57 protein-coding genes, 1 tRNA gene and 1 pseudogene (2 of these 59 only partly in view) are annotated in these 56131 nt (G+C 71.5%); 27 read left to right on the forward strand and 32 right to left on the reverse strand.

Annotated elements, in window-relative coordinates; genetic code table 11:
- Positions 1-422, reverse strand: the start of a protein-coding gene (locus AB0B20_RS22335) for an ABC transporter permease subunit (RefSeq protein WP_357381444.1). The gene continues 1222 nt to the left of window position 1, outside the view; only the first 422 of its 1644 coding nucleotides appear in the window; its start codon is at positions 420-422; its stop codon lies off the left edge, out of view.
- Positions 422-1675 carry a maltose ABC transporter substrate-binding protein gene (locus tag AB0B20_RS22340; RefSeq protein WP_013283972.1) on the reverse strand — a complete coding sequence of 418 codons (1254 nt, stop codon included), beginning with the start codon at positions 1673-1675 and terminating at the stop codon, positions 422-424. The genes AB0B20_RS22335 and AB0B20_RS22340 overlap by 1 nt, the downstream gene beginning before the upstream one ends.
- 199 nt (positions 1676-1874) lie before the next feature.
- Here AB0B20_RS22340 and AB0B20_RS22345 point away from each other — a divergent pair, with 199 nt between their 5' ends.
- From AB0B20_RS22345 to AB0B20_RS22355, 3 genes are all read left to right on the forward strand, one after another.
- Complete coding sequence (locus AB0B20_RS22345; protein WP_357381441.1) at positions 1875-2951, forward strand: LacI family DNA-binding transcriptional regulator; 1077 nt, start codon at positions 1875-1877, stop codon at positions 2949-2951.
- Between the two features lie 313 nt (positions 2952-3264).
- Positions 3265-4908 carry a glycoside hydrolase family 13 protein gene (locus AB0B20_RS22350; protein WP_357381439.1) on the forward strand — a complete coding sequence of 548 codons (1644 nt, stop codon included), beginning with the start codon at positions 3265-3267 and terminating at the stop codon, positions 4906-4908.
- A 154-nt stretch (positions 4909-5062) separates the two neighbouring features.
- Entirely contained in the window at positions 5063-5425 is a 363-nt protein-coding gene (locus AB0B20_RS22355; protein WP_357473059.1) for a VOC family protein, read from the forward strand.
- Positions 5426-5431: 6 nt separating this feature from the next.
- Here the strand turns inward: AB0B20_RS22355 and AB0B20_RS22360 are convergent, their stop codons facing one another.
- The 6 genes from AB0B20_RS22360 to AB0B20_RS22385 all read right to left on the reverse strand — a co-directional run bounded on the left by AB0B20_RS22360 (position 5432) and on the right by AB0B20_RS22385 (position 10003).
- Positions 5432-5875, reverse strand: a complete 444-nt coding sequence (locus tag AB0B20_RS22360; protein ID WP_043326791.1) for a hypothetical protein — start codon at positions 5873-5875, stop codon at positions 5432-5434.
- Between the two features lie 73 nt (positions 5876-5948).
- Entirely contained in the window at positions 5949-6323 is a 375-nt protein-coding gene (locus AB0B20_RS22365; protein WP_174534838.1) for a GntR family transcriptional regulator, read from the reverse strand.
- Positions 6320-7261 carry a YhjD/YihY/BrkB family envelope integrity protein gene (locus AB0B20_RS22370; protein WP_357381431.1) on the reverse strand — a complete coding sequence of 314 codons (942 nt, stop codon included), beginning with the start codon at positions 7259-7261 and terminating at the stop codon, positions 6320-6322. The genes AB0B20_RS22365 and AB0B20_RS22370 overlap by 4 nt, the downstream gene beginning before the upstream one ends.
- A gap of 56 nt (positions 7262-7317) precedes the next feature.
- Positions 7318-7881: a 2'-5' RNA ligase family protein gene (locus AB0B20_RS22375; RefSeq protein ID WP_357473167.1), complete on the reverse strand. Its 564-nt coding sequence runs from the start codon at positions 7879-7881 to the stop codon at positions 7318-7320.
- Between the two features lie 46 nt (positions 7882-7927).
- A complete protein-coding gene (trpS, locus tag AB0B20_RS22380) occupies positions 7928-8953 on the reverse strand; it encodes a tryptophan--tRNA ligase (protein WP_357381429.1) in 1026 nt (341 codons plus the stop codon).
- Between the two features lie 33 nt (positions 8954-8986).
- The gene (locus tag AB0B20_RS22385; RefSeq protein WP_357381427.1) at positions 8987-10003 is read right to left on the reverse strand and encodes a hemolysin family protein; all 1017 of its coding nucleotides are present in this window, start codon (positions 10001-10003) and stop codon (positions 8987-8989) included.
- Positions 10004-10180: 177 nt separating this feature from the next.
- On the opposite strand from AB0B20_RS22385, the gene galE reads away from it, so the two are divergent.
- Together galE and galK are read left to right on the forward strand one after the other, a co-directional pair.
- Positions 10181-11167: a UDP-glucose 4-epimerase GalE gene (gene galE, locus AB0B20_RS22390; RefSeq protein ID WP_357381425.1), complete on the forward strand. Its 987-nt coding sequence runs from the start codon at positions 10181-10183 to the stop codon at positions 11165-11167.
- Entirely contained in the window at positions 11164-12318 is a 1155-nt protein-coding gene (galK, locus tag AB0B20_RS22395; RefSeq protein ID WP_357381423.1) for a galactokinase, read from the forward strand. Before galE ends, galK begins: the two co-directional genes overlap by 4 nt.
- Positions 12319-12415: 97 nt before the next feature.
- Here galK and AB0B20_RS22400 read toward each other — a convergent pair whose 3' ends face one another.
- The 9 genes and pseudogenes from AB0B20_RS22400 to AB0B20_RS22440 form a co-directional block, all read right to left on the reverse strand.
- Positions 12416-13717 carry a GTP-binding protein gene (locus AB0B20_RS22400; protein ID WP_013283961.1) on the reverse strand — a complete coding sequence of 434 codons (1302 nt, stop codon included), beginning with the start codon at positions 13715-13717 and terminating at the stop codon, positions 12416-12418.
- Positions 13717-14628, reverse strand: coding sequence for a sulfate adenylyltransferase subunit CysD (gene cysD, locus AB0B20_RS22405; RefSeq protein WP_357381420.1), 912 nt, complete (start codon positions 14626-14628; stop codon positions 13717-13719). Before cysD ends, AB0B20_RS22400 begins: the two co-directional genes overlap by 1 nt.
- 79 nt (positions 14629-14707) lie before the next feature.
- Positions 14708-15541: an inositol monophosphatase family protein gene (locus AB0B20_RS22410; protein WP_357381418.1), complete on the reverse strand. Its 834-nt coding sequence runs from the start codon at positions 15539-15541 to the stop codon at positions 14708-14710.
- A gap of 59 nt (positions 15542-15600) precedes the next feature.
- The gene (gene pth, locus AB0B20_RS22415) at positions 15601-16191 is read right to left on the reverse strand and encodes an aminoacyl-tRNA hydrolase (protein ID WP_357381416.1); all 591 of its coding nucleotides are present in this window, start codon (positions 16189-16191) and stop codon (positions 15601-15603) included.
- Between the two features lie 97 nt (positions 16192-16288).
- A complete protein-coding gene (locus AB0B20_RS22420) occupies positions 16289-16984 on the reverse strand; it encodes a 50S ribosomal protein L25/general stress protein Ctc (protein ID WP_357381414.1) in 696 nt (231 codons plus the stop codon).
- A gap of 283 nt (positions 16985-17267) precedes the next feature.
- Positions 17268-18248, reverse strand: a complete 981-nt coding sequence (locus AB0B20_RS22425; RefSeq protein ID WP_030501163.1) for a ribose-phosphate diphosphokinase — start codon at positions 18246-18248, stop codon at positions 17268-17270.
- 56 nt (positions 18249-18304) lie between these two features.
- A pseudogene (glmU, locus tag AB0B20_RS22430) lies at positions 18305-19867 on the reverse strand (bifunctional UDP-N-acetylglucosamine diphosphorylase/glucosamine-1-phosphate N-acetyltransferase GlmU); the annotation flags it as partial.
- Positions 19868-19900: 33 nt separating this feature from the next.
- Positions 19901-19971, reverse strand: a tRNA-Gln gene (locus AB0B20_RS22435).
- A gap of 68 nt (positions 19972-20039) precedes the next feature.
- A complete protein-coding gene (locus AB0B20_RS22440; protein WP_357473065.1) occupies positions 20040-20756 on the reverse strand; it encodes a hypothetical protein in 717 nt (238 codons plus the stop codon).
- Positions 20757-20828: 72 nt separating this feature from the next.
- Between AB0B20_RS22440 and AB0B20_RS22445 the strand changes: the two genes are divergently transcribed.
- Positions 20829-21494: a TetR/AcrR family transcriptional regulator gene (locus AB0B20_RS22445; RefSeq protein WP_357381409.1), complete on the forward strand. Its 666-nt coding sequence runs from the start codon at positions 20829-20831 to the stop codon at positions 21492-21494.
- Between the two features lies 1 nt (position 21495).
- Here the strand turns inward: AB0B20_RS22445 and AB0B20_RS22450 are convergent, their stop codons facing one another.
- Positions 21496-21966, reverse strand: coding sequence for a nuclear transport factor 2 family protein (locus tag AB0B20_RS22450; protein WP_357473067.1), 471 nt, complete (start codon positions 21964-21966; stop codon positions 21496-21498).
- Between the two features lie 146 nt (positions 21967-22112).
- Here AB0B20_RS22450 and AB0B20_RS22455 point away from each other — a divergent pair, with 146 nt between their 5' ends.
- Entirely contained in the window at positions 22113-22667 is a 555-nt protein-coding gene (locus tag AB0B20_RS22455; protein ID WP_357381405.1) for a TetR/AcrR family transcriptional regulator, read from the forward strand.
- On the opposite strand, the gene AB0B20_RS22460 is transcribed toward AB0B20_RS22455, so the two are convergent.
- The 6 genes from AB0B20_RS22460 to AB0B20_RS22485 all read right to left on the reverse strand — a co-directional run bounded on the left by AB0B20_RS22460 (position 22668) and on the right by AB0B20_RS22485 (position 28571).
- The gene (locus AB0B20_RS22460; protein WP_357473070.1) at positions 22668-23141 is read right to left on the reverse strand and encodes a DUF4383 domain-containing protein; all 474 of its coding nucleotides are present in this window, start codon (positions 23139-23141) and stop codon (positions 22668-22670) included. It abuts the gene before it with no gap.
- 120 nt (positions 23142-23261) lie between these two features.
- The gene (locus tag AB0B20_RS22465; RefSeq protein WP_357473074.1) at positions 23262-23717 is read right to left on the reverse strand and encodes a DUF4383 domain-containing protein; all 456 of its coding nucleotides are present in this window, start codon (positions 23715-23717) and stop codon (positions 23262-23264) included.
- A gap of 97 nt (positions 23718-23814) precedes the next feature.
- On the reverse strand, positions 23815-25614 hold the full coding sequence (locus AB0B20_RS22470; RefSeq protein ID WP_357473076.1) for an ABC-F family ATP-binding cassette domain-containing protein: 1800 nt from the start codon (positions 25612-25614) through the stop codon (positions 23815-23817).
- A gap of 65 nt (positions 25615-25679) precedes the next feature.
- Positions 25680-26633 (reverse strand): 4-(cytidine 5'-diphospho)-2-C-methyl-D-erythritol kinase, encoded by a 954-nt coding sequence (locus AB0B20_RS22475; RefSeq protein ID WP_357473079.1) that lies wholly within the window; start codon positions 26631-26633, stop codon positions 25680-25682.
- An 86-nt stretch (positions 26634-26719) separates the two neighbouring features.
- Entirely contained in the window at positions 26720-27589 is an 870-nt protein-coding gene (gene rsmA / locus AB0B20_RS22480; RefSeq protein WP_357473082.1) for a 16S rRNA (adenine(1518)-N(6)/adenine(1519)-N(6))-dimethyltransferase RsmA, read from the reverse strand.
- A 79-nt stretch (positions 27590-27668) separates the two neighbouring features.
- Complete coding sequence (locus tag AB0B20_RS22485; protein ID WP_357473085.1) at positions 27669-28571, reverse strand: TatD family hydrolase; 903 nt, start codon at positions 28569-28571, stop codon at positions 27669-27671.
- 81 nt (positions 28572-28652) lie between these two features.
- On the opposite strand from AB0B20_RS22485, the gene AB0B20_RS22490 reads away from it, so the two are divergent.
- Positions 28653-29897, forward strand: a complete 1245-nt coding sequence (locus AB0B20_RS22490; RefSeq protein ID WP_357473088.1) for a hypothetical protein — start codon at positions 28653-28655, stop codon at positions 29895-29897.
- 60 nt (positions 29898-29957) lie between these two features.
- Positions 29958-30809, forward strand: coding sequence for an alpha/beta hydrolase (locus AB0B20_RS22495; protein WP_357473091.1), 852 nt, complete (start codon positions 29958-29960; stop codon positions 30807-30809).
- 53 nt (positions 30810-30862) lie between these two features.
- Here AB0B20_RS22495 and metG read toward each other — a convergent pair whose 3' ends face one another.
- Positions 30863-32665: a methionine--tRNA ligase gene (metG, locus tag AB0B20_RS22500; RefSeq protein WP_357381389.1), complete on the reverse strand. Its 1803-nt coding sequence runs from the start codon at positions 32663-32665 to the stop codon at positions 30863-30865.
- Positions 32666-32792: 127 nt separating this feature from the next.
- On the opposite strand from metG, the gene AB0B20_RS22505 reads away from it, so the two are divergent.
- Complete coding sequence (locus AB0B20_RS22505; protein WP_357473094.1) at positions 32793-33623, forward strand: hypothetical protein; 831 nt, start codon at positions 32793-32795, stop codon at positions 33621-33623.
- Positions 33624-33683: 60 nt separating this feature from the next.
- Here AB0B20_RS22505 and rsmI read toward each other — a convergent pair whose 3' ends face one another.
- A complete protein-coding gene (rsmI, locus tag AB0B20_RS22510; RefSeq protein WP_357473097.1) occupies positions 33684-34532 on the reverse strand; it encodes a 16S rRNA (cytidine(1402)-2'-O)-methyltransferase in 849 nt (282 codons plus the stop codon).
- A gap of 83 nt (positions 34533-34615) precedes the next feature.
- Between rsmI and AB0B20_RS22515 the strand changes: the two genes are divergently transcribed.
- The 3 genes from AB0B20_RS22515 (at position 34616) to AB0B20_RS22525 (ending at position 38644) form a co-directional block, all read left to right on the forward strand.
- Positions 34616-36286, forward strand: a complete 1671-nt coding sequence (locus AB0B20_RS22515; RefSeq protein WP_357473099.1) for a phospholipid carrier-dependent glycosyltransferase — start codon at positions 34616-34618, stop codon at positions 36284-36286.
- A gap of 289 nt (positions 36287-36575) precedes the next feature.
- Positions 36576-37865, forward strand: coding sequence for a VWA domain-containing protein (locus AB0B20_RS22520; protein ID WP_357381381.1), 1290 nt, complete (start codon positions 36576-36578; stop codon positions 37863-37865).
- A gap of 2 nt (positions 37866-37867) precedes the next feature.
- Positions 37868-38644, forward strand: coding sequence for a peptidase (locus AB0B20_RS22525; RefSeq protein ID WP_357381790.1), 777 nt, complete (start codon positions 37868-37870; stop codon positions 38642-38644).
- A gap of 83 nt (positions 38645-38727) precedes the next feature.
- Here the strand turns inward: AB0B20_RS22525 and AB0B20_RS22530 are convergent, their stop codons facing one another.
- The gene (locus AB0B20_RS22530; protein ID WP_357381379.1) at positions 38728-39003 is read right to left on the reverse strand and encodes a hypothetical protein; all 276 of its coding nucleotides are present in this window, start codon (positions 39001-39003) and stop codon (positions 38728-38730) included.
- Positions 39004-39129: 126 nt separating this feature from the next.
- Here AB0B20_RS22530 and AB0B20_RS22535 point away from each other — a divergent pair, with 126 nt between their 5' ends.
- Positions 39130-39786: a 4'-phosphopantetheinyl transferase superfamily protein gene (locus tag AB0B20_RS22535; protein ID WP_357473102.1), complete on the forward strand. Its 657-nt coding sequence runs from the start codon at positions 39130-39132 to the stop codon at positions 39784-39786.
- A 210-nt stretch (positions 39787-39996) separates the two neighbouring features.
- Here the strand turns inward: AB0B20_RS22535 and AB0B20_RS22540 are convergent, their stop codons facing one another.
- Positions 39997-40386 carry a hypothetical protein gene (locus tag AB0B20_RS22540; RefSeq protein WP_357473105.1) on the reverse strand — a complete coding sequence of 130 codons (390 nt, stop codon included), beginning with the start codon at positions 40384-40386 and terminating at the stop codon, positions 39997-39999.
- 4 nt (positions 40387-40390) lie between these two features.
- Between AB0B20_RS22540 and AB0B20_RS22545 the strand changes: the two genes are divergently transcribed.
- The 3 genes from AB0B20_RS22545 to AB0B20_RS22555 all read left to right on the forward strand — a co-directional run bounded on the left by AB0B20_RS22545 (position 40391) and on the right by AB0B20_RS22555 (position 42355).
- Positions 40391-40981, forward strand: coding sequence for a hypothetical protein (locus tag AB0B20_RS22545; RefSeq protein ID WP_357473108.1), 591 nt, complete (start codon positions 40391-40393; stop codon positions 40979-40981).
- A 128-nt stretch (positions 40982-41109) separates the two neighbouring features.
- Complete coding sequence (locus AB0B20_RS22550; protein WP_357473111.1) at positions 41110-41826, forward strand: VOC family protein; 717 nt, start codon at positions 41110-41112, stop codon at positions 41824-41826.
- Positions 41827-41890: 64 nt separating this feature from the next.
- Positions 41891-42355, forward strand: coding sequence for a hypothetical protein (locus AB0B20_RS22555; RefSeq protein WP_357473113.1), 465 nt, complete (start codon positions 41891-41893; stop codon positions 42353-42355).
- A gap of 6 nt (positions 42356-42361) precedes the next feature.
- Here the strand turns inward: AB0B20_RS22555 and AB0B20_RS22560 are convergent, their stop codons facing one another.
- The 3 genes from AB0B20_RS22560 to AB0B20_RS22570 form a co-directional block, all read right to left on the reverse strand.
- The gene (locus AB0B20_RS22560) at positions 42362-43225 is read right to left on the reverse strand and encodes an alpha/beta hydrolase (protein ID WP_357473116.1); all 864 of its coding nucleotides are present in this window, start codon (positions 43223-43225) and stop codon (positions 42362-42364) included.
- 110 nt (positions 43226-43335) lie between these two features.
- Positions 43336-45456, reverse strand: a complete 2121-nt coding sequence (locus tag AB0B20_RS22565) for a cellulase family glycosylhydrolase (protein ID WP_357473119.1) — start codon at positions 45454-45456, stop codon at positions 43336-43338.
- 130 nt (positions 45457-45586) lie between these two features.
- Positions 45587-46597, reverse strand: a complete 1011-nt coding sequence (locus AB0B20_RS22570; RefSeq protein WP_357473122.1) for a saccharopine dehydrogenase NADP-binding domain-containing protein — start codon at positions 46595-46597, stop codon at positions 45587-45589.
- Between the two features lie 94 nt (positions 46598-46691).
- On the opposite strand from AB0B20_RS22570, the gene AB0B20_RS22575 reads away from it, so the two are divergent.
- Positions 46692-47630, forward strand: coding sequence for a helix-turn-helix domain-containing protein (locus tag AB0B20_RS22575; RefSeq protein WP_357473125.1), 939 nt, complete (start codon positions 46692-46694; stop codon positions 47628-47630).
- A 112-nt stretch (positions 47631-47742) separates the two neighbouring features.
- Complete coding sequence (gene rox / locus AB0B20_RS22580) at positions 47743-49170, forward strand: rifampin monooxygenase (RefSeq protein ID WP_357473128.1); 1428 nt, start codon at positions 47743-47745, stop codon at positions 49168-49170.
- Positions 49171-49195: 25 nt separating this feature from the next.
- Here the strand turns inward: rox and AB0B20_RS22585 are convergent, their stop codons facing one another.
- Complete coding sequence (locus tag AB0B20_RS22585) at positions 49196-49747, reverse strand: hypothetical protein (protein WP_357473131.1); 552 nt, start codon at positions 49745-49747, stop codon at positions 49196-49198.
- A gap of 146 nt (positions 49748-49893) precedes the next feature.
- On the opposite strand from AB0B20_RS22585, the gene AB0B20_RS22590 reads away from it, so the two are divergent.
- The 8 genes from AB0B20_RS22590 to AB0B20_RS22625 form a co-directional block, all read left to right on the forward strand.
- Positions 49894-50517: a DUF1963 domain-containing protein gene (locus AB0B20_RS22590; protein ID WP_357473134.1), complete on the forward strand. Its 624-nt coding sequence runs from the start codon at positions 49894-49896 to the stop codon at positions 50515-50517.
- A 40-nt stretch (positions 50518-50557) separates the two neighbouring features.
- Positions 50558-50905, forward strand: coding sequence for a metalloregulator ArsR/SmtB family transcription factor (locus AB0B20_RS22595; protein WP_357473137.1), 348 nt, complete (start codon positions 50558-50560; stop codon positions 50903-50905).
- A complete protein-coding gene (locus AB0B20_RS22600; protein ID WP_357473140.1) occupies positions 50902-51381 on the forward strand; it encodes an SRPBCC family protein in 480 nt (159 codons plus the stop codon). The genes AB0B20_RS22595 and AB0B20_RS22600 overlap by 4 nt, the downstream gene beginning before the upstream one ends.
- Positions 51382-51732: 351 nt before the next feature.
- Positions 51733-52428 carry a proteasome protein gene (locus AB0B20_RS22605; protein ID WP_357473143.1) on the forward strand — a complete coding sequence of 232 codons (696 nt, stop codon included), beginning with the start codon at positions 51733-51735 and terminating at the stop codon, positions 52426-52428.
- 683 nt (positions 52429-53111) lie between these two features.
- Positions 53112-53594: a hypothetical protein gene (locus AB0B20_RS22610; RefSeq protein WP_357473146.1), complete on the forward strand. Its 483-nt coding sequence runs from the start codon at positions 53112-53114 to the stop codon at positions 53592-53594.
- Positions 53595-53657: 63 nt separating this feature from the next.
- Positions 53658-54596, forward strand: coding sequence for a hypothetical protein (locus tag AB0B20_RS22615; RefSeq protein ID WP_357473149.1), 939 nt, complete (start codon positions 53658-53660; stop codon positions 54594-54596).
- A 740-nt stretch (positions 54597-55336) separates the two neighbouring features.
- Complete coding sequence (locus AB0B20_RS22620) at positions 55337-55840, forward strand: hypothetical protein (protein WP_357473152.1); 504 nt, start codon at positions 55337-55339, stop codon at positions 55838-55840.
- Positions 55840-56131 carry the beginning of an ABC transporter ATP-binding protein gene (locus AB0B20_RS22625; RefSeq protein WP_357473170.1) on the forward strand. It continues 389 nt past the right edge of the window, so only the first 292 of its 681 coding nucleotides appear in the window; the start codon lies at positions 55840-55842; its stop codon lies beyond the right edge, outside the window. The genes AB0B20_RS22620 and AB0B20_RS22625 overlap by 1 nt, the downstream gene beginning before the upstream one ends.

A 56131-nucleotide genomic window follows, 5' to 3' on the forward strand; every position in this document is an offset into this window, starting at 1 on the left:
GAGGTCTGCACGGCGACGATCGCGTCGTCCTTGCTGCCCCGGTGGCCGTCGCCGAAGTTCGTGAACGCGGTGCTCGCGGTGTAGAGCACCGGGAAGACCTGGAAGGCGATCAGGAAGAGGGTGCCGGGGACCAGGTACTTGGCCGGGATGTGCCGGCGGCTCAGGTAGAGGTAGAACAGGCCGGCGGTGGTGACCGCCAGGACGCCCAGCGCGATCCAGTGCTCGGCCTCGATGAGCGGGAAGGCCGCCCAGATCGCGATCCCGGCCACCAGGCCGAGCAGGATCACCTTGACGACGAGGCCGGTCGCGGTGATCGGCGCGTGTTGCCGCGCGGTACGGGACGTGCGCGGGAGCCCACGGCGTACGGGCTCCCGGCCCGGGGCCTGCGGTGCAGACCCCGGGCCGGACAGCGGCGCGCTCATTACTTGATCTGACCCTGGATGGTCTTGCCGGCGGCCGTGATCGTCTTGGCCGGGTCGGCGCCGCCGATGATGGCGGCCTCCGCCTTGCCGAACGGGTCCCAGATCGCGGCCATGGCCGGGATCGCCGGGAGCACCTGGCCGTTCTTGCCGGCCTCGGAGAACTTGGCCAGGTCCGGGTCCTCGCCCTTGACCTGGTCGAAGGCGGCGGTCAGCGCCGGCGGGCGCGGCTCGGCCTTGTACAGCGCGACGGCCAGCTCGGGCTTGGTCACGTAGTTGGTGACGAACTCCTGGGCCAGGGCCTTGTTCTTGCCCTTGGCGGCCACGTAGAACGCCTGGACGCCCACGAACGGCTGGGCCTCCTTGCCACCGGCGAAGCCGGGGACCGGGGAGATGTCGTAGGAGATGTTGGCCTTCTTGGCGTCGGCCACGGCCCACGGGCCGGAGACCAGGAACGCGCACTTCTTGCCGGTGAAGGTGGCGATGGAGTTCTCGCCGGTGATGGAGCGCTTCAGCGCACCCTCGCCCTTCTCACCCAGCTTGGCGATCTTCTGGAAGGCAGCGATCGACTCCGGCTTGCCCACGCCCAGGTCCTTCGGGTCGTAGTCGCCGTTCGCCGCGGTGCCGAACAGGTAGCCGCCGCCCGAGGTGTAGAGCGGGTAGATGTGGTACGCGTCGCCGTTCTGGCCGGACTGCAGGCACAGGATCTCGCTGGCCTTCTTCTCGGCCTTGAGCTTCTTGCCGGCGGCGACCAGGTCCTCGATCGTCTTCGGCGCCTCGGGGGCCAGCTCGGTGTTACGGATCAGCGCGACGTTCTCGGTGGCGTAGGGCACGCCGTAGAGCTGGCCGTTGAACGTGACCGCCTTGATCGCGGTCTCGTTGAAGCCGGACTTCTGCTCGGCCGGGAGCTGCACCGGGTCGATGGCGCCGTTCTGGACCAGGTTGCCGATCCAGTCGTGCGCGCCGACCACGACGTCCGGGCCGCTGCCCTGCTGCGAGGCGGTGACGAAGTTGGTCTGCAGGTCCTTGGAGACGGCCTGGACCTCGACGGTCACGCCGTTCTCCTTGCCGAACTCCTCGGCGAACGGCTTGAGCGCGGCCGTGCGCTTGTCGTCGGCCCAGATCACCAGCTTGCCGCCGGTCGCCTTGGCGGACTCGCCGGCGGCCGGCTTGTCGTCGCTGCCGCTGTCACCACAGCCGGAGGCGGCGAGCGCCAGGCCGAGGACGGCGACCACACCCGCGGTACGGATGCGCATCGGTACTCCTGTCGTCATGGCGGCCCGCCGGGGGAAGGGCGGCCCGCCAGTGGAAACCTCTGAAATTTCTTGCTGACCGGCGCCGAGATGCTGCGCCGCTGCTCTCGCATGTTGCGGGGACGTTAGCAAGAGGTTGCAGAGAATGGAAGGGCTTGCAGAAGTGTACGCAAGACTTTGCCGTTGGGCTAAAGTGCCGCACATGCGCGCTCGACTATCCGACATCGCCCAACAGGCTGAAGTCAGCGAGGCCACGGTGTCGCGGGTGCTCAACGACCGCCCCGGTGTGGCCCCCGAGACCCGGCAGGCCGTCCTGACCGCCCTCGATGTGCTCGGCTACGAGCGACCGGCCCGGCTGCGCAAGCGCAGCGCCGGACTTGTCGGCCTGGTCGTGCCGGAGCTGGACAACCCGATCTTCCCGGCGTTCGCCCAGATCATCGAGTCCGCGCTCGCCCCCACCGGCTACACACCGGTGCTCTGCACGCAGACGCCGGGCGGCGTCCGCGAGGACGAGTACGTGGAGATGCTGCTGGACCGGCAGGTCTCCGGCATCGTCTTCGTCTCCGGCCTGCACGCCGACACCGCGGCGGACCACGACCGCTACCGCACGCTGCTGGCCCGGCCGCTGCCGATCGTCATGATCAACGGGTACGCGCCGGGGATCCCCGCGCCGTTCGTCTCCTGCGACGACAGGGAGTCCGCCGAACTGGCGGTCGCCCACCTGGTCGCGCTCGGGCACCGCCGGATCGGCCTGATCACCGGCCCGGACCGGTTCGTGCCGGTGCAGCGCAAGGTCGCCGGCTACAAGGCCGCGATGGGGCGCCTGACCGACATCACCTCCGACGAGCTGTCCGAGCTGACCGAGCTGTCGCTGTTCGGCGTCGAGGGTGGCGAGGCCGCCGCCGGCCGGCTCATCGAGCGTGGCGTGACCGGACTCGTCTGCGGCTCGGACCTGATGGCGCTCGGCGCGATCCGGGCCGCCCGCCAGCGCGGGCTGTCGGTGCCCGGCGACATCTCCGTGGTCGGGTACGACGACTCCCCGCTCATGGCCTTCACCGACCCGCCGCTGACCACGGTGCGCCAGCCGGTCGCCGCCATGGCGGTCGCCGCGGTCCGCGCCCTGGTCGACGAGATCAACGGTCACCCCTCCCCCAACTCCGAATACCTGTTCCGCCCCGAGCTGGTGGTGCGCGGCTCGACAGCGGTGGCCAAGCCCGCGAGCCCGCCGGCCCGCCAGCGCCCCGCCACCCCTTCCCCCTCCCTCCCCATCCCCGCCTGACACCCCTCTCCTCTCCCCTCCCCGCCGCCGCACCCCCTCCTGCGGTTGATCAAGGAGTTCGCGGCCGAGTCGATCTCCATCCCGGACACAAACCCCTTGATCACCCCCTCGGAGCGGGAGAGCCGAGAGCGGGGCGCGAGAGGTGGGGCGTCTCGGGATGCGGGAGACGGGGCGGCGGGCGGTGGCGCCAGCCCGTGGGTGATGGCCGTCATTTCTTGCGCAAGGAATGCTTGACTCTTGCAGGGCCGTGGCGGCATTCTGCTCTGACACCCTGCGCCGCACCAGAAGCCGCCACAGAACGGGATCGACAGCGATGACCTCCGCCCCCAGCACCACCCCACGCACCGCCGACGACGACTGGTGGCGGTCCGCTGTCGTCTACCAGGTGTACGTCCGCAGCTTCGCTGACGCGAACTCCGACGGTGTGGGTGATCTCCAGGGCATCCGGCAGCGCCTGCCGTACCTGCGCGACCTCGGCGTGGACGCGCTCTGGCTGACGCCGTTCTACACCTCGCCGCAGGTCGACGCCGGCTACGACGTGGCCGACTACCGCGACGTCGACCCGCTGTTCGGCAACCTGACCGACTTCGACGAGATGATCGCCGACGCCCACGCGCTCGGTCTGCGGATCATCGTCGACATGGTGCCGAACCACACCTCGAGCGCGCATCCGTGGTTCACCGCCGCGCTCGCCGCCGGACCGGGTTCGCCGGAGCGCGAGCGCTACCTGTTCGCCGACGGCAAGGGCGAGCAGGGCGAGCTGCCGCCGAACGACTGGGAGAGCATCTTCGGCGGCCCGGCCTGGACGCGCGTGGTCGACGGCCAGTGGTACCTGCACCTGTTCGACCCGGCGCAGCCGGACCTGAACTGGCGCCACCCGGAGGTGCGGGCCGAGTTCGAGGACGTGCTCCGCTTCTGGCTGGACCGGGGCGTGGACGGCTTCCGGATCGACGTGGCCCACGGGATGATCAAGGCCGAGGGCCTGCCGGACGTCGGCTTCAACTCGATGACCACCGGCCAGCGCCAGTCCGAGCTGCTGGGCAAGGGCCGGCTGCCGTACTTCGACCAGGACGAGGTGCACGACATCTACCGCGACTGGCGCCCGATCCTGGACAGCTACCCGGGCGGCCGGATGGCAGTCGCCGAGGCGTGGGCCGAGACCCCGCAGCGGCTGGCCCGCTACATCGGCCCGGACGAGCTGCACCAGGCGTTCAGCTTCGACTTCCTCGACGCCACCTGGTCGGCCGACTCGTTCCGCAAGGTGATCGACACCGCGCTGGCCGAGGCGACGATCGTCGGCGCGCCCACCACCTGGGTGCTCTCCAACCACGACCGGCAGCGGCACGTCACCCGGTACGGCGACGGCGAGGTCGGCCTGCGCCGTGCCCGCGCCGCCGCGCTGCTGATGTTCGCGCTGCCCGGCTGCGCGTACGTCTACCAGGGCGAGGAGCTGGGCCTGCCGGAGGTGCTGGACCTCCCCGACGAGCTGCGGCAGGACCCGGCGTTCCGGCGTACCGGGGAGAGCCGGGACGGCTGCCGGGTACCCATCCCGTGGGGCGGCGACCTGCCCCCGTACGGCTTCGGGCCCGACGGCAGCGAGCTGAGCTGGCTGCCGGCGCCGGCGACCTGGCGGTCGCTGTCGGTGGCCGCCCAGACCGGGGTGCCCGGCTCGACGCTGGAGCTGTACCGGACCGCGCTGCGCACCCGGCACGAGCACCCGGCGCTGGCCGGCCTGGACGGGATCACCTGGCTGGAGACCGAGCCCGGCGTACTGGCGTTCCGCCGCGCCGCCGGGGACGCCGAGGTGACCTGTGTGGTCAACATCAGCGGCGCCGACGTGACGGTGAGCGGCCACGGCCGCCCGCTGGTCGCGAGCGCCGAGCTCACCGAGCGGGGCGACGGGCACGTCCTGCCGGTGGACGCGGCCGCGTGGTTCGAACGGCGTCCAGCCGGGTAACCCGCCATCGACCTGGCCGTCCGTTGTGCCCCGCGCCGACGGGCGGCTGGGCTGCCGACCCCTTGTGGTGGGGGGGTGAGGTGGCCCCGGCCCCTCGGGAGTCCGCTCCCGGGGGGCCGGTGTCCGTCCCGAGGGCCCGGGGTACCACCGGGGGATGACCGCACACGTCGCGCAGTACACCCTCGACGTCAGCGACCTGGACCTGATGGCCCGGTTCTGGTCGGCCGCCCTCGGCTACACCGTCTCCCAGGGCGACGACGGCAACGCGAAGCTCTACCCGCCGCCCGGCCGGCCCGGCCCGACCGTCTGGTTGCAGGGCAGCGGCACCCCGAAACGCGGCAAGAACCGGCTCCACCTGGACCTGGTCGCCGACGAGGGGCAGACGGCGGAGGTCAAGCGACTGATCGGGCTCGGCGCCCGGCTCGCCGACGTCGGGCAGACCGGCGCGGAGGGGTTCGTGGTGCTCGTCGACCCGGAGGACAACGAGTTCTGCGTGCTCGACGGGCCGCCGCGCTGAGCGTCCTCAGCCGCCCTTGGCGGTGAGCAGCGCGGCGATCCGGGCGAACCCGGCCCGGATCTCCTCCCGGTCGGGTGCCTTCGCCGGCTCGGGCTCCGGCTCGCGCTCGGCGGCCCGTTCCAGTTCCTCGTCGATGACGTCCTCGAAGTCGCCGTACAGGTCGGCCTGGTCGATCTCGGCCGCCTCGTCCTCGGCGGCGATCTGCGCGGCGGCGATCTCGCCCCGGATCTCCTCCGGCGTGAGCGCGGGCAGCAGCGGCTCCACCACCGCCATCAGCTGCTCCTCGGCCACCACCGCCTCGGCCAGCGCCAGCGCGTGCGCCCGCTCGTACGGGCCGCAGACCACCGGCTCCCACTCGTCGTCGGCGCCGAGCGGACCGAACGTGATGATCCACGGCAGGCCGAGCATCGGCGAGTCGTCCGGCAGGTCGAGTGTCACGAGTGCGCCCACCGGCCCATCATCGTCGGCCGGGATCCGCCCCGGGGAACGCATCGGCGGAGACTCCCCGCTCAGGGGACCACGCTCAGCCACGTGTACCGGCGTCCAGCGCCGCACGGACCAGGGCGACCGCCCGCTCCGGCGGGACGCCCAGGCGGCGCGCCTCGGCGGCGTACCCGGCGGCGGCCTGCTGCAACCGGTCGACGGCGTCGTCCCGCCCCGGCGCGACCACCGTGCCGTGCCGGCCGCGCGTCTGGACCAGCCCGGCGGCCTCCAGCTCCCGGTAGGCCCGGGCCACCGTGTTCACCGCCAGCCCCAGGTCCGCCGCGAGCTGCCGCACCGCCGGCAGCCGGGTGCCCACCGGCAGCCGCCCGTCGCCGATCCGCGCCGCGAACTGCGCCCGCACCTGCTCGTACGGCGGCACCGCCGACTCGGCGTCGATCCGGATCCGTGCGCTCATCCCGCCCCTCCCGGCGTGCCCGGTTCGGTCTCCTCGTCGAGCACGTCCGCCTCCACGTCCACCTCCCGGGCACCGCCCTCGGCCAGGTCCACCACCCGGCCGTACGGGCTGGTGGCGGCGAGCGCCGCGCCGAAGAGCACCAGCTGGTTGAGCAGGTAGAGGTAGAGCAGCAGGCCCACTGCGGTGGCGACCACGGTGTACGCGGGGTTCCGTTCGGTGCGTACCACGTAGTAGCGCCCCACTGTGTTCAGCAGGGTGATCCCGACGGCGATGGTCAGGATCGCCGGGCGCAGCCGGCGGCGGCTCATCCGCAGCCGGGGCACGGCGAGCAGCAGCGCGGCGGCGAGCACGGCGTTGACGAGCACGCTCAGCACCGCGCTGATCGTGGTCAGGCCCACCGAGCCGGTGCTGCGCAGCAGGAAGCGCAGCAGCGACTCCAGCGCGTCCACCGCGGCGACCGAGACGAACAGCAGCACGAAGACCGCGACCAGCACGCCCAGGTCGACGAGGCGGCGCACCACCAGGTTGCCGGGCTGCTGGTTGAAGCCGTACATCAGCCGCTGCGAGGAGCGGATCGCCTCCACCCAGCCGATGCCGGTGAAGACCAGGATGACCAGGCCGACCACGCCCACCGTGCCGCTGCTCTCGGCGATCTGGGCCGGGTCGAGAAACGGCAGGTTCTCCTCCAGGAAGTGCGCCGCGCCGCGGCTGACCTCCTCGTTGTCCCGCAGCACCGCGCCGAAGACCCAGTAAGCGACGAGCGCGAGCGCGAACACGGCGAAGAAGCCGTAGTACGCGATGGCGGCGGCGAGCCGCCCGGCGAGCAGGTCGGCGTAGAGCGTCCCGGCCCGCCAGACGTGGTCGAAGGCCGACGACCGGCCCCGGGCCGCGTCGATGCGGCGCCCCACCGCCGCCTCGATCCGGCCGAAGACGTTCACCCCGTCATCCTCGCCGATCTCCGCCCGTGGTGGAGGGGCCCCGGCCGGTCGGATGTTCAGCTCCGGCCGCCGAGCCGGAAGTCGCGGCGGGGCTGCCACCGGGTCGCGCCGCTGTGCGAGAACAGCGTGAACGCCTCCACCTGGAACAACGCGGAGAAGTCGGCCAGGTCCTCGTACGCCTTGTCGAGCACCTCGGCCGGCACGTCCTGCGCCACCGTGACGTGCGGGTGGTACGGGAAGCGCAGCTCGCGCCGCAGTTCGGGGGCCGAGTTGATGGCGGCGGCGAGCAGTTCGCACTCGCTGATCCCGGCCGCCACCGCCACGAAGACCACCTGGGTGACCGGGCGGAACGTGCCGGTGCCGCGCAGGTGCAGCGTGAACGGCAGGTGCGTGGCGGCGACCCCGGCCAGGTGCTCCTCGACGGCGGGCAGCGCGCGTACCGGGATCTCGGTGGGCCCGAGGAGGGTGACGTGCGCGGGTACGGCGAGTGGATCGCCGGCCTCGACCCGGCGGCGGGTGAGCATCCCGCCCCAGGGCTCGGGGACGTCGACAGCGATCCCGATCTGGATCGTGTCCGCGCCGCCCGGCGCCGTGTCACTGCCCGCCACGTCGCGTGCCATCCCTCCGGCCACCGGCTGCGTCACCCGTCTCCGCCCCTCCGGGCCGTTACTCGAACCGCACCGGCGGGAAGAAACCGACCCGCTCGTACGCGTCCCGCAGCGTCCCGGCGGCCACCGACCGGGCCTTCTCCGCGCCCCGCGCCAGCAGCTTGTCGAGCTGGGCCGGGTCGTTCAGGTAGGCGTTCGTGCGTTCCTGGATCGGCGTGACGAACTCCCGCACCACCTCGGCGAGGTCCTTCTTCAGGTCGCCGTAGCCCTTGCCGTCGTACGCGGCGACCAGGTCGTCGATGGAGCGGCCGGACAGCGCGGAGTAGATGGTGAGCAGGTTGGTGATCCCCGGCTTGCCCTCGGCGTCGAAGACGATCTCACGGCCGGTGTCGGTGACCGCCGAGCGGATCTTCTTGGCCGAGCGGGCCGGATCCTCCAGCAGGTCGATGATGCCGGCCGGGGAGGACGACGACTTCGACATCTTGGCCGTCGGGTCCTGCAGGTCGGTGATCTTTGCGGTGTCCTTCACGATGTGCGGGGCGGGCACCGTGAAGGTGCTGCCGAACAGCGAGTTGAACCGCTGCGCCAGGTCGCGGGAGAGTTCCAGGTGCTGCCGCTGGTCCTCGCCGACCGGCACCGCGTTCGCCTGGTAGAGCAGGATGTCGGCGGCCTGGAGGATCGGGTACGTGAACAGGCCGACGCTGGCCCGCTCGCTGCCCTGCTTCTGCGACTTGTCCTTGAACTGGGTCATCCGGCCGGCCTCGCCGAACCCGGTGATGCAGCCCAGCACCCAGGCCAGTTGCGAGTGCTCGGGCACCTGCGACTGCACGAACAGCGTGCTGCGTTCCGGGTCGAGGCCGAGCGCGAACAACTGCGCGGCGGCCACCCGGCTGCGGCGCTTGAGCACCAACGGGTCGTGCCCGGCGGTGATCGCGTGCAGGTCGACCACGCAGTAGTAGGCGTCGTGGCTGTCCTGCAACGCGACCCAGTGCCGCAGCGCGCCCAGGTAGTTGCCGAGGTGGAACGAGTCGGCCGTCGGCTGGATGCCGGAGAAGACGCGCGGGCGGGCGGGTACGTCGGACATGGCGGCAATTCTGTCAGCAAGCCCCGGCGTCCGTCATGACGGGCCGGTGGATCGGGCGGGTACGGACGGAAGCGGGCCGTTGAGCTCGCGGCGGGGCTCGGGCAGCCGCGCGGCGGAGACCGCCAGGCGGGACACCCGCCGGCCGTCGAGGGTGAGCACGCGCAGCAGCCAGCCCGCCGGATCGGCGACCACCGATCCGGTGGCCGGGTCGACAGCCACCGGCACCTCGTCGCCGGCTACCGGCAGCCGGCCCAGGGCGGCCATCACGTACCCGCCCACCGTCTCGTAGGGCCCGGCGGGCAGCGGCACCCCGGTGCGCTCGACGAAGTCGGCCAGGTTGAGCCGGCCGTCGACGACCGCGGGCAGGCCGGCGGGCTCCGGTTCGAGCGGGCCGTGCTCGTCGTCCCGGATCTCCCCGACCAACTCCTCCACGAGGTCCTCGCAGGTGACGATGCCGGCGGTGCCGCCGTACTCGTCGACGACAACGGCCAAGTGGTGGCCCTCCCGGCGCATCTCGGTGAGCGCCGCGAGCACGCGTTTGCTGTCCGGCAGGCGCTTGACCTCCCGGATCAGGTCGCCGACGAGCAGCGACCGGTCCGGTTCCGGCCGCAGCAGCACGTCGTGCAGGCGCACCAGGCCGACCACGTCGTCGTGGGTGCCGTCGACCACCGGGTAGCGGGTGTGCGGGTCGGTCCGGACCAGCCGCTGCGCCTGCGCCAGCGGCAGCGCCGCGCTGAGGAAGACCACCTCGGTGCGGGGCACCATCACCTCGCGGACGAGGCGGGCGCCGGCCACCAGCACCTCGTCGATGATCCGCCGTTCGTCCGGGTCGAGCAGCGTGTTGGCCGCGACCAGGTCACGCAGTTCGGCCTCGCTGATCCGCTCCCGCCCGGCGGTGGGGCTGGCCCCGAGCAGGGCGGTCACCAGGCGGGTCGCGCCGTCGGCGCCGCGCACCACGAGACGCGCCACGGTACGGGCCAGCGGGCCGGGTTCGCGTCGGGGCCGCCCCGACGGTCGCCGCCGGGGCCCGGGACCACCACCCTCCCGCATGAGATGGATGGTAGACAGCGGCCACCGTACGGGTGGCCGAATGTTCGAATCTGTTCAATCGTGAAGGATTATGATGGAATGGAGGCGCGCTCAACATGACAGCCGCGACCCCGCCCCCGGCCGTAGGGTGAGCGCGGGACGGCCGCCGCGGGACGCGGCCCAGGCAGGAGGACCGACGTGAAACTGCTCGTCACCGGCGGCGCCGGCTACATCGGCAGCGTGGTGACCCGGATGCTGCTCGACCACGGACACCGGGTGACCGTGCTGGACGACCTGCGCACCGGTCACCGGGAGGCCCTCGCCCCCGACGCCACCCACGTCGACCTGCCGGTGCACGAGGCCGCCCAGGTGCTCACCCCCGACGCCGGGTTCGACGGCGTGCTGCACTTCGCCGCCCTGATCGCCGCCGGCGAGTCGATGATCCGCCCCGAGCTGTACTGGCACAACAACACGGTCGGCTCGATCGCGCTCATCGACGCGGTCCGCGCCGCCCGGGTGCCCCGGATGGTCTTCTCCTCCACCGCCGCCGTCTACGGCAACCCCACCGAGCTGCCCATCCCGGAGACCGCCGTCAAGGCCCCCACCAGCACCTACGGCGCGACCAAGCTGGCCGTCGACATGGCGCTCACCTCCGAGGCGATCGCGCACGACCTGGCCGCCGTCTCACTGCGCTACTTCAACGTCGCCGGGGCGTACCTGCGCGACGGGCTGGCCATCGGCGAACGGCACGACCCGGAGACGCACCTCATCCCGATCGCGCTCGACGTGGCCGCCGGGCGGCGGGAGAAGCTCCAGCTCTTCGGCGACGACTACCCCACAGTCGACGGCACCTGCGTCCGCGACTACATCCACGTCGAGGACCTGGCCCGCGCCCACCTGCTCGCGCTGGACGCGGCCACCCCGGGCCGGCACCGGATCTACAACCTGGGCAACGGCAACGGCTTCACCAACCGGCAGGTGGTCGACGTGGTCCGCGAGGTCACCGGGCACCCGGTGCCGGTCGAGGTGGCTCCCCGCCGCGAGGGCGACCCGGCCGAGCTGGTCGCGTCCTCGTCGCTCGCCCGCGACGAGCTGGGCTGGACGCCGGCCAAGCCGACCCTGCACGACATGGTCGGCGACGCCTGGGAGTTCTACCGGGCACACGTCGCGGGGCAGCCCTCATGAACGTCGCCGACCGCGCCACGGCCGGCTTCCGGCAGCGGTACGGCGCCGAACCGGCGGGCCGCTGGGCGGCTCCCGGGCGGGTCAACCTGATCGGCGAGCACACCGACTACAACGACGGCTTCGTGCTGCCCTTCGCGCTGCCGCTGCGTACCGTCGTCGCCGCCGCGCCCGCCCCCGACGGCCGCTGGACCGTCTGGTCGGAGCTGGACGAGCGGCCGGTCGAGTTCGACGCGGCGGAGGCCGACGAGCCCGGCCGGGTCGACGGGTGGGCCGCCTACGTGGCCGGGGTGGTGTGGGCGCTGCGCGCCGACGGCCACGACGTGCCGGGCGCGCGGCTCGCCGTCGCCTCCGACGTGCCGGTCGGCTCCGGGCTCTCCTCTTCGGCCGCGATCGAGTCGGCGGTGCTGGCCGCCCTTGTCGACCTCGGCGACCTCGACCTGCCGGCCGAGCGGTGGCCCCGGCTCGCCCAGCGGGCCGAGAACGACTACGTCGGCGCGCCCACCGGGATCATGGACCAGTCCGCCGTGATCCGCGGCCGGGCCGGGCACGCGCTGTTCCTCGACTGCCGCACCGAGGAGATCGAGCAGATCCCGTTCGACCTGGACGACGCCGGGCTGGCCGTGCTGGTGATCGACAGCCGGGCGCCGCACCGGCACGCCGACGGCGAGTACGCCGCGCGGCGCCGCAGCTGCGAGCGGGCCGCCGAGACGCTCGGGGTGACCGCGCTGCGCGACGTCGACGTGGCCGGCCTCGACGCCGCCCTGGCCCGCCTCGACGACGACGAGACCCGCCGCCGGGTCCGGCACGTGGTGACCGAGAACCAGCGGGTGCTCGACACGGTCGCGCTGCTGCGCGCCGGCCGGGTCCGCGACACCGGCCCGCTGCTGACCGCCTCGCACGTCTCCATGCGCGACGACTTCGAGATCACCGTGCCGGAGGTCGACACAGCGGTCGAGGCGGCGCTGTCCGCCGGGGCGTACGGCGCGCGGATGACCGGCGGCGGCTTCGGCGGTTGCGTGCTCGCCCTGGTCGACGCCGGCGCCGCCGAAGCGGTGGCCGCCGCCGTCACCGAGGCGTACGCCGAGCGCGGCTTCACCGCCCCCGGCACGCTGACCGTCCTCCCGGCCGGCGGCGTCACCCGCCTCGGGTGAGGTGTAAGGAAGGGCCCCTTATTAACGCCTGCGGTAGAGGAAGGGCCCCTTGTTAACAGCGCACTGTTAACAAGGGGCCCTTCCTTACAACCCAGGGTCAGCCGGCCTCGACGATCATGCCGGCGCCGACCGTACGGTTCGTCGACTCGTCGATGATCACGAAGCCGCCGGTGGTGCGGTTACGCCGGTACTCGTCGGCCAGCAGCGGAACAGTGGTCCGCAGCCGGACCCGGCCGATCTCGTTGAGCTTCAGCTCACCGGCGGTCTCGTCGCGGTGCAGCGAGTTGATGTCCAGCCGGTAGTGCAGCCCGCGCACGATCGCCCGCGCCGAGCGGGTCGTGTGCTTGATCGCGTACTTGCCGCCGACCTGCAACGGCCGCGTCTCGTCCATCCAGCAGATCATCGCCTCGATGTCCTGCACGGCCATCGGGGCGTTGTTCGGCCGGCAGATCATGTCGCCGCGGGAGATGTCCAGCTCGTCGGTCAGCCGGACCGTCACCGACATCGGCGGGAACGCCTCGTCCACCGGGCCGTCGGCGGTCTCCACCGCCGCGATCCGGCTGGTGAAGCCCGACGGCAGCACCATCACCTCGTCGCCCGGCTTGAGCACGCCCGAGGCCACCTGACCGGCGTACCCCCGGTAGTCGGTGACGGTGGTGGACTGCGGCCGGATCACGTACTGCACCGGGAACCGCACGTCGACCAGGTTGCGGTCCGAGGCGATGTGCACCCGCTCCAGGTGGTGCAGCAGCGACGGGCCCTCGTACCACGGCATGTTCTCCGACCGGGTGACGATGTTGTCGCCCTGCAGCGCGGAGACCGGCACCACAGTCAGGTCCGGCACGTCGAGCTTCGCGGCGAACGCGGTGAACTCGTCCGCGATCCGCTCGTAGACCTCCTGCGACCAGTCCACCAGGTCCATCTTGTTGACGCACAGGACCAGGTGCGGCACCCGCAGCAGCGAGCAGAGGAACGCGTGCCGGCGGGACTGCTCCACCAGGCCCTTGCGCGCGTCCACCAGGATCAGCGCCAGGTCGGCGGTGGAGGCGCCGGTGACCATGTTCCGGGTGTACTGGATGTGCCCCGGGGTGTCGGCGATGATGAACTTCCGGCGCGGCGTGGCGAAGTAGCGGTACGCCACGTCGATCGTGATGCCCTGCTCCCGCTCGGCACGCAGGCCGTCGGTGAGCAGCGCCAGGTTCGTGTACTCGTCGCCCCGGGCCGCGCTGACCGCCTCGACGGCGGCGAGCTGGTCGCTGAACAGCGACTTGGTGTCGTAGAGCAGACGGCCGATCAGCGTCGACTTGCCGTCGTCGACGCTGCCCGCGGTGGCGAACCGCAGCAGGTCCATCGGCCGCGCGGTCTCGCTCTCGGCCGGGGCCAGGGTCTCGACGCTCATCAGAAGTAGCCCTCTCGCTTGCGGTCCTCCATGGCGGCCTCGCTGACCCGGTCGTCACCGCGGGTCGCGCCGCGCTCGGTGATCCGCGTGGCGGCCACCTCCTCGATCACCTTCTCCACCGTGTCGGCGTCCGAGCGGACCGCCGCGGTGCAGGAGGCGTCACCCACGGTCCGGTACCGCACCTGGGCCTTGAACGGCTGCTCACCGGCGCGGGCCCGGAAGAACTCGTTCACCGCGTAGAGCATGCCGTCGCGCTCGATCACCTCGCGCTCGTGCGAGTAGTAGATCGACGGCAGCGGGATCCGCTCCCGCGCGATGTAGTGCCAGACGTCCAGCTCGGTCCAGTTCGACAGGGGGAACACCCGGATCGACTCGCCCGGGTGGTGCCGGCCGTTGTAGAGCGCCCACAGCTCCGGACGCTGGTTCTTCGGGTCCCACTGGCCGAACTCGTCGCGGAAGCTGAACACCCGCTCCTTGGCCCGCGCCTTCTCCTCGTCGCGCCGGGCGCCGCCGAACAGCGCGTCGAAGCGGTGCTTCTCCACCGCTTCCAGCAGCACCGGCGTCTGGATCCGGTTGCGCATGCCGTCGGCGGACTCGCGGACCAGGCCCTTGTTCAGCGCCTCCGGCACGCTCGCCACGATGAGCTGCAGGCCCAGCTCGGCCACCCGCTGGTCGCGGTAGTCGAGCACCTCGGGGAAGTTGTGCCCGGTGTCCACGTGCATCACCGGGAAGGGAATGTTGGCGGGCGCGAACGCCTTCTGGGCCAACCGGAGCATCACGATCGAGTCCTTGCCGCCGGAGAACAGCAGCACCGGCCGTTCCATCTCGGCGACGACCTCGCGCATCACGAAGATGCTCTCCGCCTCGAGCGCGTCGAGATGCGACACCTGGTACGCGGCGGGGGACGTCATGACACGAACTCGATTCGCTCGGATCCGTACATCGGATTCCAGACCTTTCAGGTCGGAGTCGTGAGGAAGAACGCTCAGGTTACCCGGAATGCCGCTGCAACGCTGCAAGCAACCGACTCGCGAGATCCTTGCGGCAGACCAGCAGATCCGGTAGGCGCGGGTCGGCCCCGTTGTATTTCAGCGCAGAACCGTCGATCCGGGAAGCATGCAGACCGGTGGCCGTCGCCACAGCGACCGGAGCGGCCGAATCCCACTCGTACTGACCGCCCGCGTGGATGTACGCGTCGACCTCGCCGGTGACCACGGCGGCGATCTTCGCGCCCGCCGAGCCCATCGGAACCAGATGAGCGCCGACGTCCTCTGCCAGGTCGGTCAGGAAAACCGGCGGACGGCTACGGCTGGCCGCCAACCGGATGACCCGCGCGCCGCCCCCGGTGGCCGCCTCCACTGTCATCGGCGGATACGCCGGCGGGTGGTCCGTGCCCAGCACCCGGTGCTGCGCCGGCAGCGCCACCGCGCCCGCCACCAGGCCGTGCGACGCCGAGGCGTTACGCGACCAGAGCGCCACGTGCACCGCCCAGTCCGCGCGCCCCTCCTCCGCGTACTCCCGGGTGCCGTCCAGCGGGTCGACGATCCAGACGCGGTCCGCGTTCAGGCGCGACAGCGCCGCGTCGGTCAGCTCGGCCGTCCGGGCCAGCCGCGAGCCCTCGTCCTCCTCCGACAGCACCGCGTCCGCCGGCCGCCACTTCGCCAGTTCGGTCCGGATCAGGTCGTGCGACACCTTGTCACCGGCCGACCGGAGCGCGCCCGCGTCGGCGAAGCCCATCTCCGCGCGCAGTTCCGTCAGCGCCTGACCGGCCCGGGACGCCAGCCACCGGGCGAACCCGCCGTCGATCATCGGAGGACTGCCCATGATGCTCCCGTCGCCGACCTTCGCTCCCGTCAACCGAGGCGCAGACTACCGGCCGCCGGTCAGCCCCCGTGGTAGAGGTTCTGCGTCGGCTCCACGCCCTTGAGAACCACCGACTCGACCACGTCCGCCGCGCGGTCCACCAGGAACTCCAGCTCCTTGCGCTCCGGCGGGGAGAAATCCGAGAGTACGTAGTCAGCCGGGTCCTGCCGGCCCGGCGGCCGGCCGATGCCGAACCGCACCCGCACGTAGTCCTTGGTGCCGAGCGACTTCGACATCGAGCGCAGGCCGTTGTGCCCGCCCTCGCCGCCGCCGCACTTCACCCGCACCTGCCCGTACGGGATGTCCAGCTCGTCGTGCACAGCGATCACGTGCGCCGGCGGGATCTTGTGGAACTGCGCCAGCCCGGCCACCGGGCCGCCGGAGAGGTTCATGTACGTCAACGGCTTGAGCAGCACCAGCTTCGGGCCGCCGAACCCCAGCCGCCCCTCGGCGGCCTCGGCCATCGCGCGCTTGTGCCGCCCGAACTTCGCGCCCACCCGGGCCGCCAGCAGGTCGGCCACCATGAACCCGACGTTGTGCCGGTTGTTCGCGTACTCCCGGCCGGGGTTGCCCAGGCCGACCACCAGCCACGGTCCCGCCTCGTCCGTCACCCGACGCCCCTTCCCGCTCGCTTCCGACCAGCCGTCCCGATACGCCGACAGGCGCCCCCGGGAACGGGGACGCCTGTCGCACAGCCTTGCGGACCGGTCAGGCCTCGGTCTTCGCCTCGGCCGGGGCCTCCTCGCCCTCGGCGGCCGGAGCACCCTCGGCACCCTCGGCGGTCTCCTCGCCGGCCTCGGCCTCGGCCTCCTCGGTGGCCTCCTCGACCTCGGGGAGGGTGGCCTCGAGCTGCTCGGCGGTCGGAGCGGCGGTCACCGAGGCGACAGCGGTGCTGTCGTCGGTGGCCAGCTCGACGCCGGACGGCAGCTCGACGTCGGCGGCGGTGATCGTGGTGCCCGGCTCGGCGCCCTCGATCGACGCCTCCAGGTGGTCCGGCACCTTGGTCGCGTCGGCGGTCACCGACAGCGTGTCGTGGTCGTGCACGATCAGGGTGTCCTTCGCGGCCTCACCGGTCAGCTGGACCGGGACCTCGACGGTGACCTTCTCGCCCCGGCGGACCAGCAGCAGGTCCACGTGCTCGAAGGTGTCCTTGATCGGGTCACGCTGGATCGCCTTCGGCAGCGCCAGCACCTGCGTGCCGTCGCTGACCTCGATCGCGAAGAGCTGGTTCGCGCCGCCCTTGCGGATCGCGGCGGCGAACTCGCGCGCCGGAAGCGCGATGTGCTTGGGCTTCTCGCCGTGGCCGTACAGCACGGCGGGCACCTTGCCGGCCCGGCGGGTACGACGGGCACCACCCTTGCCGAACTCGGTACGGGGCTCGGCGCTGATCTTTACCTCGGACACGGGGAAACTCCTGATGCTTCGCTGCGGCGGCTTGTCGTCTGGCGGTGCTGGGGCGAGGGGCTCGCTGGGGCTAGGGTCATGAACGACCGCCCGGAGCACCGCGTCGATGACGGCGCCTCCGTGCGGTGCTTGTCAGCAGCCCGCCGGGCACCCTCGCCGTGGCAACCGCACCAGTCTACCCGAGGGAATTCCCGGCTCTCCGGCAGTCCCCCATATCACCGCCCCGCCGGTTCCGCAGGGCATCGGCCCGGCCGCCGGAGCACCGGCGACCGGACCGGAACGGTCAGCTCAGGCCACCGAACAGGGTGGTCACCGAACCGTCGTCGAAGACCTCCCGGATCGCCCGCGCCAGCAGCGGGGCGATCGACAGCACGGTCAGCTTGTCCAGCTGCTTCTCCGACGGCAGCGGCAGCGTGTTCGTCACCACGACCTCGCTGATCGGGCTGTTCTTCAGCCGCTCCGTGGCCGGGTCGGACAGCAGCGCGTGGGTCGAGGCGACCACGATCTCCGCCGCGCCCTGCTCCTTGAGGATGTCCGCCGCCTTGGTGATCGTGCCACCGGTGTCGATCATGTCGTCCACGATCAGGCACACCCGGCCCTCGACCTCACCGACCACCCGGTTCGCCACCACCTGGTTCGGCTTGAGCGGGTCGCGGGTCTTGTGGATGAACGCCAGTGGGCAGCCGCCCAGCCGGTCGGTCCAGCGCTCCGCCACGCGGACCCGGCCCGAGTCCGGCGCGACCACCGTCATCGGCCGGCCCGCGTACTTGTGCTCCACGTACTCGGCCAGCACGTCCATCGCGAACAGGTGGTCCACCGGGCCGTCGAAGAAGCCCTGGATCTGCGCGGTGTGCAGGTCGACGGTCAGGATCCGGTTCGCGCCGGCGGTCTTCAGCAGATCCGCGATCAGCCGCGCCGAGATCGGCTCCCGGCCACGGTGCTTCTTGTCCTGCCGCGCGTACGGGTAGAACGGCAGCACCACGGTGATCCGCTTGGCCGAGCCGCGCTTCAGCGCGTCGACCATGATCAGGGTCTCCATGACCCAGGTGTTCACGCCGTGCGTCACGGACTGCACCACGAAGGCGTCCGAACCACGGACCGAATCCTTGTACCGTACGAAGATCTCGCCGTTGGCGAAGTCGTACGCGTCGGCCGGCGTCGGCGCGACGCCGAGCACCTCACCGATCTCCTTGGCCAGCTCCGGAAAACCCCTCCCGGAGAAGAGCATCAGGCTCTTGCGGTTTTCGGCGACGATGCTGCCCATGGGCCCGTCTGCTCCCGTATGTCGGTGGTGCCCGGCGGCGGTGGGGCCGGGGACTGTTCGGTTGCAGTATGCCCCCGGTTCAGCGATCCACCCACAGCCCGCCGATCCCCGTGGGTTCAGTCACCTTCGCTTGCGGCGCCGCCCGTGTCCGGCACACTCTCACCGGCCCGCCGCGCCGCCTCGGCGGCGTCCGTGCCGGCCCGCTTGCGCAGCACCCAGCCCTCCACGTTGCGCTGCTGGCCACGCGCCACCGCCATCGCGCCCGGCGGCACGTCCCCGGTGATCACCGAACCGGCAGCGGTGTACGCGCCGTCGCCGACCCGCACCGGCGCCACGAACATGTTGTCCGCTCCGGTACGGGCGTGGCTGCCGATGGTGGTGTGGTGCTTGCGCACCCCGTCGTAGTTGACGAAGACGGTCGCCGCGCCGATGTTGCTGTGGTCGCCGATCGTCGCGTCACCCACGTACGACAGGTGCGGCACCTTCGAGCCGTCACCGATCGACGCCTTCTTGGTCTCCACGAACGTGCCGACCTTCGCCTTGCGGCCCAGCCGCGACTCCGGCCGCAGGTACGCGTACGGGCCGACGCTCGCCTGCGGGCCCACCTCGGCGCCGAGCGCGTGGCTGCGCACGATGCTCGCCCCCGCGCCCACCACCGTGTCCACGAGCGTGGTGTCCGGGCCGACGAGCGCGCCCTGGCCGACCGCTGTGGCACCCTGGAGCTGCGTGTTCTGGTCGATCACCGCGTCCCGCTCGACGGTCACCGTCACGTCGATCCAGGTGGTGTGCGGGTCGAGGATGCTGACCCCGGTACGCATCCAGCCCTCGTTGATCCGGTCCCGCAGCAGCCGGCGCAGCGCGGCCAGCTCGACCCGGTCGTTGCAGCCGAGCGTCTCCACGTGGTCGGCGGCGCAGTGCACGGCCACCGGCTCACCGGCGTCACGCAGCAGCGCGAAGACGTCGGTCAGGTACTCCTCGCCCTGGTCGTTGTCGGTGGAGAGCTTGCCCAGCGCCTCCCGCAGCCGGGCCGCGTCGAACGCGTAGATGCCCGCGTTGATCTCCCGCAGGGCGCGCTGCTGGGGGGTGGCGTCGCGCTCCTCGACGATCTGCTCCAGCCGCCCCTGCACGTCCCGCACGATCCGGCCCAGGCCGGTCGGGTCCGGCACCTCGGCGGCCAGCACCGTCGCCGCGGCGGCGGCCTCCTCGTGCGCCTCGACGAGCGCCTGGACCGTCTCCGGCCGCAGCAGCGGCACGTCCCCGTTGATCACCACGACCGTGCCGGTCGCGTCCGGCACCGCGTCCAGCGCGATGCGTACCGCGTGCCCGGTGCCGAGCTGCTGCTCCTGGAGCACCGGGGTGGCGGCCGGGGCGACCTCGGTCAGGTGCTCCCGTACCCGGTCGGCGCCGTGGCCGACCACGACCACGGTGCGGTCCGCGCCGAGCGGGCCGGCCGCGGCCAGGACGTGACCGAGCAGGGTACGGCCGAGCAGCGGGTGCAGCACCTTGGGCAGGGACGACTTCATCCGCTTGCCCTCACCGGCGGCGAGCACGACAACGGTGCGGAGGTGGGGCTGGGACACGACGTGCTCCCGTCGGGACGGCGACAGTCTCGCGGTCATGCTAACCACGCGACGGAGGGCAAACAGCAGAAGCTCCCGGGAGAGGATTCGAACCCCTATAATCAGGACCAAAACCTGACGTCCTGCCATTAGACGACCCGGGATGGTCGAAAACGGGCAAACAGCATCCACCCGCCGGCTGCCTACACCTTACCGGTCACGAGGTGGATCTTCATCGCTCATTCCTTTCATGATCCCTTCGATCCTCCAGTAGAGCCGGACCCCGCCGACGACCTGCACGGTCAGGCAGCCGTGGTAGTCGACGCCCCTGTTCTTGCGCGTGGTCAGCGGTCGATGCCTCTTGATCGTGGTGGGCTGAAAGCTCTCCGCCGGCACGCCCACCCGAGCCGCCCACCAGCGCACCGCGGCCGCGTCGTCCGCCGTCTCGTGGATGCTCACCCGGAACCTCCGGTTCCTCTGCCGGCACCTCGACGACGTCCAGGAAGCGCAGAAAGAGCATCACCAGCAGTGGATCACTGTTGACGAACTTGATCCGGCAGTCGTTCGGACGCCACGGCTTCGCCTTGCCGCCTTCGCACCAGTAGATCGCCGCACCGATCAGCATCAGCTCGCGCCGATCGATCTGCCGCACCCACTCCGCCGACGCCGCCACCACCTCAGCCCGGACTGCGTCTCGCGCCGCCCGATGTGCGCTCCACTGAGCGTCAGCCCGCGCCCGCTGGGCGATCCGCCGGCGCCGGCGCACCAGTTCCGGGTCCAGTGGCAGATGCCGAGTCCACAGATATGCCGTGGACTTCGAGACGTCGAGCGCCCTGGCGATCTCCCCCACCGGGCAGCCGGCTCGCCGCAGAGCAAGCGCCTGCGCGTGCAGTTCCGGCTTCCAGCCCCGATAAGGGCGTGAACGGGGATTGGACTCCTCAGCGACCACGGCCGCAGATTAGAACGGGCGTACGACAGCGGCCGGTCTGACCGCGAGCGCCGCACCTGGCAGGATGGACGGGTGACCGACGTTTCCGGCAACGACCGCGCCCGCCGGCGGCCCGTGCCGGCGACCAAGCCCTCCCGGGTGCGCATGTCCGCGACGCAACGGCGCGAGCAGTTGATCGTGATCGCCCGGCAGATCTTCGCCGAGCGTGGCTTCGACGCGACCTCGATCGAGGAGGTGGCGGCGCGCGCGAAGGTCTCCAAGCCGGTGGTCTACGAGCACTTCGGCGGCAAGGAGGGGCTCTACGCGGTGGTGGTGGACCGGGAGGTCCGCTCGCTGCTGGACCGGATCACCACGGCGCTGACCGCGGGTCATCCGAGGGAGCTGCTGGAGCAGGCCGCGCTGACGTTGCTGACCTACATCGAGGAGGAGACCAGCGGCTTCCGGGTGCTGGTCCGCGAATCACCGCTGATGTCCGCGACGGGCAACTTCAGCAGCGTGATGAACGACGTGGCGCACCAGGTGGAGCACATCCTGGCGGGCGAGTTCTCCATCCGGGGCTACGACCCGAAGCTGGCGGAGCTCTACTCGCAGGCACTGGTGGGCATGGTGGCGCTGACCGGCCGCTGGTGGCTGGAGGTGCGCAAGCCGCGCAAGGAGACGGTGGCGGCACACCTGGTGAACCTGGCCTGGAACGGGTTGTCGCACCTGGATTCGCAGCCGGGCCCGATCCGGAGTTGAGCTACGCGCCTGCGGCGGCCGTCCTGGCGGCCTCGATCGCCGAGGTGAAGTCGGGGCCGGCCCCGATCTGGGCGAGCAGCACGTTCGCCGCGTTGTAGCAGTCGAACCTTTCGATTTTTCCGTCACGGAGATACCAGAGGTCGGCCGTCGGCACGTCGATCCGGTTGCCGGTCGGCGGGATCTCACCGACCGAGGTGGGAAACGCGCCGAGGTGTGTGCCCTGAATGCGCAGTGCTACGGCGACCACGTCGCCGAGCGCGTGCACGTCGAGCAGCTCGCGGTGGACGTCGGGAAAGACCCCGGCGAAGCCCGTCAGCGCCTGCGGGATCTGGTCCCCGCGGAAGGTCATCGAGTTGGGCACGTCGTTGAAGGTGCCGTCCTCGGTGAACAGGGCGCGAAAACCGGGCCCGTCGAGGACGTCCCCCTCCGCCAGCCGGTACGCCTCGCGAACGATCTCTTCGTTGCTCTTCATTCTGCCCGTCCTTGATCGTCGTGCCGCCGAGGGGAACAGTTCCCGTCGATGCGTGCTCCACCACGCTAGCAAGTTTTTGACCGTATGGTCAATAACGTAGGCTTGCTCACGTGCCTCGCCCCCGCAAGTTCCTCGAGAGCGATGTCGTGAGCAGCGCCAGCGAGGTGTTCGCCGTGCACGGCCTCGCCGCCGCGACCCTCGACGACCTGGTGCGGGCGACCGGCCTGGGCAAGCAGAGCCTGTACAACGCGTTCGGCGGTAAGCGGGAGCTGTTCCTCCGGGCGCTCTCCGAAGACCGGGAGGAGGCGACGCGCGCCGTCTCGGAAGCACTCGGGCACGAGGGCGCCTCGCCGCTGGAACGAATCCGGGGTCACATGCTCCGCATGGCGATCGAGTTCAGCAGCGGTGATCGACGCGTCTCGCTCACCACACGCGCGCTTGTCGAGTCGACCGGCGAGGACGACGCGCTCTCGACGGTCACCAAGGCGGGCATCGAACAGCTCGCCGGGGTCTACGCGCAGTGCCTGGAACACGCGCGGGAGAACGGGGATCTCCCGGAGGACGCGAACGTGCAGTCGCTGGCGGTCTACTTCGTCGCCGTCACCCGGGGGATGGAGTTGCTCGGCCGCGCCGGTGTCGGCCGTGGCGTTCTCACAGCTGTCGCACTCGACGCGCTTCGCGCGCTCCACGGCCGGCGGTAGTCATCGAGGCCCCTCGGCGACCGGGTGGTAGCGGCGCTGCCGTTCCTCCTCGGCGTGCTCCGGCGTGCCGACCTTGTCGTAGAGGCCGGTGGCGAGCAGGACCAGCCCGAACAGCAGCGACACGATGACGGTCGACATGGAGAAGTTCAGGAAGTTCGCCGGCGTCTGCAGCACCGACATCATCAGGACGCCGGTGACCAGGAAGACCACGCCGGCGGTGAGGTTCATGTAGTGGCCGAGGTTGCCGCGGCGGGAGGCGCCGACCAGCAGGACCGCGCCGAATACCACCGAGACCAGCGAGAAGGCCAGGTTGGTACGCAGCCCGAGCGCCCAGTCTCTGTCCCGGCCGAACAGTCCCTCGCCCCAGGTCTGGAAGACGCCGAAGACGCCGAAGACCAGGATGTAGAGGCCGATGAGCCCGGACAGCACCCGGTAGAGCGGCCGCGCGGGGTGGTTCACCGGGAAGTGCGCCATGATGCCCTCCAGCCCTGTGACTGATTCGGGGCAATTGTCGCCCGGGTCGTCCGCTCACGTCCGGAAAACCCCGAAGGCCCGGCGCGCTGTGCGCCGGGCCTTCGGGGGTACGAGACGGGATCAGAGCACCAGGCGGGCCTTCTGCCAGGCCTCGTGCTCCTCGTCGGAGCCGACCTTGCCGTACATGCCCACCATCAGGAGCACCAGCGACAGGGTCAGGACCACGACGTCGGTCATGATCGAGAAGTTGAAGATGTTGGCGTCGGTCTGCAGGAACGCCAGCGCGGCCAGGCCGATCACCATGAGCGTGTAGGCCAGCCACTGGTTGATCGCCACGTCGAGGTTGCGGCCGATCGCGGTGCCGGCCAGGATCACGACGCCCACCAGCACCGACAGCAGCGAGAACGCCATGTTGGTGCCCTGGCCGAGGACCTTGGTGCCGTCCTGGGCGAGGAAGTCGTTGCCGGCGCTGGCGATGATGCCGAGACCGCCGAAGACGACGAAGTACAGACCAACGAGCCCGCCGATCGCCCGGTAGATCGGCCGCGCGGGGTGGTTGACGGGGGTGTGGGCCATCTCTGCGTCTCCAAAAGACCGAACGGACGAGGGTTCCACCGGTGATTGTCCCGTACGCCGGTCAGTGACGCCGCACACCCCCCACCCCGGCGGCAGGTCAGCCGCCCGGCAGCTCCTCGGCCAGGGCCAGCCAGGTCTCCTCGGTGCGGTCCCGCTCCGCCCGCACCTCCTTGAGCTGGGCGTCCAGCTCGGCGACCCGGGCGTAGTCGGTGGCGTTCGCGGCGAGCTGCTCGTGCAGGCCCGCCTCCTTCTGTTCGAGCTTGGCGATCTGCCGTTCCAGCCGGTTCAGTTCCTTCTTCGCGACGCGTACCTCGGCCGCTGACATGCCCTCGCGCGCCGGCGCCGCCGTGGCCGGGGTGAGGTCGGCGGGCGCCGGGCCGCCGGCCGCGGCGGCGCGCGCCAGGTACTCGTCGACGCCGCCGGGCAGGTGCACCAGCCGGCCGTCACCGAACATGCCGTACGCGACGTCGGTGACCCGCTCGATCAGGTAGCGGTCGTGGCTGGCCACCACGATCGTGCCGGGCCACGAGTCGAGCAGGTCCTCCAGCGCGGCGAGCGTGTCGGTGTCCAGGTCGTTCGTGGGCTCGTCGAGCAGCAGCACGTTGGGTTCCCCGGCGAGCAGCCGCAGCATCTGCAGGCGGCGGCGCTCACCGCCGGACAGGTCGCTGACCGGGGTCCAGAGCCGCTTGTCGTCGAAGCCGAAGATCTCGGCGAGCTGGGCGGCGCTGATCTCCCGGTCGCCGAACTGCACGCGCCGGGCCACCTCCTCGACGGCTTCCAGCACGCGCAGGTGGCCGGGGAGTTCGGCGAGTTCCTGGGAGAGGAAGGCGGGCCGGACGGTCTGCCCGGCGGCGAAGCGCCCGCCGTCGGGGTTCGTCACACCGGCGAGCATCCGCAGCAGTGTGGTCTTGCCGGCGCCGTTGCGGCCGAGGACGGCGACCCGGTCACCGGGCCCGACCTGCCAGGTGGTGTCGTGCAGGATCTCCTTCGGGCCGGCGTGCAGCCGGACGTGTTCGAGGTCGTACACCTGCTTGCCGAGCCGGGCGGTGGCGAGCCGTTGCAGCGACATGGTGTCGCGGGGTTCCGGCACGTCGGCGATGAGCGCGTTCGCCGCGTCGATGCGGAACTTGGGCTTGGAGGTGCGCGCCGGGGCGCCGCGGCGCAGCCAGGCGATCTCCTTGCGGAGCAGGTTCTGCCGGCGGGCCTCGGTGGCGGCGGCCACGCGTTGCCGCTCGACGCGGGCGAGCGTCCACGCGGCGAAGCCGCCCTCGTACGCCCGGACGGTCTGGTCGGCGACCTCCCAGGTGGTGGTGCAAACGGCGTCGAGGAACCAGCGGTCGTGGGTGACCACGACGAGCGCGCCCTTGCGGGTGACCAGGTGCCGGGCCAGCCAGTCGACGCCGCCCACGTCGAGGTGGTTGGTGGGCTCGTCGAGGACGAGCAGGTCGGCGTCGCGGACCAGCAGCGCGGCGAGCGCCACGCGGCGGCGTTCCCCGCCGGACATCGGGCCGACCGGCGTGTCCAGGCCGAGGTGGGGCATGCCGAGGCCGTCGAGGATGGCGCGCACGCCCGCGTCGCCGGCCCACTCGTGCTCGGCGCCCATGCTCTCGCCGAGCCAGGCGGTCCCGAGCACCACGTCCCGCACGGTGAGTTCGGGGGCCAGGTCCAGGCGCTGCGGCAGCCAGGCGACGCGCAGGTCACGGCGGTGGGTGACGCGGCCGTCGTCGGGTTCCTCGGTGCGGGTGAGCAGCCGCAGCAGCGTCGACTTGCCGGCGCCGTTGAGGCCGACCACACCGACCCGGTCGGCGTCGTCGAGGCCGAGCGAGACGTCGGTGAGCAGCGGCCCCGCGGCGCCGTACCCCTTGGACACCCGGTCCAGGTTGACGATGTTGGCCACTGACCCACCCCTCACGACTCAGGCGTCCCGGGGGCCCGGGACGCCTGGGTCAAGGGTACGGGGCGTCAGACCACGCGGGCGCCGGCGACCGGGCCGTGCGCGACACGGGCCTCCCGGCACACCCCGGCGGCGGTGATCTCGGCGGCGATCCGGACCGCGTCGGACTCGCTGGTGGCGAGGAAGACGCAGGTGGGGCCGGAGCCGGAGACGATGCCGGCCAGCGCGCCCGCCGCCTCGCCGGCCTTGAGTGTCTCGGCCAGCGCCGGGCGCATGGTCAGCGCGGCGTCCTGGAGGTCGTTGCCGAGCGTGGCGGCGAGCACCCTCGGGTCGCGCTGGCGCAGCGCGGCGAGCAGCGCGTCGGTGCTGCCCAGCGGCGTGCCGGCGGCGCCGGTGTCGCGCAGCCGGTCCAGTTCCCGGTAGGCGGCCGGGGTGGACAGGCCGCTGTCGGCGATCGCCACCACCCAGTGCCAGGAGGTGGGGCGGGCCAGCACCGGGCTGACCGCCTCGCCCCGGCCGGTGCCGAGCGCGGTGCCGCCGTGGATCAGGAACGGGACGTCGGAGCCGAGGTCGGCGGCGATGCCGGCGAGTTCGTCACGGGACAGCCCGGTGCCCCAGAGCGTGTCGCAGGCGACCAGCGCGGCGGCGGCGTCGGCGCTGCCACCGGCCAGCCCGCCCGCAAGCGGGATCTGCTTGCGCAGGTGCAGCCGGGCGTGCGGGGCGACGCCCGCGTAGCCGGCCAGCGCGTGCGCGGCGCGCAGCGCCAGGTTGGTGTCGTCCAGTGCCAGCTCGCCGGCGCCCTCGCCCTCCATGGTGAGGGTGAGCGTGTCGCCGCGGCGGGCGGTCAGCTCGTCGTAGATGGAGATCGCGTGGTAGACGGTGTTCAGCTCGTGGTAGCCGTCACGCCGCAGCGGTCCGACCCCGAGATGCAGGTTGACCTTGGCGGGCACCCGCACCTTGACCGGGCCGCTGGACCCGCGCCGCTGCCCGTCCTCGTCCTCCGGTCGCCATGCCTCGGTCACCGGGCGGACCCCACCGGACGTGGGCGGATGTCGAGCGGCTTCGGCACTGTCAGCTCCTCGGCGAGGGGTCGGGCAACGGCGCCAGCCTACTGCTCGCCGCCGGGGGCGTCCGGGGCCGACGCGGCGATGGCGGCGAACTGCTCGACGGTCAGCGATTCGCCCCGCGCACCGGGGTCCACGCCGGCGGCGGTGAGCGCGGCGGCGGCCCGGTCTGCGCCGCCCGCCCAGCCGGCCAGGGCGGCCCGCAGCGTCTTGCGGCGCTGCGCGAACGCGGCGTCGACGACGGCGAAGACGGCCCGCCGGGGTACGTCCGGCCGGGGCGGTTCACGCCTGGTGAACGCCACCAGGCCGGAGTCGACGTTGGGCACCGGCCAGAACACGTTCGGCGGGACCTTGCCGGCCGCCCGGGAGCGGGCGTACCAGGCGAGTTTGACCGACGGGATGCCGTACACCTTGGAGCCGGGACCGGCGACGAGCCGGTCGGCTACCTCCTTCTGCACCATCACCAGGCCGTGCCGCAGCGTGGGCAGCTCGGCGAGCAGGTGCAGCACGACCGGCACGGCGACGTTGTAGGGCAGGTTCGCCACCAGCGCTGTCGGCGCCGGGCCGGCCAGGTCGGCGGCGGTGACCCGCAGCGCGTCGGCCGGGTGGACGGTGAGGCGCTCGGCGGCCTCACCGGCGAAGCGCGCGGCGGTCTCCGGCAGCGCGGCGGCCAGCGCCGGGTCGAGTTCGACCGCGTGCACGTGCGCGGCGACCGGGAGCAGGGCGAGCGTGAGCGAGCCGAGCCCGGGGCCGACCTCCAGCGCCACGTCGTCGGGGGTCAGCCCGGCGGTGGTGACGATCCGGCGCACCGTGTTCGGGTCGTGCACGAAGTTCTGGCCGAGCTTCTTGGTCGGCGTGACGCCGAGACGCGCGGCGAGTTCCCGGATCTCCGCCGGGCCGAGGAGACCGGTCACGCCCCGTAGCGTAAGCGCCCCCGCCCGCGGGGAAGGAAGGGCCCCTTCTTAACGCCTCGCGATATGGAGGGGCCCCTTCTTAACGCCACGGGCCGAACGCGCGCTCACCGTTCGTGGAGAGGGCGGCGCAGAGGGCCTCCACGTCGGTGCCGGTGGTCTCGGCGAGGAAGCGGACGGTCAGCGGGATCAGGTACGACGCGTTGGGCCGCCCCCGGTACGGCATCGGGGTCAGGTAGGGCGCGTCGGTCTCCACGAGCATCTGCGCCGGCGGGGTGACGGCTGCGGCCTCGCGCAGCGCGGCGGCGCTGCCGAACGTGACGGTGCCGGCGAAGCTGAGCAGGAAGCCGCGCCGGACGCACTCGCGGGCGAAGTCGGCGTCGCCGGAGAAGCAGTGCATGACCACCGTCTCCGGGGCGCCCTCGTCGTCGACGACGCGCAGCACGTCGGCGTGCGCGTCCCGGTCGTGGATGACGAGCGCCTTGCCGTGCCGCTTGGCGATGGCGATGTGCGCCCGGAAGCTCTCCTCCTGCGCGGCTCGCCCCTCCTCGCCGGTACGGAAGAAGTCCATCCCGGTCTCGCCGACGCCCCGGACCCGGTCCCGGCCGGCGAGCGTCTCGATCTGGCGCAGCGCCTCGTCCAGGTCGGCCAGCCGGGGCGCCTCGTTCGGGTGCAGCGCCACGGTGGCGAGCACCGCCGCGTACCGGTCGGCGACGTCGGCGCTCCACCGGGACGAGTCGACATCCACCCCGACCTGGACGAGCCGGTCCACGCCGGCCCGGGTGGCGACCTCGATCGCGGCGGCCACCGGGTCGTCGCCGGAGCCGCCGGGCGGCGTGCCGAACTCGCCGACGGTGATGTCGAGGTGGGTGTGGCTGTCCGGCACGGGTACGGGCAGCGGCTCGGGGACGGGCGGGAACTCCCCCGCCCGGCGGGCGGCGCGCTGCTTGCGGGTCTCGGTCTGCTCGCTCATCGCGGCCAGCATCACACACCGGCCCGGGGCGGCGTTCCCGGACCGCCACCGGCCGTTCACGTCGCCCACATGTGGCGGGCTTAGCGTCCTGGAGTGACCGTCACCGACCAGGCCGGCGGGCCCGCCTCCGACCGGGCCGGGTTGCGCGTGACGTACGCCGGGCGCGCGCACCCGGCCGAGGAGATCGCCCGGGGCGCGGCGTACGAGTTGTTCAGCGCCGACGAGGCGCCCGGGTTCGAGTGGTGTCCCCGGCCCGGCAACGGCTATCCGTGGCGCCGGTTCGTGCACGCGACAGAGGTCGACGCGGTGCACGGGGGCCCCGGGACGGCCGACGAGACGGACGCGCCGCTGCTGATGCCGGTGCACCGGGACCGGGGGTGGGAGTACGTACACCAGCTCAGCCAGCAGCCGGGCGCGGCGGCCGACCCGACGCTCGCGGCGGTGCGCGCCTCGGCGGTGATCCGGCCCGGTACCCGGATGGTGAAGGTGCTCTCCGCCCGGCAGCTCGCCGGATTCGTGCGGGGCTGGCTGCCGCACGGCTTCTGCTACCGGGAGCACGACGTGGCGCACCTGCGGACGCCGGCCGGGATGACGGTGCTGCGCGGCGACTCCGAGGGCGGCGACGTGGCGTACGCGCTGCGCTGGCGGGCCGCCGACCCGGCCGACTACGACGTGCCGGTGGGTGAGGCGCACCGGGGGCTCATGGCGTTGCCGCCCCGGGACCGGCTCGGGCCGCCGGTGCTCGGCACCGGGTTCGTGCCGAGTAACGGGCAGCTCGTGCCGGAGTTCGTCACCCGGGAGTTCGCCGACCTGCCGATGCCGGCGAACGCCACGCTGCTCGCCTACCCGGCCGAGGGGGTGGAGGTGGTGCTCTACACCTACCAGGCGGAGCAGCGGGGCTGGCTGCGCCTGGCCGGCCCGCAGTGGCGGCACCTGCTCGCGGCGGTGCCCGGTCTGGCCGCCGACCAGGAGTACGTGCCGACCGGCGAGGCGCCGCGCTCGACCCGGCTCGTCGGCACGTACGCGGGTTCGGAGTACGAGGCGGTCGCGGACCAGCCGGGCGGGTTCCGGGTGCTGGCGATGACCCGGGCGGCCCGGTACCCGGTGGACGCGGCGGCCCGCCGGGTACGCACGGCGGCCTGGCGCGGAGCGCAGTGCCTGGTGCTGCGGGAGGAGGGCGGCTGGCTGCGGTTGCGGCTGCGCCGCCCGGATCCGGACGCGGTGGCCGCGACCGGCGCGCAGTGTCTGGAACGCGGCGTGTACGAGGTCTGGGCGCCCGGCGGCGAGCTGACCGACGACCGGGTGGTGGACCTGCCCTATCCGGCCCGGCACGCATAGACGGGTGCGGGTCGGGAAGGCGTGGGCATCCGAGAAACCCGCGCGAGGGGGAATCCCGACATGCCTTTCGTCACCGTCGGTACGGAGAACTCCGCACCCGTCGACCTGTACTACGAGGATCACGGTTCCGGCCAGCCGATCGTGCTGATCCACGGTTTCCCGTTCAACGGGGCGACCTGGGAGAAGGTGAGCGGCAACCTGCTGAACGCCGGATACCGGGTGATCACGTACGACAGGCGTGGATTCGGCAACTCCGCCCAGCCGGCCATGGGCTACGACTACGACACGTTCGCGGCCGACCTGGACGTGCTGATGACGGAGCTGGACCTGCGCAACGCGATCCTGGTCGGACACTCCATGGGCACCGGTGAGGTGACCCGCTACCTGGGGGCGTACGGGTCGGACCGGGTGGACCGGGCGGTGCTGATCTCGCCGTTGGCGCCGTACCTGCTGAAGACCGCCGACGATCCGCAGGGCGTGGAGCAGAGCGTGTTCGACGGCTTCCAGCAGGCCATCCTGGCGGACCGGTTCGCCTACCTGACCGCGTTCTGCGACGCGTTCTTCGATTCCGGCGGGAAGCGGGACCGGGCGGTCAGCAACGAGGCGTACCACGCCCACTGGCAGATCGGCACGCAGGCGTCGGCGAAGGGCACCCACGACTCGGTGGACGCCTGGCTCACCGACTTCCGCCCCGACCTGCCGAACATCGACGTGCCGGTGCTGATCATCCAGGGCACCAAGGACGCGGTGCTGCCGTTCGCCGCGACCGGCCAGCGGCTGGTGGACATGCTGCCCGACGCCCGGCTGGTCACGCTGCCGGACGCGCCGCACGGCCTCCCGTGGACGCACGCCGGCGAGGTCAACGAGGCGGTGCTGGAGTTCATCGGCAAGCCGCGCATGGCCCACGCCTGACCGGCGAGACGGCAGCGGCCCGGGGAACACCCGGGCCGCTGCCGCGCGTGTGCTCAGCCGGCCAGGCGGGCCAGCTCCTCCTCGACGATCGACGGGTCGAGCTTGCGGAACACCGGCTTCGGCGCCGCGAGCGGCCGGCCCACCTCCAGGGGTACGGATTCCCAGCGCGCCCCGACCGTGTAGTCGCCGGTCAGCACCGGGTATGACGGCCCGCCGTCGAGGTCGTCGACCTCCTCGATCACCGGCATCGGGGCGTGCGTGCCGGTGCCGCCGAGCAGCTCGTGGATCTTCTGCGCGGAGTGCGGCAGGAACGGGGTGAGCAGCGTGTTGGCGTCGCTGACCACCTGGAGCGCGACGTGCAGGATGGTGCCCATCCGGGGCTTGTCGTCCTCGCCCTTGAGCTTCCAGGGCGCCTGCTCGGAGAGGTACTTGTTGGCCTCGGCGACGACCTTCATGGCCTCGCCGATTGCCTGCTTCTGCCGGTGCCGCGCGATCAGGTCGCCGACGGTGGCGAAGCCCGCCTTCGCGGTGTCCAGCAGCGCCTGGTCGGCCTCGGTGAGCCCGGCCGGGTCGACCGGCGGGATCGCGCCGAAGTTCTTCGCCGCCATCGACACCGACCGGTTGACCAGGTTGCCCCAGCCGGCGACCAGCTCGTCGTTGTTGCGGCGCAGGAACTCGGCCCAGGTGAAGTCGGTGTCGTTGCTCTCCGGCCCGGCCACCGCGATGAAGTAGCGCAGCGCGTCGGCGTCGTAGCGCTCCAGGAAGTCCCGTACGTAGATGACCACCTTGCGGGAGGAGGAGAACTTCCGGCCCTCCATGGTCAGGTATTCGCTGGAGACGACCTCGGTGGGCAGGTTGAGCCGGCCCAGCTCACCCGGCTCGCCGTCGCGGGCGCCCTCGCCGGAGTAGCCGCCGAGCAGCGCCGGCCAGATCACCGAGTGGAAGACGATGTTGTCCTTGCCCATGAAGTAGTAGGAAAGGGCGTCCTTCCCCTCCGCGTCGGCGGACCACCACTTGCGCCACGCCTCCGGGTCACCGGTGCGGCGGGCCCACTCGATGGAGGCGGACAGGTAGCCGATGACCGCGTCGAACCACACGTAGATCCGCTTGTCCGGGCGGTCGCGCCAGTCGTCGAGCGGGATCGGCACACCCCACTCCAGGTCGCGGGTGATGGCTCGCGGCTGGAGGTCGTCGAGCAGGTTGCGGGAGAACCGCAGCACGTTCGGGCGCCAGCCGTCGCGGGTGTCCAGCCACTGCCGCAGCGCGTCGGCCAGCGCGGGCAGGTCGAGGAAGAAGTGCTCGGTCTCGACGAACTCCGGCGTCTCCCCGTTGATCTTCGACTTGGGGTCGATCAGGTCGATCGGGTCGAGCTGGTTGCCGCAGTTGTCGCACTGGTCGCCGCGCGCGCTGTCGTAGCCGCAGATCGGGCAGGTGCCCTCGATGTAGCGGTCGGGCAGCGTCCGGCCGGTGGAGGGGGAGATCGCCCCGGTGGTGACCTTCGGGACGATGTAGCCGTTGCGGTGCAGGCCGGTGAACAGCTCCTGCACCACCGCGTAGTGGTTGCGCGTGGTGGTACGGGTGAACAGGTCGTACGACAGGCCCAGCGCCCGCAGGTCCTCGGCGATCACCCGGTTGTAGCGGTCGGCCAGCTCGCGCGGGGTGACCCCCTCCGCGTCGGCCTGCACCTGGATCGGGGTGCCGTGTTCGTCGGTGCCGGAGACCATGAGCACGTCGTGACCGGCCATCCGCATGTACCGGGCGAAGACGTCGGAGGGAACGCCGAATCCGGATACGTGGCCGATGTGGCGCGGGCCGTTGGCGTAGGGCCAGGCGACCGCGGCGAGAACGTGACTCATGAGCAGCAAGCCTAGTGATTGACGTGGGTGCGCCGCGAACCAATGGGGTGCGCGCTCCGACCGTACGTCCGATTTGTCGCCGACACGCGGCGTGAGCTGCCCGACAAGCCCGACGTACCGGTGTGAAATGAACATCGTGACCAGCAGACCAGCGGCGCCCGAGCCGTCCGCCGCCGCCACCCGGCGTGCGGCCCGGCCCGCGCCGCCCGGCGGACCCGTCGCCCCGCAGCCACGGCTCGACCCGGCGGACCCGCCGGTGGAGGTGGAGCCGACCACCGGAGCGCCGGTGGACGCGGTGCCGAACCGCGTGCCGGTACGCCAGCCGCGCTGGCAGCGCGCGTCCGCGCCGTCCGGCGGCTGGGCGCCGATCGAGGAGGTGCACTGGGACGGCACGCCGCTGCGCGACGAGCCCCGCCCGCATCCCGCCCGGCACCCGGCGCGACGGGAGCGCGCCCGCCCGGTCGCGCCGCCGAGCCCGCCCGCCGGGCTGGCCGTACTGCTGACGCTGAGCCTTCTCGCCGCGTTCTTCGCCTGGGTGAGCGCCGGGCCGTTCTGGCTGGCGGTGGGTCACTCGACAGGCGGCACCGTGATGATCACGCAGTGCGCGGGCGGCGGGCTCACCCAGCGCTGCCGGGGCATCTTCTCCGCCGACGGCGACCGGTTCCAGGCCCATGGGGTACGGGTCAGCGGCGTACCGGCCGGACGCACCGGCACCGGCAGTTCGCTGCGCGCGCGGATGACCGGGCCGGGCGGGTCCACCGCCTACGCGGACACCGGCGCCGGACGGCACCTGCGCTGGCTGCTGGGGCTGGCCCTGGTGGCCGGCTGTGCCGCCGGCATCGCCAGGTGGACCGGGGCAGCCCGGCTCGCCGACGAACGGCAGCGGCGCTGGGCGGTCGGCCTGGCGCTGGCCGGGCCGGCGTTGATCACGGTCGGGTTCCTGGCCGCCGCCTGGTGAGATGAGGTGTTAGAAGGGGGCCCTTCCTCTACCGCAGGCGTTAACAGGGGGCCCTTCCTTTCACTGGTGCACGACGGCGTACACCTCGCGCCGCCGCAGCCCGTACGCGGTGGCGACCTCGGTGATCGCGTCCCGGCGGGACAGCCCGGCCGCCTCGCGCTCGGCCACCGCCGCGCGCAGCGTCTCGTCGTCCGGCCGGACCGCCGGCGTGGCCGGGGCGCCCGCCACGACGAGCGTGATCTCGCCGCGCGGGTCGCCCTCGGCGGCCCACTCGGCCAGCTCGCCGAGCGGCCGGCGGACCACCTCCTCGTACGTCTTTGTCAGCTCGCGGCACAGCGCGGCGGGCCGGTCCGGGCCGAACGCCTCGGCCAGGTCGGCGAGCGCGCCGGAGATGCGGTGCGGCGCCTCGAAGAACACGAGCGTGCGGTCCTCGGCGGCGAGCGCGCGCAGCCGGGAACGGCGGGCGCCGGGGGTACGCGGCAGGAAGCCCTCGAAGCAGAACCTGTCGCAGGGCAGCCCGGAGAGCGCCAGCGCGGTGGTGACAGCGCTCGGCCCGGGCGCGGCGGTGACCGGCACGCCGGCGTCCAGCGCGGCCCGGACCAGGCGGTAGCCGGGATCGGAGACGCTCGGCATGCCGCCGTCGGTGACCAGCGCGACCGTGTAGCCGGCGGCGAGCACCTCGGCCAGTTCGGGCGTACGCCGCTCCTCGTTGCCCTCGAAGTACGAGACGATCCGGCCGGGCACCGTCACGTCCAGGTCGCGGGCCAGCCGGGTGAGCCGCCGGGTGTCCTCGGCGGCGACCACGTCGGCGGCGGCCAGCACCTCGCGGAACCGGGCGGACGCGTCGGCCGGGTTGCCGAGCGGCGCGCCGAGCAACACGAGCCGTCCTACCTCGGACATTTCCCCCACGACGTGCGCTCCCTCATCGATGGTCGTACCAATTTCGGAGACGATGGACGCCACCGGGCACCCTCGCAGCCTACGATCGCCGGGTGACGAGTGCGTCGACAGCACAGAGCGCGAATCCGGACCCTTCCACCACCGACCGGGACGACGGCGCCGGGGGCGGGATCCCCGCCGCCGTGCGGCGCCGGCTCGCCACCGTCGACGACCGCATCGGCCGGGGTCAGGCGTGGCTGGCGACAGGCGTGGTGGTGGCCATCGCGGCGATCCTGCGCTTCGTGGGGCTCAGTTTCCCGCCCGGCAAGATCTTCGACGAGACCTACTACGCCAAGGACGCGTACGGGCTGATCGACCGCGGCTTCGAGTGGAACTACAAGGACAACGGCCCCTCGTACGTGGTTCATCCGCCGCTGGGCAAGTGGATGATCGGCATCGGCGAGTGGGCCTTCGGCTACCAGGACGCGGACAGCGGCGTCTCGGTTCCGGGGCACCTGCTGACCACCTCGCCGGAGTTCGGCTGGCGGTTCGGCGCGGCGGTGGCCGGCACGCTGTCGGTGCTGCTGCTGGTCCGCATCGGGCGGCGGATGTTCCGTTCCACGGTGCTCGGCTGCGCGGCGGGCCTGCTGCTCGCGCTCGACGGCTTCCACCTGGTGCTGTCCCGCACAGCCATCCTCGACATCTTCCTGCTGCTGTTCGTGCTCGCCGCGTTCGGCGCGCTGGTGCTCGACCGCGACGCCCGGCGGCGGCGCTGGGCCCGGGCGCTGGAGGGCGGGCTCGACCCGACACAGCCGGGCCGGGCCGGCCGGCCGCCTTCGGGCTGGCGGAACTGGCCGTGGTGGCGGCTGGCGGCCGGGGTGCTGCTCGGCTGCGCCTGCTCGGTCAAGTGGAGCGCGCTCTACTTCGTTCCGGCGTTCGCGTTGCTGGTGCTGCTCTGGGAGGTGGGGGTACGCCGCTCGTCCGGGGTACGCCGGCCCTGGCGCGACGCCGTGCTCGACGAGCTGCCGTGGCTGGCCGCCGCGGGCGTGCTGATGCTCGTGACCTACGTGGCGACGTGGTCGGGCTGGCTGCTCGGCCAGGACGGCTACTACCGCCTGGCGGAGCGCTACCCGAACAACCCGGAGCTGAGCGACACCCCGTTCGTCGGCGCGCTGGTCAACCTGTGGGAATACCACAAGGCCGCGTACGGCTTCCACACCCAGCTCGACGACCCGCACAAGTACCAGTCCTGGCCCTGGCAGTGGCTGCTGCTCGGCCGACCGGTGGCGTTCCACTGGTCCGGGGACGGCAGTTGCGGCGCACCGAGCTGCGCCTCGGAGGTGCTGCTGTTGGGCACGCCGTTGCTGTGGTGGTCGTTCCTGCCGGCGCTGGCCGCGACCGCCTGGCTCGGCCTGGCCCGGCGGGACTGGCGTGCGGGCGCGATCCTGCTCAGCGTCGCCGCCGGCCTGCTGCCCTGGTTCTGGTTCGCCCTCGACGGGCGGACGATGTTCTCCTTCTACGCCGCCCCGGCGGTGCCGTTCCTGGTGCTCGCCGTGGTCTACGTGCTCGGCGCGATCGCCACCCCGGCGCCGGTCACCGGCACGGCCGCGCCACCGGATCCGCAGCAGGCGCACGACCGGCGGCTGGTGGGCGGGATCATCGCGGGCGCGTACGTGTTGCTCGTGGCGCTCTGTTTCGCCTACTTCTACCCGATCTTCGTGGGCCGGGTGCTGCCGTACGCGGACTGGTCGGCCCGGATGTGGCTGGACGGCCGCTGGATCTGACGCGGGGGCGGCGGGCGCACAGAAAAGCGCGCCCCGATCGCCTGCCACGGGGGAAGCGGGCGATTGGGGCGCGCAAGACAGAGCTTAGCCACACTCCGGCGACGGCACAACGGGTGCGGGGCGGTCAGATTTCCGACGAGTGCACCACCGGCCGAAAGGGTTACATGGTGCAGCTGACGGTGGGTCCCCGCGAGCGGGCGTGACGGTCCGCCGGGGGCCGGGAAGCGGCCCCGCCGGGCACCTCCGACCCGAATGATCTTCCAAAGTGGATCTCACTACACTTCGCCCGGTGATCAACAAGAGACGATCGACGGCTGTCCTCATCGGACTGCTGGCGGCGGCCGCGCTGATCGGGCCGAGCCCCGCCGGGGCCGACGACGAGACCACCGAACCCGTCGCCGAACCACCGAAGGTCGAGCTGGTCCTGGACGTCAGCGGGTCGATGCGGGCCCGCGACATCGACGGGCGCAGCCGGATCTCCGTCGCGCAGCAGGCGTTCAACGAGGTGGTCGACGCCCTGCCGGACGAGACACAGCTCGGCATCCGGGTGCTCGGCGCCACCTACCGCGGCAAGGACAAGAAGCAGGGCTGCCTGGACACCCAGCAGATCGTGCCGGTCGGCCCGGTGGACCGTACCCAGGCCAAGGCCGCGGTCGCCGGCTTGCGTCCGACCGGTTTCACACCAGTCGGACTGGCGCTGCGCTCCGCCGCGCAGGACCTGGGCACCGGCAGCACCGCCCGCCGGATCGTGCTGATCACCGACGGCGAGGACACCTGCGCCCCGCCGGACCCGTGCGAGGTGGCCCGCGAACTGGCCGCCCAGGGCACCCGGCTGGTGGTCGACACGCTCGGCCTGGCGCCGGACGAGAAGGTACGCAAGCAGTTGCTCTGCATCGCCGGCGCGACCGGGGGCACCTACACGGCCGCGCAGAGCGCCGACGAGCTGACCGGCCGGATCAAGCAGCTCGTCGACCGGGCCCGGGACACGTACACCGCCGCCCCGGCGGTGGTGGGTGGCGGCACGGCCTGCGAGGGTGCCCCGCTGCTCGCGCCCGGCGTCTACAGCGACCGGGAGGCGTTCTCCGAGCACCGCTGGTACCGGGTGCCGGTGCGTCAGGGGCAGGAGCTGCGCGCCTCGGTGAGCGTCGCGCTGGACCGGCCGGTCAACCCGGACTACGGCGTGCTGCTCCGCGCCACCGCGCCGGACGGGCGGGAACTCGTCCGGGGTGTCGACGCCGGCAGCGGCCGTACCGACGTGGTCTCCGCCGGGCTGCGCTGGTCGGCCGCCGAGGAGGAGGACGGCCCGAGCGCCGAGCCGACGCCCGGCGCGGAGCAGGCCGTACGGACCGTCTGCCTGGTGGTCAGCAACTCGTTCGCGGCCAAGCCCGGCACCCAGGCCCGGCCCGGCATGCCGGTGGAGCTGACCATCGACGTGGTGGCCGCCTCCCCCGCGCCGGACGGGCCGGACCTCGGCCGCGGCTGGGTGCTGCTGCTCCTGCTCACGCTGGCCGGACTGCTCACCGGGCTGGTCGCCGGGCTGCTCACCCGCTGGTGGGTGCACACGTGGAGGACGAACTGAGTATGCGTACGCTGATCCGCGCCGCGGCGGCCACGACCGCCGCCGGCCTCGCCCTCACCCCGGCGGCGGCCCTGGCCGCGCCCAGCCCGTCACCGGGCGCGACCACTGTGACGAAGGCCGGCACCTCGTTCCTCACCGCCACGACCGTCACCGCCGGCCAGCCGGTGCGGGTGGGCGCGTCGACCGGCGACCACCTGTACTGGTCGTTCCGCGCCGACGCCGGGCAGGTGCACGAGATCACCGCCACCGTCACGTTCCCGAAGCCGCGTAGCGGCGGTTCCACCTGGACCGTGGACGTCTTCGACGGGCTGCGCCGCCGGCAGGCGTGCACCGCGGGCGCGCAGACCCCCACCGCCGGCGCGTCGGCGACGAGTGTCGCGCTGGGCTGCACGCTGCGCCGGGTACGGCCGTGGGCCGAACCCTGGTCGGGCGACCCGCTGCCCGGCACCTACTACGTCCGGCTCTCCGTCACCGAGCTACCCGAACCCGACCTCGGTCTGCCGATCGAGGTGGAGATGCTCGTCGGCGCGACCGACGAGGGCGGCGCGTCGGGCGACGACGGCGAGCTGGCCGCGCCGCTGGTGCCGAACACCAGGGCCGGCACGGTGCTGGCCGCCGAACCGACGCCCGAGGCGGTGGCCGACGACGAGGACCTCGACCTGACCGGCTGGCTCCCGGACGCGGGATCGCGCTGGGTGTGGACGAGCGTGGGCGGCGTCCTCGCCGCCGTGGCCGGCGTGGTCGGCTTCGGCCTCACCCGGCGGCCCCGCCGCCCGTGAGGACCGCGACCCCTCAGGACCGCGACCCCTGAGACCGCGGCCGGTGGCCGCCGCGAACCCGACGCGGCGGCCACCGGCCGCGCTCACGCCTCAGCGGTACGCGGGCCGCGCGGCACCCAGCCGATGAACCGGTGCTGGAGCGCGGTGACCGGAACGGAGCGCAGATCCTGCGTCGCCGCGGCCAGGCAGGATCCGAGATAGACGCTCAGCGACGCCCGGTCCACCTGGTACTCGCGCAGCAGGTGGTGACGTTTCGTGGCGCAGGGCCAGTCGTCACCGCACGAGCCGCAGGTCCAGCCGGGGGTCACCGGCACGTGCTCGCCGTCGGCACTCCCCGAAGTCTCCGCGCCAGGCGTCATCGGCCGCTCCTTCCGAGTCAGGAATGGTGGTGATGGACCGCTTACCTCCCCGCAACGCTCCTTCAGCGCCGAGGCACGCCCAAGCGTTACGGTACGTTCACCGCGTGTCCCCGTCATCCACCTCCCGTGCGTGATCTGCTTCCGGCCGAGGTCGCCGTGGCGGTGGCCGGCCCCGCCGACTGGTCCGGTGACCTGCTCCCGGCCGAACTTGCCACGCTGGGCGAGCGTGTGGTGCCGGGCCGCCGCCGCGACTTCACCGCCGGGCGGGTCTGCGCCCGGCGGGCGCTCGCCGCGCTCGGCCTGACCGCCACGCCGGTGCCCGCCGGCGCCGACCGGGCCCCGATCTGGCCGTCCGGCGTCGTCGGCGCGATCACCCACACCCGCGACTACTGCGCGGCCGCCGTCGCCCGGGCCGCCGACGTGCGCGCCGTCGGCATCGACGCGGAACGGCACCGGCCCCTGCCCCCGGGGGTACGCCGGAAGGTGTGCCGCCCCGACGAGGAGGTGGAGCTGGCCCGGCTGCCGGCCGGCACGCCCTGGCCGACGGTGGTGTTCAGCGCGAAGGAGACCGTCTACAAGGTCTGGCACCCGCTCGTCGGGACGTGGCTGGGCTTCGCCGACGCACGGGTCGTCCTCGATCCGGCGACCGGCACGTTCCACGCCGAGATCGCGCCGGCCCGGCTCGCCGCCGCACCGGTGCCCGATCCGCCGTCAGCGGTGACCGGCCGGTTCACCATGGACGACGACCTGGTCCGTACCGCGGCCGTCCTGCCACATCGATGACGCCCTGTCGGCCGGTTTGCGTCCGGCCTATACCGTCGACCCGACTGGACACCCCGAAGGCGCCCCAAGGAGCACGGTGAGCCACCCTGAGCCTCCGTCCGGGTCACCGGACCCGAACCAGCAGCCGCCGGAACCGCCGACGCAGGCGTTCCCTCCCGCCCCGATGCCGCCGGCGCCGGACAGCCCGTACGCGCCGCCGCCCGCTCCGGCCTATCCCCCGCCGCCCTCGGACGCGCCGCAGCCGCCCATGTCGGGTCCCCCGCAGCCGCCCGTCTCCGGGGCGCCCCATCCGCCGCAGCCGGGTCCGGGCGCGCAGTACCCGCCCGCGCCCGCCCCCGGCGAGGCGTACCCACCGGCACCGCCGACATCGGACGCGCCCCATCCGCCGCCGGGCGGGGCGCACCAGCCGCCGGGGTTCGAGTACCAGCCCTCGGGCGGCGAGTACCAGGCTCCGGGTGGGGCGTACCAGCAGCCGGGCGGGTATCCGCCCCCGGGCGGATACCCGCCGCCGGGCGGCGGGGCGTATCCGCCGCCCGGGCAGCCGTTCGGGCCGCCGGCGAAGAAGTCGAACAGGAACGTCTGGATCACGGTCGGCGTCATCGCGGTGATCCTCGTGCTGCTGTGCTGCGGCGGCGGCCTCTTCGCCATCTACAGTGGGGCGAAGAACGACCGGGAGGCCGCCGCCCCGCCGCCCACGCCAGACATCACCTACGGACAGCCGACGGCAAGCCCTCCGACCGGTGGCACCCCGACGGACGCTCCCACCGGCACGCCGCAACCGGGCACCACCGGCGGCGTCGCGTCCAACATGCCGGCCGGCGCCAGGCTGACCGTCAACGACGCCGAGGGCAGCATCGCGATCACCGTCGGCAACTTCCGGACCCGGGACGCCGCGTGCAGCGAGGTCATGCCCGGCCCGAAGAACGGCATGTTCCTGATCGCCGACGTGACCGCCGAGATCACCAAGGGCACCGGCTCGATCAACCCGTTCTACTTCACCTGGGTCGCCGCGGACGGCACCGAGGAGAACGGCGTCGCCGGCGCCTTCTCCGGCTGCGGCAAGCTGATGCCCGCGGGCGTCAACCTGCCCGCGGGTTCCAAGCGCAGCGGGCAGCTCATCTTCGACGTGAAGGACCGCGACGGCGTCGTCGAGTACAAGCACCGCTTCCGTACCGCCGGATCCTGGAAGCCTTGACCCGGGGCGGAACCCCCCACGAGGGCCGGTCCACAGCGGACCGGCCCTCGTGCCCGTTCGGGCGGCGACAGTAGCCGTCCGGGCATTTCCATGTGCGCATGACGGCTCGCGGTCGCCAGGCTCGGTGCATGGCGAACGAGACGACGATCCCGCTGTTGCCCTGCCGCTCCCTGGACGACGTGGCGCCCTTCTACCAGGCCCTCGGCTTCGAGGTGACGTACCGGCAGGAGCGCCCGAACCCGTACCTGACACTGCGCCGGGAGGATCTCCACCTGCACTTCTTCGGGATGGCCGGGTTCGATCCGGCCGACTCGTACGGTTCCTGCCTGGTGGTGGTGGACGACCTGGTCGCCATCCACGGCGCCTTCGCCGACGGCCTGCGCGCCGCGTACGGCAAGGTGCTCGTCGCAGGCGTACCCCGGATGACCCGGCCCCGGCCCCGCCGCAACCAGGAGGGGCATTCCGGGTTCAGCATCGTCGACCCGGGCGGCAACTGGATCCGGTTCGTCGGCCGGGCCACCCAGGCGGAGACCGGCGATCGGGGCGGGCTCGCCCGCACGCTGGGCAACGCCGTGGTGCAGGGCGACTCGCGCGGGAACCCCGGGCAGGCCGCGCGGATCCTCGACGGCGCGCTCGCCCGCCCGGACGCCGCCGACGACCCGGCCGTCCACGTGGAGGCGCTTGTCTACCGCGCCGAGCTGGCGCTGCAACTCGGGGAGCCGGAGGCCGCCCGGGAACTGGTGGGGAAGGCCCGGTCGGTCCCGCTGGACGACGAGTCGCGTGCCCGGCTGGCCGGCACGCTGCGGCACGCCGAGGACCTGCTCAAGGCCCTGCCGCACGGGTAGCCGCCGGGCCGGGTCGACGACCGGCGAGCCGGGCGGTGTCGGGGGTGGTTCCTATCCTGGGGCGATGGTTCTCACCGATGTCGCCGGCTCCTGGGCCGGCACCAACGGCTTCCGGCTGATGCCCGCCGACCCGCTCGCCGAGTCGCCGGCCACCGTCTCCGTCGCGACCGCCGCCGGTGGTCACCTGACCACTGTGGCGTACTCGTGGGCCCACCCCGACGACGGGCCGCAGGACGGCCTGCTGGTGATCGCGGCCGGCGACCGGCCGGGCGCGCTCGTCGCCTGGTGGGGCGACTCCTGGCACCAGCAGCCGTCCCCGATGACGCTCACCGGCACAGCGGCCGGGGCGCCTGCTGTCGAGTTGACCGCCGGGTACGCCGACGGCTGGGAGTGGCGAATCGTCCTCGACTCCTCCGACCCGGCCACGCTGCGGCTGCGGATGGAGAACGTGGTCCCCGCCGACCAGGCCGGGCCCGGCACACCGGCCGGGCCCTACCCGGTGATGGTCACCGAGGCACACCGGGCCTGAGCCCGGTCAGGCGTCGAGGATCTCCCGCAGCCGGCGTGCGAACGCCTCCGGCTGCCCGGCGTGGCCCATCCCCTCGCCGAGGAACCCGCCGTGGTGGCTCGGGAAGACGGCGGGCTGCCCGCCGAGCAGCTCGGCGGTGGCCACCGACGTCCGCGCGGTGATCGTCTCCGCCGACTCCTCGCCCACCGCGATCACCACCCGGGTCGGCGCGGCGCGCAGCGCGTCGGCGTCCGGCCGGAAGACGGTGACCGCCGCGGACCGGTCGGACAGCAGCGGGTCGTCCCGGCTGCCGTCGTCCTCGGCCGGCATCCCGAACGCGGCGGGGTCCGGCGCGGGCTGGGCGAAGTAGTCGTCTGTGAACTCGCCCCGCCACGACGTCATGACGATGAACGCCGCCATGCCGGCGCCCCAGCCGTTCCTCCGGTACGCCTCCTGGCAGGCGGCCATGGCCCGTCCGGCCGCCTCGGCGTCCGGGAGCAGGGCGACCAGCGGCGGCTCGTGCGCCACGAGCGTGGCCACCACGTTCGGGTACGCGGCCACCAGGGCGAGCGCCGTCACCGCGCCGCCGCTGCTGGCGAACATGTCGACCGGGCCCGCGCCGAGGGCGTCGACGATGTCGCGGACGTCCCGGGCCTGCACCTCGGGCAGCGAGTCGGTCCGGCCGTCCTTGCGGACGCTGCGGCCGAGCCCGCGCGGGTCGTACGTGATGACCGTGCGGTCCGGGAAGTACGACGCGAGCGTGGTGAAGCCGTCGGCGCACATCGGCTGGCCGATCATGAAAAGGGGACGGTGCCCGGTCCCGGCCGCGGTCGGAGCGTGGACGTCGTAGACCAGGTCGACCTCGGGCGTCTGGAGAGTGAGCGTCTTCATGCCTCTGTCGACCGGCGCCGGCCCCGGAAATCATCGGTCCGGCGGAAACGCGTTGCCGACGCGGCTCGCGGCGGTGTCGACGCCCACCGCCGCGAGCCGTGCCGTCGCGGTCAGCTCACCGTGCCGGTGACGGTGCTGCCGGACTTGGTGACGTAGTAGGTCAGCTTCGTGCCGCTCCAGAAGTGGAAGGTCAGCGTGACCCGCCGGCCGTCGTTCACCTCGGCGAAGAACTCCGGCTTCAGCACGATCGTGTTGCCTGTGTAGTCCGGCGCGAACGTGACGTCGAACTCCTTGTACGAGGTCCAGTTCTGCGGCCCGGCGTTGCTGCCGTCGGCGTACTTGGCCTCCATGGTGGCCAGCTGGTCGCCGCGGAACTGTGCCGGGAGCGTGAACGCGGCTGTGGTGCCGGTCGCGTTCGACAGCACCGGCGGGTCGTACGTGATGATGCTGATCCGCCACGGCACGCCCGCGGAGAACCGGGCCTGGAGGTTGGCGTTCACCCCGTACGCGCGGGAGCCGACCAGCCGGGTCAGCGCCGACGCGGTGAGCGTCAGGGTGGTGCCGGAGACCGTGTAGTCGGTGCCGTTGACGAGGTCGGTGGTGCCCTGGCGCAGCCCCTGGAACGTGGTGCCGTTCAGGTTGAGCGTCAGGCTCTTGGCGGTGATCGAGCCGGTACGCGGCACGTACACCTGGTCGCTGGACGCGGTGCCGGAGCGGGTGGTCCAGCTCGACTTGATCTGGGCGAACAGCTCGGGGTCCTTCCACACGAAGGACGTCCGGTCGAAGTGCTGGCCGTTGTCCCAGAGCTGGGTGGTCAGCTTGCGGCTGCGCGCGTAGTGGCCGAGGAACTCGAAGAACTTCAGCTTCTCGCCCTGCTCGATGGTGCCGGTGTGCCGGTCGAAGCCGAGCAGCCCGTACTCACCGATGATCACCGGGATGTTGCGGCTGACGAAGGCGTTGTAGACGCGGTCGAACTGGTCGGTCAGGTCCTGCTGGACGGTGGCGTCGAACCGGGTGCCACCGGCGATGTTCACGCTGAACGGCCAGTACCCGTAGAAGTGCACGGTGGCGATCAGGTTCGGGTCGTTGAGCGTGTTGAACGTGCTGACCAGCTCGTCCACCCGGGCCTGCTCGGCCGAGGTGTGCAGGGTCGGCAGGACGAGCAGCCGGGTGGCGTTGCCGCCGCCGGACTGGCGCACGATGCGGTGGAACGAGGTGTTCAGCTCGTTGAGGAGCGTGGCGTTCTGCGCGTCGCCGGAGCTGCCGGTGAACTGCGGTTCGTTGACGCTCTCGAAGGTCAGCTTCGGCGAGGAGTCCTTGAACGCGGCGGCGATCTGCGTCCAGAGCGCGTTGTAGCGGTTCAGCACGTTCGTGCGGTCGGTGGGCATCGTGTTGATCCACTGCCACGAGTCGTGGTGGATGTTCAGCACCACGTAGAAGCCGTCGGCGAGCGCCCAGCCGACCACCTCGCGTACCCGGCTCAGCCAGGCCGCGTCGATCGTGTAGTTCGGCGCGGCACCGTGGTGGTTGCTCCAGGTCACCGGGATGCGGATGCTGTTGAAGCCCTGCGCCCGGACGTTGTCGAGCAGCGCCTCGGTGACCCGCGGGTTGCCCCAGGCGGTCTCGTCCGCGCCGACCGCGTCGAAGGAGTTGCCGAGGTTCCAGCCGGGCTGCATGGCGGCGACAGCGGCCATGGCGTTGCCGGCCGGCGGCGGGGTCGTGGGCGGTGGCGTGGTGGGCGGCGGGGTGGTCGGGGGCGGCGTGGTCGGCGGTGGCGTGGTGGTCGGCGGCGGGGTGGTCCCGCCGACGCCGCCGGTGCATGCCACACCGTTGAGCGAGAACGCGGTGGGCGCGGTGTTCGCGCCGGACCAGGAGCCGTTGAAGCCGAACGAGACGGTGCCGTTCGTGGCGATGGAGCCGTTGTAGCCGACGTTCGTGGCGGTGACGTCGGCGCCGGAGGAGGTGACGGTGGCGCTCCACGCCTGGGTGACCCGCTGGCCGGACGGGAACGTCCAGCGCAGGTTCCAGCCGTTTATCGGGTCACCGAGGTTTGTCACGTCGACGTTCGCGGTGAAGCCGCCGGGCCACTGGCTCGCGGTCGTGTAGGTGACGCGGCAGCCGGCCGCCGCCTGGGCGTTCGTCGCCATCACGGCGGTGCCGGTCACCAGCGTGGCGGCGGTCGCCGCGACGAGGCCGACCCGCAATCGGGCGGTACGGGGAGAGCGGAACATGGTGGTTCCTTCGCGGTGGGGTGGGCGCGTGGACGGGGAGGGCGGGGCGCGCACCCGCCCAGCGCGAGAGTAAGTTTGGATTCCAAACATTGTCAATCGGCAGACGTGAATACAGTCGGCCTGCGGCGCGTCAGGCGGACGGCGGCGTCTCGACGGTGAGGTGCGCCGACAGGGCGCGCAGGAAGTCCGGCGCGTCGAAGATCCGCCCGGCCGAGGCGACGCCGGTCGCCCGGGTCCGCCCGGTCAGGATCCGGTGGACCGCCTCGACCGCCAGCGGCGCGCTGATCGCGTAGATGTCCCGCCCGTGGGCCACCACCCGCCGCCGGACGTCGCCCGCACGCACCACCACGTCGACGGTGAACGTCTGCGCCGACCGGCCGCGCTCGTCCACCGCCGCCGGGGCGTCCCCGGCAGCCAGGTCCAGTGCCGCGTTCACGGTCATGTACGTGCAGACCTCCGGAATGTCCAGGTGACTCGGCACCGTCACCACGTCGGCCATGGTGAACTCGCCGAGCACCGGTCGCACACCGAGCGGCGCCGGGAACTCCCAGTCCAGGCGGGGCAGGTCGCCGTCGGCGTACACCAGGCGCCCGTCGGTGAAACGGACCCGCCGGCCGTCGCGGCGCTCGCGCGAGACGACGCCGGAGGCGACGGTCCCGGCCGTCGGGTGCCAGCTGCTCAGCGCGTACGCGACGTGCGCCTCGTCGGCCGCCGCCCAGTCCCCCATCGCGGTGGTGACCAGCAGGTCACCGAGCCCGCCGAAGAACGCCATCGCGGGCACCACAGCGACTCCGGCGGCCCCGGCGCGCTCGGTGTGGTGCGCGAACGTGTCCCGGTTCGCCTCGATCTCGGCCGCCACGTCGACGTAGGGGATCCCGGCCCGCAGCGCGGCCTCGATCAACGGGCCGGCGGTCGATGCGAACGGCCCGGCGCAGTTGACCACGGCCGCCGCCCCGGCCAGCGCCCGGTCCAGCGAGGCCGGGTCGTCCACCGACGCCACCCGGTGCTCCGCCTCCGGGAACGCTGCCGACAGCCTCCCGGCGTCGCGTCCCACCGGCAGCGGCTCGTAGCCCCGCTCCCGCAGCTCCGGCACCACGAACCGTCCGGTGTGCCCGTACGCCCCGAAAACCGCCACCCGCATGACGTTCCCCCTCGAAGATCGACTGAACTGATCCTCGCCGCGATCCGAGGGCCGGGCCAGTGGCGCAAACGCCAATGCCCGTACAGTTTCGGACATGGCCCTGGTCGCGCTCGCCGCCACCGACGGGATGCTGCACTTCGAGCTGGCGGCGGCCTGCGAGATCTTCGTGCGCGACCCGACCGGCCTGGCCGACCCGTGGTACGACCTGGTGGTCTGCGGTCCCGGCCCGGTCGGCGTCGGCCGGTTCGCGATCACGCCCGACCACGGGCTGGACCACCTCGCCCGCGCCCACACGGTGATCGTCCCGGCGATCGAGGACACCGACGCCGAGCCGCCGTCCGACCTGGTCGACGCCGTCCGCGCCGCGCACGAGGCGGGCGCCCGGATGGTCTCGCTCTGCACCGGCGCGTTCGTGCTCGCCGCCGCCGGCATCCTCGACGGGCTGCGCGCCACCACCCACTGGGCGCACACCGACGCGCTCGCCGCCCGCTACCCGCGCGTCCAGGTCGACCCGGACGTGCTCTACGTGGACAACGGCGACGTGCTCGCCTCCGCCGGCAAGGCCGCCGCCATCGACCTGTGCCTGCACCTCATCCGCCGCGACCACGGCTCGACCGTCGCCAACGCCGTCGCCCGCCGCCTCGTGGTGCCGCCGCACCGCGCGGGCGGCCAGGCCCAGTACGTCAGCACCCTGATCCCGGCCCGCGCGGACCATCCGATCGCCGCGCTGCTCCCCTGGGCGATGGCGCGGCTGGACCGCCCGCTGACAGTCGCCGCGCTCGCCCGCCAGGCCGGCATGAGCACCCGCAACCTGGTCCGGCACTTCACCGCCGCGACCGGCTCCACGCCGTCGCAGTGGCTGGCCACGCAGCGCATCCGGCGGGCGCAGGAGCTGCTGGAGAACAGCGACGACGGCATCGACGCCGTCGCCGAGGCATCAGGCATGGGTACGGCGACGACGCTGCGCCGCCACTTCCAGCGCACCGTCGGCGTGCCACCGGACACCTACCGCCGGACGTTCCGTCGCGGCTGACCGGGCTGCCCAGGTCCGGCTGCTGTCGAAGCTCGCCGGGCGGTCCGAACGAGTTGGGCGCCTACCCCTTCTTCGGGCCCCGGCGTTCCGGCGCGGAGGCTATGGTCGGCTCGTGTTCGACGTGATCGTGGTCGGCGGTGGGCCGACCGGCATGATGCTGGCGAGCGAACTGCGCCTCCAGGGCACCGGCGTGCTGGTGCTGGAGCGGGACGCCGCACCACCGCCGTACGTGCGCTCGCTCGGCCTGCACGTCCGCAGCATCGAGGTGATGGACCAGCGCGGGCTGCTGGAACGGTTCCTGGAACACGGTGGCCCGCACCCCATCCGGGGATTCTTCGCCGGCATCGACAAGCCCGCGCCAGCCGATCTGGACACCGCCCACGCGTACGTCCTCGGCATCCCGCAGACGCTCACCGACCTGCTGCTCGCCGACCACGCCGCCGAGGTCGGGGCCGAGATCCGGCGCGGTCGTGCGGTGACCGGGCTGGAGCAGGACGACGACGGCGTGACGGTCCACCTCGACGACGAGGGCGAGCCGCCGCTGCGGGCGCGGTTCGTCGTCGGCTGCGACGGCGGGCGCAGCACCGTCCGCAAGCTGCTCGGCGTCGGATTTCCCGGCGAGCCGTCGACGATCGACACGCTGCTCGGCGAGATGGAGGTGACAGCGCCGCCGAACGAGATCACCAGAACCATGACCGAGGTACGCCGCACCGAGAAGCGGTTCGGGCTCGGGCCGTCCGGCAAGCCGGGCGTGTACCGGGTGGTCGTACCGGCGGCCGAGGTGGCCTCGACACCGCCGACGCTCGACGACGTCAAACGGCAACTCATCGCGTACGCGGGCACCGACTTCGGCGTGCACTCCCCCCGCTGGTTGTCGAGGTTCGGCGACGCGACCCGCCTGGCCGAGCGTTACCGGGTCGGACGGGTGTTCCTGGCCGGCGACGCCGCGCACGTCCACCCGCCGCTGGGCGGGCAGGGGCTCAACCTGGGCATCCAGGACGCGTTCAACCTGGGCTGGAAGCTGGCGGCGACGGTGAACGGCTGGGCGCCGGCGGGCCTGCTGGACACGTACGAGTCCGAGCGGCGCCCGGTCGCCGCCGACGTGCTGACGAACACCCGCGCGCAGATGCTGCTGACCACGAACGAGCCCGGAGCGCGGGCGGTACGGCAGATGCTGGCGCAGCTCATGGACTTCGACGAGGTCAACCGCTTCCTGATCGAGAAGGTGACCGCGATCGGCGTCCGGTACGACGTCGGCGAGGGTCACCCGCTGCTCGGGCGGCGGCTGCGCGACGTACCGCTGCGGGACGCACGCCTGTACGAGCTGATGCGTACCGGCCGTGGGTTGTTGCTGGACGGGACCGGGAAGCTGTCGGTGGACGGCTGGGCCGACCGGGTCGGGCTCGTCGCCGGCACCGGCGACGAGCTGGACGTGCCGGCGGTGCTGTTGCGGCCGGACGGGCACGTGGTCTGGGTGGGCCACGATCAGCAGACGCTGGAGGATGCGCTGGCCAGGTGGTTCGGCAGCGCGACGAGGTGAGCTGCCGCCGAGCGCCCGAGGGCGTTCAGGGTCCGGTCGTCTGGTAGCTGCCTCCGCCCTGGCCCGGTGACGCGACGGCAGGGCACCGGCCGATGGACGTCCGCAGGTCCGCCATCGCCCCTCGGGCGCCGTCGTCGGTGTACGTCCTGAGCACTTCGCTTGCCACCCACGGGTAGTCGGAGCCCTCGACAGAGCTGACGGTGGCGGCGGCCATCGCCGACGGAGTACCGGTCAGCCGGTTGGCCGACAACAGCGGAATCATGTCCGTACAGGGCACTTCGGGGCCGGGGCGCTGCCGGCCCGTGTCCGAGGCCATGACCGTCGCGATGTCCACAGTGAAACCTGGTGGCAGCTCATCAGTGGTCACCAGCCGCGCCGACAGTGCCGCGGAGTAGCCGGATCCGCCGGTCGCCGGGATCGCGGACGGCTTCCGGGGGGTGGGCGAGCCGGTCGCCTGCGTGGCGGAGACGGCTTCGTCCGCCGAACGATCCGCTGGATCAGCAGCCGAGGGTCCGCAGGCGGCCACCACGCAGACCGCGCCCGCCGCGCCCAGCCTCCGCAGCACCATCCTGAGCACCGGGCAGACTCCATCTGTCGTACGGACGCGTCAGGCTACCAACGGACGTGACTCCAATCGGCCGCCCGGCTGCGGACCGGGTGCCGGACGGGCCCGGGCACATCTGCGCGCTGCGAGAGATCGTCAACTCCCCTACGCTGCGCCGCGTGACGGTTCTGATGATCTACAGCGGTGACACGGCGCCAGACGCGCCCGGCACGCGTACCGGCGGTGTTCCGCTCGTGCCTGCGGGCTTCGAATGGCCGGTGTGCGACGAGTGCGACGGACCGATGCAGTTCCTGGCCCAGGTCCGACTCGACGACATCGACGCGGCCGACACCGCGCTCTTGTCGATCTTCATGTGCCAGAACGATCCGGGCCTGTGCGACGAGTGGGATGCGACCGCCGGCGGCAATCGCGCGTTCGTCTTCCCCCTTGGGGCGCTGGCTCCGTCTGCCGTGCCCTCCGGCGACACCGTCCTGGCGGCCGAGACGTCCGCCGTCACGTACGTGCCGATGGACTCCGACGGCTACGACGAGGCGCGCGAGCGCTGGCGCAGTGAGTCCGGCCGACCGCTGCGAGACGTCCTGGGGCAGCTCGGCGGACTGCCGGCGTGGCTCCAGTTCGACCAGACGCCCACCTGTCCCGCCTGCGCCGCGCCCATGTCGTTCGTCGTCCAGCTTGAGGAAGGCCACGATCACCGCACCGGCTTCAACTTCGGTGGCGGTGGCTGCAGGTACGGATTCCGCTGCCGGTCATGCTCGACTGCCGCGTTCCTGTGGCAGCAGTGACCACTGCGCCCGGATGCCTGTCCGGGCTTGACGAACGGCAATGGTAAGTCATAGCTTACCGTTCGTGGCTACTTACCGAACCGAGGACGGATGGGACGCCCTGGGCGACCCGACGCGGCGGGCGATCATCGCCTGCCTCGCGGAGAAGCCACGGGCGGTCGGCGAGCTGGCCGCGATGCTGCCGGTCAGCCGGCCGGCGGTGTCGCAGCATCTGCGGGTGCTGAAGGACGCCGGCCTGGTGACGGACCGCACGGCGGGCACAAAGCGTGTCTACCGGCTCAATCCGGCCGGCGTGGCCGCCTTACGAGATCAGCTCGACACCTACTGGAGCCGTGCGTTGGACGGCTTCAAGGACGTCGCCGAGCGTCCTGACGAGGAGGAATCATGAGTGGAGCGGATGCGGTAGTGCGGCGGCAGATCGTGGTCGACGCGCCGGTGGAGCGGGCTTTCGCGGTATTCACGGAGCGGTTCGGCGACTTCAAGCCGAAGGAGCACAACCTGCTGCCATCGCCGATCACGGAGACGGTTTTCGAGCCGAAAATCGGTGGGCACATCTACGACCGCGCCGAGGACGGCAGTGAGTGCGCCTGGGCGCGAATCCTCGTCTTCGAGCCGCCGGACCGGCTCGTCTTCAGCTGGGACATCAGCCCGGCATGGCAGCTCGAACATGATCTGGACAACGCCAGCGAGGTCGAGGTCCGGTTCGTCGCCGAGACACCGCAGCGCACCCGGGTCGAGTTGGAGCACCGCAACCTGGACCGGCACGGCCCGGGGTGGGAGTCGGTTCGTGACGGCGTCGGCCACGACCAGGGCTGGCCGCTGTACCTGCACCGCTACGCCGGACTGCTCACCGAGGCCAGATAGCACAGCGCCTCGGCAACCACCAGCACGATTATTCACGAGCCTCGATAGTGCCGAGGGCGCCGGGGTGGCCCGTCAGGCACGGCGGCCGATCACGCGCCTTGGTCCGACGCCGACCCGGCGCCGGGGTCGGTCTCGGGCGCTTGACTTACGCGTCGCACGTACCCCTGGCACACCATCGCTTCTCGCACGACGTCGACCGGACCCTGACGCGGTACGGACGCTGCCGGCACCGACCCGGTGGGAGGGATTCTTCGGCCGGGGCAGCGAGTGGGCCAGCACTCGTCGGGGTGTAGGCAGGCGACCTGCCGGGTACCTCGCGCCCTACCCCTTACCCCTGCTCAGGAGGACCCTATGACCGTCGTACTCGCCGTTGTCTGCAAGGACGGAGTGGTGATCGGCGCGGACTCCCAGATCACCGAGAGCGACCGCGGTCTGAGCTTCCCCGCCCAGAAGCTGCACCCACTGGGCGACTGCGCCGCCTGGGGCGGCAGCGGCGCGCGGGGAGTACTCAACGACCTGCGCCCCCTCCTCCAGGACTCGGCCACCGCCATCCTCGAAGCGCCCGACATCGGCGACGAGTTGCAGGAGCGCGTCCTGCCCGTCTTCAAGAAGCACTACGCGAACTACATCCCGGACGTACCCGGCGAGGGCAGCGGCGGCGGGGTGTCGGCGTACCTGCTCGCGGCCGGCTACAGCCAGGGCGGGCCGTGGATCGTGGAGATCAACCCCAACGGGCTCATCGGCCGCTACGAGGACGTGGGCTTCCACGCCATCGGCTCCGGCGCGCCGATGGCCCAGCAGGCCGGCGCGCTGCTTGCTCACTTCCAGATGACCAGGCGCACCGTCGAGTACGGCGTGGTGGGCGTGGTACGGGTGCTGGAGGCGCTGGAGCGGACCTCGCCGTCGGTCGGCGGGCCGTTCAGCGTCGCGTGCATCAGGGAGGAGGGCGCCCACCACCTCGACGAGAAGGAGATCGCCAAGGCACTGAAGGACGTCAAGCGCTGGCGCGACCTCGAACAGGAAGCGCTCGACCGGCTGTTCGACTGAGGCCCGCGAGGATCTTGGACTTCGCCGCCGCACGAAATTGGAGAAGGCCGTCTCCCATACGGGAGACGGCCTTCTCACTGGGTGGAGCTGAGGGGATTTGAACCCCTGACTCCCTCGGACGCGAAGAGGTAGCAGCGCATCCATCGAAGCTAGCGAGATCGCTGAATTCGGACTGACATGCTGGTCAGGGGCCAGAGGCAGGTCAGCTCATACAGACCGAAGAGCAGTGACTTCTCCAGGCTCCACTGCCCGACGGTACCGCCTTCAACCTGCAGGCACCCCTGGTTCTAGCGCGGGAACAGATGGTCGCGATCGGTGAGCAGGTCAGCCCCACGTGAGTAGATCCCCCAGCGTGTGACCGATGGAAGGACTACCCTTGTTCGCCCGCGCCACAGCTTGTTACCAAAGCGTGACATTCACTATGGGTAGTCAACGACGCCGAGCACAGCATGACCTCCAGACGATGCGTGGTTTTCATGATCACTCCCGGTCACCTCGACCGGTCTCACGCTTTAGCCGGTGCGAACGGGCACCCGCCCGGATCGCGTACCCCGTATTGTCCAGCCCACGCGGTCATGTCGATCATTGCCCGGGCGATCACTGACTGCTGTCATTGAGTGGTGGTCATGGTGCTGTAACACCATGACCACCGGTCTCTCACCCGCACCGACCTAGGAGTCGAGATGAGAAACACCAAGATGGTACCCCTGTTAGGGCGTACCGCTCCACGCGCCGCCGCCGCAGTGGCTCTGAGCCTCGGTGGCGTTGCGGTTTCCGCCACGCCGGCAATGGCTCTCGACCAGGGCGCAAACACTCCGGCCTGCACCTCCACCGAAATCTGCTTCAGTGAGTATTCGTCGGACTGGAACCGGTCACACAAGGACTTCTGGAATAGCGCAAACCACCACCAGAACAACGCGCACGAACCGTACACCTTCAATGCTGGAACTAACTTCACCCGCAATCAGGTCATGGACAGGGCATCTGGGATCTGGAACCGCGACACCTCTTGCTCGGTCAAGCTGTGGGATGTGAACAGTCAAGGAACATGGTACGTGTTGCAGACCTACGATCGCTTTGCAAGCAGCTGGGTCAACTTGGGTTCCAACGGGAACCGTAATAACGGTCACTCGCGATGCTCGGAAGGCAGCCCGGCCAACAAGTAAGTGATTTGTGGGAGCGGCGCCGGTTGCCGCTCCCACAACAATCCTAGCTAGGGGTACATCAGAATGATCAGTCGGCGGAGTGGGGGAGGATTAGCAGCCCTCGCGATCGCTCTCGCGGCTTCAGTGTTGGTGCCGGCCCTCGTGGCGTGCAGCAGCGAAATCGCAGGGACGCCCCCATCGACGAGCGGCATAAAGAATACCGAGTTCGCTCTGGACAACTACCGCGGTCTCGACATGGAAGTAGTTGAGTACGCGCTTCAAATCCAGAGCGATAAGTGCATGGCGGACGCGGGGTACCCCCAGAATCTACAGGTCGACTCCTCTAGGCCATACCCCACGACATCGGTGTTTGTCACTGATGAGTCGCAGTTTGGGCTCCTGAGCGAGGATCAGGCCAGAGCCAAAGGTTTCGGCCAGGACCCGGGTTGGCAACCGCCGAAGGTCGCATCCTTCGATAAAAACTACGACGAGGTCGCCGAGAAATGCCGAGGCGCTGGGTGGCGGGCGCTTGGGTCAGGTTCGGAGGATCTATTCCGGAGCTATCATGACCTGGGGAACGAGTTGCTGCTATACCGTGAAGAGGTAGACCGCCGACTTCCCGAGGATCTTCCAGCCAAAATGCTCACTTGCATCAAGCGCAAGGGCTACCAGCCCGCAGACGAGCAACAGTTCTTGCAGACACCCAAGCCACAACTCCTCGGCATAGAGTTCGGCCAAGTTGAGGGTGGCTCCGAGGAATGGACGCCGAATCCTGAGCCAGGAACGGTCCAAGTCGACCGCGCCTTTTCGCCCGGGAAGTATGTCCCGACACCCGAAGAGGCGAAGCTCGCCGTTGCATGGTACCAATGCCAACAGGAAACCGGGACAACTAAGGCGAATCGCGAGACAATTGCGGCAGTCCAACGGGAATTTGTGGAGAAACGTGCCGAGGCGCTAACCGAGCTGAATCCGAAAATCGAGGCTCTTGCCAAGACGGCGGCACAGCTGGTTGGTAAAGCTTGATTCAGGAAAAGATACGAGCCGAGGGCCTACCCGCTCATAAGTCGCCACCTCAGTTTCGCCGTAGCCGCAAACGAACTCTGTTCGCTTCAACTGTCGCCGTGGTTGGGCTCGCCATCGTCAGTGGATTCTTCGTCACGGGACGGTTCGTTCGCACCCCAGAACAGGCGGCGGCTGATGCGGCTCCTCCTAGGCCGTCGCTAGTTACTGCGAGGGTTGAAAGTCGGGTCCTTACAGAGCCTATCTTAATCCGTGGCAACGTCACGCCGGGCCCTAGCACGAAGGTCCTTCCGCCACCCGGTGCAACTGGGCCGGACGCCGTGGTAACGCGCATTCGCCTCCGCTCGGGCCAAACCCTCCATGAGGGGGATCCGGTACTGGATGTAGCAGGCCAGCCTCTCATTGCATTATGGCTCCCCTTCCCGCTATATCGAGATCTTACGGTGGGCGCAGTAGGTCCGGATGTTGAGGCCGTGCAAGCCGCACTCCGTCGACTCGGCTACAAAGTGGGCAAGACAGGCACAGTCGACTCAACCACCGTCGCGGAGATTCACAGGTTCCTTGCCGACAGCGGATATCCCTTTCCAAGAACCAAACGTAGTTCGCTCTCACCTGACCCTTCAGCCCCCACGCCTTCGGCCTCTTTGACGAATATCGCAGGCGAAGGCGATGTCGTATTAAGTCGATCACTGGTATTGCGTACGGGTAAGCGGGAATCTCGGGTCACCGCCCTGAATGTAAGGGTGGGTTCGATCCTCACGGACGCCGATGCCGCAATTCTTGAGCTAGATGGTTCCGAGCCGTTCGTGGCCGTAATGCTTACGCCTGAAAAGGCGCGGCAACTACAAGCGGGACAAGCCGCGAGTGCACTTGATGAAACATCGGGCACCCGCGTCAAGTTGGAGGTCGCGACCGTAGCTTCTAAGGCCAGTATAGATAGCGGCACAGGCACATCCGGCGTTGCCGTGACCCTACGATTCAAGGGTCGACCTTTAGCGGTGAACGACCGTTCGCTGCTAATTGAGATACCGTCTAGTCAAGGCAATAGCCCAGTCCTGGCAGTCCCTGTTACGGCCGTTTATTCGAGACCCGACGGAACATCCTTTGTCACGACAGTTCTCGGTGACGGCAGTACATCGGACGTGACGGTTTCAGCAAATCAGGCGGTGGGCGGATGGGTCGAGGTCAAAAATGATGTATCCGGCGCCCTTGGAGAAGGAAGCATAGTTGTGGTCGGGCTGCGATGATGCTCGCGCTTGACGGTGTTCAACGGGTCTTCGAAGACGGGCATCAAATCTACGCATTACGTGAGACCTGCTTGTCTGTCGCTGCGGGCGATTTCGTGACGGTTACAGGGGCTTCAGGTTCCGGCAAGTCCACCTTGCTGAACATCTTGGGGCTTCTTGATACGCCGACTTCGGGCTCCTATAGAGTGTTCGGCAACGAAACAACCCAGATGGATGAGCGACTACGGGGCTCCGTGCGCGGTCAAATGTTCGGCTTCGTCTTTCAAGCGTTTCACCTACTTCCTGGCCGAA

It is taken from the genome of Micromonospora sp. NPDC049151 (assembly GCF_040648395.1).
Lineage (GTDB): Bacteria > Actinomycetota > Actinomycetes > Mycobacteriales > Micromonosporaceae > Micromonospora.

Coding starts and splice junctions, on each gene's coding strand:
- AB0B20_RS22340 (WP_013283972.1), bottom strand. CDS start 1,675: ATGCGCATCCGTACCGCGGGTGTGGTCGCCGTCCTCGGCCTGGCGCTC.
- AB0B20_RS22345 (WP_357381441.1), top strand. CDS start 1,875: ATGCGCGCTCGACTATCCGACATCGCCCAACAGGCTGAAGTCAGCGAG.
- AB0B20_RS22350 (WP_357381439.1), top strand. CDS start 3,265: ATGACCTCCGCCCCCAGCACCACCCCACGCACCGCCGACGACGACTGG.
- AB0B20_RS22355 (WP_357473059.1), top strand. CDS start 5,063: ATGACCGCACACGTCGCGCAGTACACCCTCGACGTCAGCGACCTGGAC.
- AB0B20_RS22365 (WP_174534838.1), bottom strand. CDS start 6,323: ATGAGCGCACGGATCCGGATCGACGCCGAGTCGGCGGTGCCGCCGTAC.
- AB0B20_RS22375 (WP_357473167.1), bottom strand. CDS start 7,881: ATGGCACGCGACGTGGCGGGCAGTGACACGGCGCCGGGCGGCGCGGAC.
- trpS (WP_357381429.1), bottom strand. CDS start 8,953: ATGTCCGACGTACCCGCCCGCCCGCGCGTCTTCTCCGGCATCCAGCCG.
- AB0B20_RS22385 (WP_357381427.1), bottom strand. CDS start 10,003: ATGCGGGAGGGTGGTGGTCCCGGGCCCCGGCGGCGACCGTCGGGGCGG.
- galK (WP_357381423.1), top strand. CDS start 11,164: ATGAACGTCGCCGACCGCGCCACGGCCGGCTTCCGGCAGCGGTACGGC.
- AB0B20_RS22400 (WP_013283961.1), bottom strand. CDS start 13,717: ATGAGCGTCGAGACCCTGGCCCCGGCCGAGAGCGAGACCGCGCGGCCG.
- cysD (WP_357381420.1), bottom strand. CDS start 14,628: ATGACGTCCCCCGCCGCGTACCAGGTGTCGCATCTCGACGCGCTCGAG.
- AB0B20_RS22410 (WP_357381418.1), bottom strand. CDS start 15,541: ATGGGCAGTCCTCCGATGATCGACGGCGGGTTCGCCCGGTGGCTGGCG.
- AB0B20_RS22425 (WP_030501163.1), bottom strand. CDS start 18,248: ATGGGCAGCATCGTCGCCGAAAACCGCAAGAGCCTGATGCTCTTCTCC.
- AB0B20_RS22450 (WP_357473067.1), bottom strand. CDS start 21,966: ATGAAGAGCAACGAAGAGATCGTTCGCGAGGCGTACCGGCTGGCGGAG.
- AB0B20_RS22460 (WP_357473070.1), bottom strand. CDS start 23,141: ATGGCGCACTTCCCGGTGAACCACCCCGCGCGGCCGCTCTACCGGGTG.
- AB0B20_RS22465 (WP_357473074.1), bottom strand. CDS start 23,717: ATGGCCCACACCCCCGTCAACCACCCCGCGCGGCCGATCTACCGGGCG.
- AB0B20_RS22485 (WP_357473085.1), bottom strand. CDS start 28,571: ATGCTGGCCGCGATGAGCGAGCAGACCGAGACCCGCAAGCAGCGCGCC.
- AB0B20_RS22495 (WP_357473091.1), top strand. CDS start 29,958: ATGCCTTTCGTCACCGTCGGTACGGAGAACTCCGCACCCGTCGACCTG.
- metG (WP_357381389.1), bottom strand. CDS start 32,665: ATGAGTCACGTTCTCGCCGCGGTCGCCTGGCCCTACGCCAACGGCCCG.
- AB0B20_RS22505 (WP_357473094.1), top strand. CDS start 32,793: ATGAACATCGTGACCAGCAGACCAGCGGCGCCCGAGCCGTCCGCCGCC.
- AB0B20_RS22525 (WP_357381790.1), top strand. CDS start 37,868: ATGCGTACGCTGATCCGCGCCGCGGCGGCCACGACCGCCGCCGGCCTC.
- AB0B20_RS22530 (WP_357381379.1), bottom strand. CDS start 39,003: ATGACGCCTGGCGCGGAGACTTCGGGGAGTGCCGACGGCGAGCACGTG.
- AB0B20_RS22540 (WP_357473105.1), bottom strand. CDS start 40,386: ATGACGCCGACCGTGATCCAGACGTTCCTGTTCGACTTCTTCGCCGGC.
- AB0B20_RS22550 (WP_357473111.1), top strand. CDS start 41,110: ATGGCGAACGAGACGACGATCCCGCTGTTGCCCTGCCGCTCCCTGGAC.
- AB0B20_RS22555 (WP_357473113.1), top strand. CDS start 41,891: ATGGTTCTCACCGATGTCGCCGGCTCCTGGGCCGGCACCAACGGCTTC.
- AB0B20_RS22560 (WP_357473116.1), bottom strand. CDS start 43,225: ATGAAGACGCTCACTCTCCAGACGCCCGAGGTCGACCTGGTCTACGAC.
- AB0B20_RS22565 (WP_357473119.1), bottom strand. CDS start 45,456: ATGTTCCGCTCTCCCCGTACCGCCCGATTGCGGGTCGGCCTCGTCGCG.
- AB0B20_RS22570 (WP_357473122.1), bottom strand. CDS start 46,597: ATGCGGGTGGCGGTTTTCGGGGCGTACGGGCACACCGGACGGTTCGTG.
- AB0B20_RS22575 (WP_357473125.1), top strand. CDS start 46,692: ATGGCCCTGGTCGCGCTCGCCGCCACCGACGGGATGCTGCACTTCGAG.
- AB0B20_RS22595 (WP_357473137.1), top strand. CDS start 50,558: ATGGTAAGTCATAGCTTACCGTTCGTGGCTACTTACCGAACCGAGGAC.
- AB0B20_RS22600 (WP_357473140.1), top strand. CDS start 50,902: ATGAGTGGAGCGGATGCGGTAGTGCGGCGGCAGATCGTGGTCGACGCG.
- AB0B20_RS22605 (WP_357473143.1), top strand. CDS start 51,733: ATGACCGTCGTACTCGCCGTTGTCTGCAAGGACGGAGTGGTGATCGGC.
- AB0B20_RS22610 (WP_357473146.1), top strand. CDS start 53,112: ATGAGAAACACCAAGATGGTACCCCTGTTAGGGCGTACCGCTCCACGC.
- AB0B20_RS22615 (WP_357473149.1), top strand. CDS start 53,658: ATGATCAGTCGGCGGAGTGGGGGAGGATTAGCAGCCCTCGCGATCGCT.